Source organism: Streptomyces sp. NPDC104202 (assembly GCF_055584185.1).
This window is the reverse complement of sequence record NZ_JBVJMN010000061.1, coordinates 1-52,167: the sequence shown is the minus strand read 5'-3', so window position 1 is coordinate 52,167 and position 52,167 is coordinate 1. Positions and strand designations below refer to the sequence as shown.

Below are 52,167 nucleotides of genomic sequence, written 5' to 3'. Positions count from 1 at the left end.
CCCCCCCCCCCCCCCCCCCCCCCCCCCCCCCCCCCCCCCCCCCCCCCCCCCCCCCCCCCCCCCCCCCCCCCCCCCCCCCCCCCCCCCCCACACCGCTCACTTCATCTCGGGCATCTCGCCGACCGTGGTCCTCAGGTCGATCACGGCGAAGGCCGCACCCTGCGGGTCCAGGATCGCCGCGAACCGCCCGAAGGGGCTGTCCATCGGCCCGAAGACCTTGCGGCCACCGAGCCGTTCGGCCCGCTCCACGGCCAGGTCGCAGTTGTCGACGGCGAAGTACAGCTGGACGTAGGAGGGGACCTCCGGCGGGAAGTCCTCCGGCGTCATCGTCATCCGGCCGAGGACGGGCATCTCGCCGCCCAGGTCGAAGACCCGGTAGTCGACGGCGTCGTCCATCATCTTCTTGGAGCCGTACCCGAAGACGGAGGTGAAGAAGTCGTCGGACTTCGCGGGCTCCCGGGTGAAGACCTCGGCCCAGGCGTACGAGCCGGTCTCGCCCTCCAGTTCGAAGCCCTCGTGGTCGCCGCCCTGCCAGACGCCGAAGGTCACGCCCGCGGGGTCCCGGGCGAGGCACATCGTCCCGAACGAGCCCACCTGCATCGGCTCCATCAGCACCGTGCCGCCCGCCGCCCGGATCCGCTCCGCCGTGGCGGCGGCGTCGGGGGAGGCGAAGTACAGACACCAGGCCGACTGCGGCTCCCCGTCCTGGCCCGGCATCGGCGGGACGACCGCCGCCACCGCCTTCCCGTCCTTGTACGCCTGGGTGTAGTTCCCGAATTCCGAGGAGGACTCGCCGAAGGTCCAGCCCAGGACGTCACCGTAGAAGGTCTTGGCGCCCTCGACGTCGGTGAACATCGCGTCGGTCCAGACCGGCGTTCCTTCAGGTCGTGCGGCCATGACGGTGACTCTCGCTTCCGGTGGACGACGTGCTTCCTGGAAGCCACGCTAACCAGGGGCGCCGCACCTCGCTCGGTGACGCGCGGTGACCCCCGCGGGCCGCCGCCGGCCTCAGCGGGGCAGCCGGCCCATGGCGTACCGGTGGAACGGGCCGTCCGGCACCGTCAGGCCGGGCCGCCACATCCCGAGCACCTGCGCGGAGGGCACGAACAGGGCGTCCGGCAGACGGTCCGGATCCGTCCACTCCCAGCGCTCGATCCGGTCGGGCTCCGCCACCGCGGGGACCCCGCGGAAGCCGCGCACCACCGTGGCCACGGTCATCCGAGTCAGCTCCGCGGAGGTCATCGCGTCCAGGATCAGCCCGAGGACCTCCACGTCGGCCTCGTCCGCCCGCAGCGTCGTCTCCTCGGCCAGCTCCCGCACGGCGGCGGCCTCCACGGACTCGCCCGGCTCGACCTTGCCGCCGGGCAGCTCCCACACCCCGGAGCGGTGCAGCCCCAGGAGGACCCGGCCGGCCCCGTCGAGGACGACCACCCCCGCGCCGAGCGAGGCCTGGGCGGCGGGCGGCTGGACGTTGCGCCGGGCGGTGGCGCCGTGATCGTCGGACGTCATGCCCCCTGTCTACCAGGCACCTGTGACACCGCCCGCCGCCGCGACCCCGTCAGCCCCCGGCGGCCCGGGGCGCGGCCGGCACCACCGCCACCGGGCAGTGGGCGTGGTGCAGCACCGCGTGCGAGACGGAGCCGATGAGCAGCGAGCCGATGTGGTGGCGGTGGTGGCGGCCGACGACCAGCAGCCCCGCTTTCCGCGAGTCCTCGACGAGCCGTCCCGCCGCGTCGCCCGGCACCACGCGCGGGACGAGGTCGACCTCGGGCCTGCGGTCGGCGAAGGGGCGCAGCCGTTCCCGCTGCTCCCGCTCGGCCTCCCGCAGGAGCTCGGTGCCGTCGTCCGCCGGTGGCAGGGGCGGCGGGATCTGGAGCGCCGGGGAGGGCGCGGCGAGGAGCGCGCCGGGCTGCGGGGGGAGGCGGAAGGCGGTGACGGCCTCCAGCGGGACCCCGCGGTGGCGCGCCGCCTCGAAGGCGAAGGCCAGGACCTCGTCGGGGGTCTCCTCCGGCTGGAGGCCGAGGAGCACCCGTCCGGCGGCCGCCCCGCTCTCCAGGGCGGCGGCGCGGGCCTCGTGCGGCACGACCACCAGCGGGCAGGGCGCGGTCATCGCGAGGGTGCGGCTCGTCGAGCCGAGGAGGAGGCTGGCGAAGCCGCCGCGGCCCCGGGAGCCGGAGACCAGCAGGCGGGCGCCGGCCGCGGCGGCCGGCAGGGCGTCGGTCACGGTGCCCTCCAGGGACGCGTACCGCACCGGGACGGTGTGCCCGCGCTCCTCGGCGACCGTGCGCACGGCCCCGAGGACGGGGTCCGGCAGTTCCGCGTCCGTCGCCTCCGTGCCCAGGGAGGCGATGCGGGCGGCGCCGAGCTGGAGGGCGTCGGACCGGACGTGGGCCACGACCAGGGGCGCGCCCAGGCTCTCGGCGGCGCTCAGGGCCCACTCCAGGGCGCGCAGGCTGTGCTCGGACCCGTCCACGCCGACGACGACCGGCGGCCCGGACGGGGTGTTCGTGCTGCTCGTGTCACTCATGCGGGAATGACTCCCTCACCCGGACACGCGCCACGCCGGTCCGGACCTCCTCGGTCCGGACCGGCGTGGCATGGCGAGGCGTGCGGCTCAGGCGTCCTGGCTGCGGCGTGCCCGCTCGGCGTCGCGCTCCTTGATGCGGACGGTCTCCTTGCGGACCTCCGACTGGGTGGCGCGCTCCTTGGTGAGCCACTCGGGCAGCTCCTGCTTGATCGCCTCGATCTGCTCGGTGGTGAGCGGCTCGGTGATCCCGCCGCGGGCGAGACCGGCGATGGAGACGCCGAGCTTGTTGGCGACGACCGGGCGCGGGTGGGGACCCTTCTCGCGCAGCTCGCGGAGCCAGGCCGGCGGGTCGGCCTGGAGCGCGCTCAGCTCGGCGCGCGAGACGACACCCTCCTGGAACTCGGCGGGGGTGGCTTCGAGGTACACACCCAGCTTCTTCGCCGCGGTCGCGGGCTTCATCGTCTGGGCGTTCTGGTGCGACGTCATGGTGTCAAGGGTATCGAGCATGCGGGCGACCTCCGACCACGTCCGCTACCGGTAGCCTGGCGGGGTGACAGGCTCGGACGTTTCCCCCGCGGATCCCCACTCGCTCTCCCCCTCCTTCCGGCTCGCCTTCGTGCCGGGGGTGACCCCCTCGAAGTGGGTGAACATCTGGCACGAGCGCCTGCCCGACGTCCCGCTGGCCCTCCTCTCGCTGAGCACGGCCGAGGCGTTCGGAGCGCTCCGGGAGGGCGCCGCCGACGCGGGGCTCGTCCGCCTCCCCGTCGACGGGGACGACCTCAGCGCGATCCCGCTGTACACGGAGACGACGGTGGTCGTGGTCCCCAAGGACCACGCCTTCGCCGCGGTCGAGGAGATCACGGCGGAGGACCTCGCCGACGAGCTCGTCCTGCACCCCCTCGACGACGCGCTCGGCTGGGAGCGTCCCCCGGGCCGCGCGGCGAACGAGCGCCCGGAGACGACCGCGGACGCCGTCGAGCTCGTCGCGGCGGGGGTCGGCGTGCTCGCCGTGCCCCAGTCGCTGGCCCGGCTCCACCACCGCAAGGACCTGACCTACCGGACGCTGCTCGACGTCCCGCAGTCCCGCGTGGCCCTCTCGTGGCCGGCCGCCGAGGAGGCGCCCGACCTGGTGGAGGAGTTCATCGGGATCGTGCGCGGCCGTACGGTGAACAGCACCCGCGGCCGGCGGGCCGAGGCGCTCAAGGGCCAGAAGGAGCCCAAGGACCGCAGGACGGCCAAGCCCGCCAGGTCGGGCAAGCCCGCCGGCGGCTCCCGTACCGGTGGCAAGCCCGCGGCGGCCCGCAAGAGCGGCGGCGGCGCCGCGGGGCGCGGCCGGAGCGGGAAGCCGCGCCGCGGCGGCCGCGGCTGACCCCCTGCCCGCGGGCGCCGGCCGGAGCCGGCCCGTCCGCACGGCGGACGCGTCCCGCCCGGGCCCGCCCTCCCTCGGCATACTGACCCCTCCTTGATCACCGAGATCGTCCCGATCATCCAGGAGGAGCTGTGGCAGCCAGTTTCAGGACCGTCGTCGAGGTGGCACCGGACCACCTCGACCAGGCCCGGTCGATCGACCGGGTGTTCCAGGAGGCGATCGCGCCGGCGACCGTCAACTTCGACTTCGAGGCGATCCGGGCGGCCGCCGCGGCCGTCCCGGACTCCACCGTCGTGAAGATGGTCCGGGGCTGGGGGCTCCAGGAGTACGCCCCCGTCCTGGTCATGGTCCTCTCCCTGAAGGAGGCGGTCCGCCAGGCGCTGCCGCCGGAGTGCGCGGAGGCCGGGTTCTGGGAGACCGTCGAGCGGGAGCTCGTCGGCGCCTTCACCGGGCTCGCCGGGCAGGAGGGGCAGCCCGGCCTGTCCGTGTACGAGGAGTCCGGGGAGCGCACCCGGTTCTACCGGGACCTGTTCTTCGCCCTCCAGGACGAGGAGACCGGGGGGCACCTGTACGCCCTGGCCTTCTGCGTGGACGTGACCGTCGAACGGCCGAAGGCCGAGGCGTTCGCGCTCGACCTGACGGACGTCGTCCCCTTCGCGGTGCGGCTCGACGCGATCGTGCTCCGTCAGGCCCTGGCCGTCTCCGTCTGACCCGTACCGGTTCCGCACCGGCCCGCCGTCCCGGGCCGGATCCCCCGCGACCCGGAACGCCCCGCCCCTCTTCCGTACGTGCTCAGCCGTTGCGGCGCCACCGCCCGCCCCGCGCCGCCGCGACCAGCTCCGGCACCGTCGCGAGCTTGACCCGGGGGCGGCCCGCGTCCCGGCCCCTGGCCCGCTCGGCCCGGTCGATCGCCGCGAGGCCGCGCGCGTCGACCAGACCGCGGCTGCGGCTCCTGGCCAGCCGCCGGAAGTCCTGCGCGGTGCCCGACGGCGTGGGGAGCGCGCCGGCGACCGCGTCCGCGAGCAGCGTCCCCACCGTCTCCTCGGCGCAGGTGCGGTTGGCGCCGATGCCCCCGGAGGGGCCGCGCTTGATCCAGCCGACGACATAGCTCCCGGGCATCCCGGTCACCCGCCCGCCCTCGTGCGGCACCGTGCCGGTGGCCGCGTCGAACGGCAGCCCCGCCAGCGGGACACCGCGGTAGCCGATGGCCCGGACCAGGAGCCCCGCCGTGATCTCCGTGCCCTCCGGCGCCCCTTCCTCCGTCACCCGAACCGACCGGACCGCGTCGGTGCCGCGCACCTCGACCGGCGCCGAGTGGAAGCGGAGCACGATCCTGCGCCGCCCGCCGCCGGGTGCGCGCGACCAGTCGACCGTCTCGCGGGCGACGTCGCGCAGCAGCGCGGCCCGGTCGCCGGCGTCGGCCGCATCGACGGCCGCTCCGGTGCGCGGGTCCCCGTCGTCGACGACGAGGTCGACGCCCGGCAGGTGCTTCAGGGCGAGCAGCTCCGAGGCCGTGTACGCGGCGTCCCCCGGGCCCCGGCGACCGAGCAGCACCACCTCGCGGACGGGGGAGCGGCGGAGCGCGGCGAGGGCGTGGTCGGCGATGTCGGTGGCGGCGAGCGCCTCGGGGTCGGTGACCAGGAGGCGGGCGACGTCGAGGGCGACGTTGCCGTTGCCGACGACCACGACCCGCTCGGCGGAGAGCGGGACGGCGTCGGCGGCGGTCTCGGGGTGGGCGTTGTACCAGGACACGACCGCGCCCGCGGCGACGCTGCCGGGGAGGTCCTCGCCGGGGACGGCGAGGCGCCGGTCGGCGGGTGCGCCGACCGCGTAGATCACCGCGTCGTGGTGGGCGGAGAGCTCCTCGGCCGTGACGTCCTCGCCGACCGTGAGCCCGAGCCGCATCCGGACCCGGGGGTGGGAGTGGAAACGGGCGAAGGTCTCGCCGGCCCCCTTGGTCGCCGGGTGGTCCGGTGCCACGCCGTACCGGACGAGCCCGCCGGCCACCGGGAGCCGGTCGACCAGCGTCACCTCGGCGTTGGTGTGCAGGAGCAGGTCCTCCGCGGCGTACATGCCGGCCGGTCCGGTCCCGACGACCGCGACCCTCAGCGGGGCGAAGTCGGAGGGCAGGGAGCGGGTGAAGGAGGGGGCGCCCCAGGGGTGGAAGGTGGGCGACGCCACCGCCGGCGGCGCTGGGCGCTCCGCGTAGTACGCGGCGTTGACGGCCTCGTACTCCCGCAGGCGTCCGGTGAGCCGGTCCGCCGGGAAGATCGCGTCGACCGGGCAGGCGTCGGCGCAGGCGCCGCAGTCGATGCAGGTCTTCGGGTCGATGTACAGCATCTCCGTGGTCCCGAAGTCCGGTTCCCCGGGGGCGGGATGGATGCAGTTGACCGGGCAGACCGCGACGCAGGTCGCGTCGTTGCAGCAGGTCTGGGTGATCGCGTAGGTCATGTCGTCGGCTCTGCTCTGCTCGGCTCGGAGGTGATCAGACGAGGTGGGCGCGCTGGTAGAAGAACAGCGCGGGCCGGGTCAGCATGCCGACGTCGGCCAGGAACTCCATCAGTCCGGAGCAACTGGCGCGCAGCTGGGCCTTGTAGTGCTCGTTGGCGGCCGCCTCGCGGCGGGCCCGCTCCGGGTCGAGGCCGGCCCGCACGTACACCTCGGGGTTCACCAGGCTGGTGATGATGTAGTACGCGGCGATGGCGACCACGAGGGCCTGGAAGTGCCGGCGGGCCCTGCCGGCGCGGGCGAGGTGGCGGCGCGTCTCGTCCCGGGCGAACTTCATGTGCCGGGATTCCTCGACGACGTGGATGTTGTTGATGGTGCGGACGAAGGGGACGACCCGCTCGTCGCGCATCCAGTCGCGCTGCATGACGTCGAGGACCTCCTCGGCGACGAGGATGCCCGCGTACGCGGCCTCGCCGAAGCCGACGGTCTTCATGAAGCGGCCGAGCTCCAGCACGGCCCGCCTGGGCCGGTAGGCGGGGGCGCCGAGCTTCTGCGAGCCGCGGGCGAACATGATGGAGTGCCGGCACTCGTCGGCGATCTCGGTGAGGGCCCACTGGAAGCGCGGGTCGGTGTGGTCCATCAGGTAGATGTCCCGGAGGACCATCTGCTGGAGGATCATCTCGAACCAGATGCCGGTGCTGGCGACCGAGGCGGACTCCTGCCGGGTCAGCTCCTTGCGCTGCTCCTCGGTCATCTCGTTCCAGTAGGCGGTGCCGTAGAGGGAGTTCCACTCCGGGCTCTGTCCGTGGAAGTCCTTGTCGAGCGGGGTGTCCCAGTCGACCTCGACGGCGGGGTCGTAGCTCAGCCTGGCGGCCGACCGGAGCAGCCGCTCGGCCACGTCCGACTCGGTGACGTCCGCGTCGGGGGCGTCCTGGCTGTCCGGGCGAACGGTGCTGCCTGCCATGGTGCGGCTCCTTGGATCGCGCGATCGGCTCGGGGGCTTGTTAGACGCGGTGTCTAGCAAGCTTGTTAGACGGAACGTATAGCAAGGGGGCGGTGCGGGCCTACCCCCCGGTAGCGACTTTCTTCCCGAGGAGCTCCCACCCGGCCCTTGCGCACCCCCCGCACCACGGAAAACGGGGCCGGAGCCATGGCGGCTCCGGCCCCGTCAGGGGACGCGCTGTCCTAGAAGGTGAGGTTCCAGGCGTCGATCCGGCCCGTGTCCTGGCTCGCGTTGTCGTTCACGCGGAGCTTCCAGACACCGTTCGCGACCTCCGCCGAAGCGTTGACCGTGTACGTCTGGGCGATGTTGTCGGTGCCGCTGCCGGTCCGGTTGTGCAGCGTGTAGACGCTGCCGTCCGGGGCCACCAGGTCGACCTTCAGGTCACCGATGTAGGTGTGCTTGATGTCCACGCCCACCTTGAGGGTCGCCGGGGCGTTGCCCGTCACCCCGCTGACCGTGATCGGGCTCTCGACCGTGGCGTTGTCCGCGATCGTGACGTCCGCGAGGTTCTCGAAGTACGCGCCGGGCGGCGGGGTGCCGCCCCCGACGGCCTTCAGCGCGTCCACCGCGCCCTCGCCGAAGAAGCCGTTCTTCGTCGCGGTGCCGGTGCACCGGGCGTCCGACGGGCAGGCCCGGTCGGTCGCCTGGACGCCCAGCTGGTCCCGGATCTGCGCCGGGGTGAACGTCGGGTTCTTGCTCGCGATGAGCGCGGCGACACCGGCCACGTGCGGGGACGCCATCGAGGTGCCGCTCATGTTGCCGTACTTGCCGCCGGGGAGCGTCGAGTACACCTGGGTGGCGCCGTCGCCGCCCGGGGCCGCGACGTCGATGACGCCGTTGCCGAAGTTCGAGTACGACGCCTTCGCCCCGCCGCTGGCCTGCGCGGCGACGGTCACGACGCCGGGCAGCTCGGTCGGGATGTCGATGCAGGCGTTGGTGATCGTACGGGTGACCGGCGTCGAGTCGTTGGGGCTCTCGGAGTCGGTCGTCTTGTTCGCGAGGTCGTAGTTCGAGTTGCCCGCGGCCGCCACCTGGAGCGAACCCTTGCCCTCGGCGTACGCCTGGGCCCGGCGGACGCCCTCGATGATGGCGGCCTGGTCGACGTTGTCCGGGCAGTTGAACTGCCACGGGTCCGTGTAGTAGCTGTTGTTGGTGACCTTGAAGCCGTGGTCACCGGCCCAGACGAAGCCGCAGATCGTGTTCTCCGCGAAGAACAGGCTGCTGGTCGGCTCCGCGATGCGGACCGAGGAGATCTTCACGCCCGGCGCGACGCCGATGACGCCCTTGCCGTTCTTGGCGGCCGCGATCGTGCCCGCGACGTGCGTGCCGTGGGTGCCGACGTCACGCCAGGCGCCGGTGCGGGTGTCGGCCTTGCCGTAGGCGCAGGAGGCCGAGTCCGCCGCGTTGAAGTTGGGCGCGATGTCCTGGTGCTGGTCGTCCACGCCGGTGTCCAGGACGCCGACCTTCACCGACGCCGAGCCGGTGGTGACCGCCCAGGCCTGGTCGGCCTTGATCTGGGTCATGTCCCAGCGGTTGGACTCCGTGAGCGTCGTCGCGGACTGTGCCGGGTTGGCCGGCAGCGCCGGGTTGTAGGCGTCGGCCGGGACGTCCGATGTACGGGTCGCGCCGACCTGCTGGACTCCGCCGACCGTGCGCATCGACGCGGCGAACGACGCCGACGTCGAGTGCGCCACGATCACGCCGATCGCGTCGTAGGTCGCGAAGACCGAACCGCCGTTGCCGGTCACGGCACCGCTGACCGCCGACGTGCCGCCGGGGGCGGTGATGACCAGGTACGCGCGGGTGCCGGCGGCCCAGGCCGCCGGCGCCGCCGCGACGGTGGTGGTCGTGGTGGTCCGGTCCGCCCCCGCCGAACGGGCCGCGACGGGCGCGGTGTCCGACGGTGCTGCAAGGGCGGGACCGGCGGGAGCGGCGAGGGCCACGGTCGTACCGAGCGCCGCGACGGCGATGGCCGAAGCCCTCAGCCGGCTGGATATGTGGGAAAACAATGCGTCCTCCGATGACCCGGTGGCGCGGGTGGCGCCGGCCGGGCCCTGTGATGTGTGGGGTGGACGCAAGATCCCAGACTCGCCCGGCGGAAGGAAGCATTCTGTCCGAAAAGCCAGTTCGCGTGACGCACTGTTGATCTTCCGCCGCCGGGAAGGCGGTCCTATCCGCTCACCTGCCCCTTTCGTTCCCGTCGGACCGGGTGACGCTGTCCGAGGACGATCCGGCCTGGGCCCGGGCCCGGTCCCCGTCGCCCGGCCGGGGTGCCGGCGGGGTACGGGGCGGGGGGCGCCCGCCCCGTACGGGGTGCGCTACTTCAGGTACGGGCCGGCGGTGCCGATCTTGCCGGGGCCGTTCAGGACGTAGACGCGCAGGTTGCCCTTGCCGGGCGCGGCGACCGTGAGCGTGCCGCCCGAGACGGTGCGGACGTCGCCGGTGACGGCGTCGGTGTAGGTGCCGTTCGGGACGCCGGAGAAGGTGGCGCCGCCCGAGACGGTGACCAGGGCGAAGCTGTCCGTGGAGCCGCTGGTGTAGCGCCGCTTGTAGGCCATGCCGCCCGAGATGCCCTCGGTGGAGTACTGGCCCATCTGCAGGGCGGGGATGGCGCGGCGGATCTGGTTGAGCCGCTGCACGTGCCGCACCAGGGGCTGCTGGAGCGTGGTGGCGACGGCTCCGGAGGCCGACGAGACCTGGGAGAAGTCGGAGGCCGTGACGGAGCCCGCGATGTGGTCGCCGTAGTAGGCGCGGCCGGTGGTGGCGAGCGGGCAGGTCGGCCCGCAGTCGATCTTCTTGCCCTTCTGGAACTCGATCTCGGAGCCGTAGTAGAGCGTAGGGATGCCGCGGAACGTCCACATCAGGGACATGTTCTCCGCCCAGGCGTCGGTGCCGCCCGCGTACCGCTCGCTCGACTTGTTCGGGCCGTAGTCGTGGCTGTCGACGTAGACGACGTTGTAGGTGGCGTCGTTGTAACTGTCGTCCGAGTCCTTGCCGTTGAAGAAGGCGTTGGAGGCGTCACCGAAGTTCATGTGCATGCGCATGTCGATGACGTTCATGCCGGAGAAGCGGCTGTGGTCCGGCGCGTGGTAGCTGTTGCCGTTCAGGAACGCGTTGGTGGAGGTGGGCTGGTTGCCGGTGCCCTGCTGCTGCTCGTAGTCGTACATCTCCAGGGCGGCCCTGGTGTCGTCGGCGTCGTACTCCTTGCGCTCCTTCCAGGTGTAGAACTGCGCGGAGTGGTTCACCGAGCCGCGGTTCCACTTGTCGTTGACGAACGCGGCCACCTCGCCGAAGACGAAGAAGTTCGCGGCCGCCGCGGCTCCGTGGCGCTGGGTCACCCGCTCCTGGATGGCCGGCAGGAAGCGGCGGTTCCAGGTGGTGCGCGGGATGTGCACGGCGGTGTCGACGCGGAACCCGTCGACGCCCATGTCGATGTACTTGTCGTAGGCGCCGATCAGGTAGTTCTGGACGGTCGCGTTCTCCGTGTCGAAGTCCGCCAGGTCCTCGTGCAGCCAGCAGGAACGGGAGTCCTCTCCCTCCCAGTTGCCGATCCAGCACTGGTGGTACAGCGCCTTGGGGAACATGCCGGAGGTCGGGCTCGGCCACTGGCAGTTGTAGACGGTGTACCCCTCGGCGCTCTTGCCGCCGGTGGGCTTGCCCCAGTTGAGGCAGGTGTTGCCGGCCGGCTCGGCCGTCGACCACAGGTCGCCGTTGTAGTACGACTTGCCGGACTTCGCGTCGACCGTCAGGCCGTCGTACTCGAAACCGGGCTGCTTCTCGTCGTAGTACCAGCTCCACTGGCTGTCCCGGACTCCGTAGACGGTCGGCGTGAACAGGCCCTTGGCGCCCCAGCGGGAGGAGTGGTTGTAGACGACGTCCTGGTAGATCTTCATGCCCTTGGCGTGGGCGGCGTCGATGAGGTCCTGGTAGGAGGCGCCGGCGGACTCCAGGCGCGGGTCGACCTTGTAGAAGTCGTAGCCGTGGTAGCCGTGGTAGTCGTAGTCGGACCGGTTGAGGACCACGGGGGTGATCCAGATCGCCGAGAAGCCGAGCCCCTTGACGTAGTCCAGCTTCTGGACGAGGCCCTTGAAGTCGCCCCGGAACATGGGGTCGTCGTTGGCCGCGTTGCCCGACTTCACGTGCTGGCTGCCGCCGCGGTCGTTCGACGTGTCGCCGTCGTAGAAGCGCGCGGTGAGGACGAAGTAGATCGGGTCCTTGCGGGGGTCGGTGCCCAGCGGCTTGCCGGTGGCGGGGGTCGCGGGCCGGTCGCCGGTGGTGGCGGTCGCGGCGGCGGAGGCGGCGGAGACGTTGCCGGCCGCGTCCACGGCCTTCACCGTGTAGCTGTACGCCGTCCGTTCGGCCAGGCCGGTGTCCGAGTACACCGTGGAACCGACGTCGGTCACGACCGTGCCGCCGCTGCCGCCGACCCGGGTGACCTGGTACCTGGTCACGCTGCGGTCGTCGGTCGAGGGGTCCCAGGTGAGCAGGACCGAGGTGCCGTCGGCCGCCGCGGTGACGCGCGCGGGGACGGTCGGCGCCTGGGTGTCGGGCGTGGCGGCGGCGCACGGGTCGGCGGCGTTCGCCGTCACCGCGTTGTTCCGCACGGTGCTGACGCCCGTTCCGAGGGCGTAGTCGGCGCCGCCGTTGTTGTCCCAGGTGCCGTTGCCGTTGTTGAAGGCGGCCTTGAAGGACGTCGCCGTCCCCAGGTCGATCTCGCGCTTCCACCAGCCGGTGCAGGCGGCCTGCATGCCGACGCCGGGGACGGCCGTCCACGCGCCGCCGGCGGGCTGGTAGTGGATGTTGGCGGTGGACCAGCCGAGCGCCTCGGTGGAGTAGTACACCGTCGCCTTGGCGGACGGGGTGGGCGTGGTGCCCGAACAGGGGTCGGAGTGGGCGACGACGCCGTCCTTGACGGTGATCGCCCCAGTGCCCAGGGCGTAGTTCTTGCCGCCGTTGTTGTCCCAGGTGCCCGTGCCGTTGTTGAAGGTGGCCTGCAGCCCGGTGGCGGCGCCGAGGGTGACGGTCTTCTTCACCCAGTCCGTGCAGGCGGCCTCCATGGCGACGCCGGGGACGGCGGTCCAGGAACCGCCGTCGGGCGCGTAGTGCAGGTGGTGTGCGGCCCAGTTCTTCGTCTTGGTCCAGTAGAAGACGGTCGCGGTGTTCTCGGCGACGGCCGCGGCCGGGGCGGTGCGGGGTGCGGGGGCGTCGGGGGGTGCGGCGAGCAGGCCGAGGAGGCCGGCGGCCACCGCCAGGGCGGCCACCGGACGTCCGGGCAGCCGCGTGGGGGTGCGGGTCATCTGATTCTCCAGGCAAGGGCGTTCCGTGCGGGCCGGTTGGGGGATGGGGATCGGCGGCGCTGGAAACACGGTCGGAAAGTTTCAGAAACGTTTTGCGTCGGCGGGAAGCTACCGCCGCCGAAGCCCCGCGGTAAAGACTCCTGTCACAACTGCCGCCTGGGCTCTGGCCGGTTCGCCCGCGCGGTCGTCCCCGGAAGGTCCCCGATGAAGCTCCCCGGCCCGCTGTGCGTGTTCACCGAAGGGCTCGCGTTCCTGCTGGAGCCCGCGGCCCTGGCCGTCCTGGCGTGGTGGGGCTGGGAGAGGGGACGGCGTGGCCCTCCGGCTGCTGCTGGCCGTCGCGGCGCCCGCCGTCGCCGCCGTCGCCTGGGGTCTCCTCGCCGCCCCGAAGGCCCGGATCCGGCTGCCGCTCGGGGGAGTCCCGGCCGTCAAGGCCGTGGTCTTCGGTGCGGCGGCCCTCGCCCTCGACGGGCTGGGACGGCCGACGGCGGCCCTCGCCTTCGCCGTCGTCGCCCTGCTCGACACCGCTCTCGCGACGGCGGACCGCCGGGCGGCGATGCGGCGCGGGGGCTGACGGCGCGTCCGTCATCCGGGAACGGTGGGGTCCTCGCCCGCGAACGGCCGGGGCGCGGAGGGGCGCCTCGGGGCGCGGGCCGGGCCGGGCGCGCCGCCGGGGCTGGGGGGCGGTGCGCGGTGAGCCCGTCGGCCGCGTGCGCGGCCGACGGGGGTGCGCCGGCCCTCGGGTGCGCGCCCGGCGCAGGGGAACGGCGGGCGGCGGGTGCGCGGGGCCGGCGCTGTGCCGGCCGGCGTCAGGGGCGCGGCCAGGGGCGGCCTTCGAGCCGCTCGATGTCGCGGTTGAAGCGTTCGAGGTAGGCGGCGAAGACGGTCACGTCCTCGGGTGACCAGTGCTCCATCACCCGCTCCAGGCCCTCGACGTTCGCGGTCCGGTCCGCCTCCAGCCGGCGTTCGCCGTCCTCGGTGATGCGGAACTTGCGGGCGATGCCGCCCTCCGGGTCGGGGATGCGTTCGACGACCCCGGCGCGCAGCATGGCGGCGGTCTGCCGGTTGAGGGTGGAGGCGTCGAGGCCGAACGCCTCGGTGAGCTGCCCGATGGACATCGGCCCGTGCATCCGGATCCGGCTCAGCAGGACGTACGCGCTGCGGTCCAGGTGTCCGCCGCCGGCCCGGGAGCGGGGCGCGTACAGGAGGGCGTGCCGGCCGAGCAGCATGGCCTCGAACTCGACCAGATGGGTGGGCTTGTCCACGGGCTTGTCCATGACTCCATTCTCTCCCGTCGCGTTCAACTGTGCACTATGCATAGCTTGTGCATGCGACAATACATGTGCATCATGCATAAGACCGCACATGGCGACCCATGGCGCACCGTGCAAGACCGAGGGAGAACTCGTGGACGGCTCCAAGCCCGACGCCCGACCCGGAGGCGTCGTCGGCGTCCTCGCGCTCGCGGGCATCGTGGCCGCACTCATGCAGACCCTGGTGGTGCCGCTCATCGGCGACCTCCCCAAGCTGCTCGACACCACCGCGTCCAACGCCTCCTGGGTGATCACCGCCACGCTGCTCGCGGGCGCCGTGGCCACCCCGGTCGCCGGACGGCTCGGCGACACCCTCGGCAAGCGCCGCGTCCTGCTCGCCTCCGTGGTCCCGCTGGTCGCCGGATCCGTGGTCTGCGCGCTCGCCTCCTCCGTCGTCCCGATGATCGTCGGACGCGGCCTCCAGGGCCTCGGCATGGGCGTCGTGCCCCTCGGCATCAGCCTGCTGCGCGACATCCTGCCGCCCGAACGGCTCGGCGGCTCGATCGCCCTGATGAGCGCCTCCATGGGCGTCGGCGGCGCCCTCGGCCTGCCCTTCTCCGCCGCCGTCGCCGAGAACGCCAGCTGGCGCGTGCTCTTCTGGGTGGCCGCCGCCCTGAGCCTCGTCGTCGGCTTCCTCATCTGGCGCGTCGCCCCCACCGGCCGCCGCGCCGCCGCACCGGGCCGCTTCGACGTCCCCGGCGCGCTCGGCCTCGGCGTCGGCCTCGTCGCCCTGCTGCTCGCCGTCTCCAAGGGCGCGAGCTGGGGCTGGGGCAGCGCCACCACCCTCGGCCTCTTCGCCGTCGCCGCCGTCGTCCTGCTCGGCTGGGGCGCGTGGGAGCTGCGCACGCCCGACCCGCTCGTCGACCTGCGGGTCACCGCCCGCCCGGTCGTCCTGATGACCAACCTGGCCTCGGTCCTGGTCGGCTTCGCGATGTACGCGCAGTCCCTGGTCGTGCCCCAGCTGTTCCAGCTCCCCGAGGCCACCGGCTACGGACTCGGCCAGTCGATGATGGCGATGGGCCTGTGGATGGCCCCGGCGGGCCTGATGATGATGGTCCTCGCGCCCCTCGGCGCCAAGCTCTCCGCCGCCCGCGGCCCCAAGGTCACGCTCTCCGTCGGCGCCCTGGTCATCGCCGCCGGGTACGGCTCCTCGCTCGCGCTGATGGGCACCACCTGGGGCCTGCTCGCCGTGACCCTCGTCTGCAACACGGGCGTCGGCCTGGCCTACGGCGCCATGCCCGCCCTCATCATGGGCGCCGTCCCGCAGGAGGAGACCGCCTCGGCCAACAGCTTCAACACCCTGATGCGGTCCATCGGCACCTCGGGGTCGGCCGCCGTCATCGGCGTCGTCCTCGCCCAGATGACCACCACCCTCGGCGGCCACGCGCTGCCCTCCGAGGACGGCTTCCGCGTCGCCATGCTCATCGGGTGCGGCGTGGGCGTCGCCGCCGCGCTCGTCGCCGCCCTCATCCCCGCCAAGGACCCGGCCGCCGGCGCCGACGACCCCGCCGTGGAACCCGCCACCACGCCGCGCGCCGCCTCCGGGGCCGCCACGGCCTGACACCCGGTACCGGGACCGCCGCGCACGTGGGGACGGCGCGCGGCGGCCCGCCCCGGTCCGGCGTCCGGCCCCGCGGGGGGACGCGCACCGGACCCAGGACCCCGGCGGCCGCGCAGAGGCGGCCGCCGGGATCCTCGCCGTCCCCGGGCGCGGCCGGCCCGCCCCGCTCACCCCCGGACCGACGCGAAGCCCGCCCGCTTGTCCGTCCGCGTCGGCAGGGCCGTCTCCGTCGAGGTCACGCCCTCCAGCCGCGCGGACACCCGGTCCGCGAACTCCTGGAGGTCGCGCGTGGCACGGTGGCCGGAGTACCCGAGGAGGCTGGTCGAGCCGCTGGTCACGACGAGGTGGCGCCCGGCCGGCCCGCGCGCGGGCAGCCGGATCGCGTCCGCGGGCCCGCGGTGCGGCACGCCCAGCCGGAACCGGGCCTCCACCGGACAGCCGAGGACCGCCGGGTCGGCGTGCAGCCGCAGGTGCAGGACGTGCGACCCCATCAGCCGGGCCGGCCGCCGGTGCGGGGACGGGCCACGGACCCGGGCTCCCGTCCCCGCACCGGTCAGACCTTCCGCTCCTCGGCCACCGCCAGGGTGAACAGTGCCCCGTCCGGGTCCCGCACGGCCACCCGGCGGCCGTCGGCGTCCTCGGGCCCGCGGACCCCGCCCCAGTCGCCGCCCTGCACCACCGAGCCTCCGTGGGCCAGCACCGCCTCCGCCGCGGCCCGCGGATCGGGCACCCGGAAGCAGGCGATCCACCGCGGCCGCAGCTGGGGCCGCGGCGAGGCGGACTCGACCGGTCCGCTGTTCAGCCGGGCCACGGCGTCGCCGTCCCGGCGCAGCACCACCTTGTCCTGCTCGTACGACACCTCCAGGCGGCCCGGCGACCCGTCCGTCCAGCGGAGCACCTCGCCGTAGAACACGGCTGCCTCGAAGGCGTCCCGGGTGTGGAGTTCGAGCCAGGCCGGAGCCGTGTACTCGTCGACGTGCCAGCGGGACTCCGTGGGTCCCTCCCACACCCCGAACGACGCCCCCTCGCGGTCGGTGGCGAGCGCCGCCCGGCCCCGGGGCGGATAGGCGACCGGTCCCACGCCGACGGTGCCGCCGCGCTCCCGGATCCGCGCCACCGCCGCGTCGGCGTCGGCCACGGAGAAGAACGCCGTCCAGGCCACGGGCACGGCCAGCTCGACCGCCACCGGGGCGATCCCGGCCACCGGGACCCCGCCCAGTTCGCCCACCGCGAACGTGTCGTCCAGACCGCCCCGGCGGAACGTCCAGCCCAGTACCGCCCCGTAGAAACGCTCCGCCGCCGCGAGATCACGCGCGCTCAGACTCAGCCAGCACGGCGCTCCCACCGCGTCCCCGCTCGTCGTCGGCCCCGACACCGGCACCACCTCCTCGTCGTCCTGCATCCAGCCTGCGCCCCTTCCCGGCCCACGGGCCGGTCACGCGCACGCTCACCCGGATGCCGCCGCCCGTCACCCGACCGGGTGCGCGGACCGCGCGACGCGCGGGGCCGTCCGGGGGACGCCGAGCACGACGGCCCCCGGCGAGCCCGGGTTCAGCGGGCGCCGCTCGGGACCGGCGCCGCCGCCCGCGCGGCGTAGGCCCGGACGTCGGCGTCGGCGTCGCCGGCCGCCCCCGCGAGGGCGGCGCGGGCCGCGGGGTCGTCCCGGTGGGCGAGGAGGGAGAGCACGGCGGCCTTGCGGACGTCGGCGTTCGGGTCGCCGAGCGCGCCGGCGAGCCCGGCGACGGCGGGACCGGCCGGAGCGGCCCGCAGCGCCGTCGCCGCGCCCGCCCGCACCTGCCAGGCGGGATCGCCGAGCGCCGCCCCCGCCGTCGCCGCCAGTTCCGGCGGGCAGCCCGTGTCGGCCAGGGAGGCCAGCGCCGCACCCCGCACCAGCGGGTCGGCGTCGTCCAGGAGCGGCAGCAGCGGCTCCGGGGCGGGGTCCCGCACGGCCGCCAGGCCACGCGCCACCGCGACCCGGACCTCGCGCGCCGGATCGCCGGCGGCCACCGCGAGCTCCGCGACCGCGTCCACCGCGACCAGCGCCCGGACGGCCCGCACCCGGACGTCGACCGTGTCGTCGGAGAGCGCGCCCGCGTACAGCGACGCGTCGCCGAGCCGCAGCGCCCGCAGCACGTCCAGCGCGGCGGCGCGCACGGCCGCGTCCGGCACGTCGAGGGCCGCGCGCAGCCCGGTGCCGAGCACCGGCTCGGCGGGAAGGACCTCGGCCAGTTCGCGCAGGGCCGCCGCGGCGGCCGCCCGCACCCGCGCCGCACCGTCCCGCAGCCGCGCGGCCAGGGCGGGCCCCGAGCCGGCCGGCGCGGTCTCGCCGAGGACCGTGACGGCGGCGGCCCGCACCGCCGGATCGTCGTCGGTCAGGTAGGGGCCGAGCGCGTCGACGTCGGGGGAGTCCTCGGCGAGCGCCAGCAGCCGCAGCAGCCGGGGGCGGGGCGCCGCCGCGGAACCGTCGACCGGCTCGGGCAGGCCGCCCGCGGGGGCCGCGGGGCCGTCGCCGCCGGCGCGGGCGGCCGGGGCGGCGTCACGCGGCCCGGCGGTGGCGACGGGCACGAGCGCCACCTCGCCGATGTGCCGCTCGGGGCCGCCCGGAGGGGCGAACTCCGGCACCGGCACCACGTACGGCTCGACCGGTCGCGCCGTGAACTCCATCGCCCCGGAGGGCGACTTGCGCAGGTCGAGGTGGTGCAGCCAGTCCGTGTCGTTCCGCTCCGGGTGGTCGAGCCGCTCGTGGTAGAGCCCCCACCGCGACTCGGTCCTGGCCAGCGAGGCCCGCGCCGCCATCTCGGCGCAGTCGCGGATGAACGAGACCTCCGCGCACCGCATGAGCTCGTGCGGCGTCCGCGCCCCCATCCCGGCGATCTCCTCCGACATGCGGGTGAACGCCTCGACGGCCAGCGAGAGCCGCGCCCCCGTCTTGGGCGGCGACACGTAGTCGTTCACGAACCTGCGCAGCTTGAACTCGACCTGCGGCTGCGGAGGGCCGTCGGGACGGCGCAGCGGCCGGTACACCAGCTCGTGGGCCTCGGCGAGCTGCGCCGGGTCCAGCTCCCCCTCGTACGCCCGGTACCGGGACGCGTCCTCGCCCGCGAGGTCGCCGAAGACGAACGCGCCGATCATGTAGTTGTGCGGTACGGAGGCCAGGTCGCCGGCCGCGTACAGCCGGGGCACCGTGGTGCGGGCGTGGGCGTCGACGCGCACCCCGGAGGCGGAGTGGCCGCCGCACAGGCCGATCTCGGAGAGGTGCATCTCGATGTCGTGGGTGCGGTAGTCGTGCCCGCGGTTCTCGTGGAAGGTGCCGCGGGTGGGCCGCTCGGTGGTGTGGAGGACGGACTCCACCGCCTGGACGGTCTCCTCCGGCAGATGGCTCAGCTTGAGGTACACCGGACCCCGGTCCGAGGCGAGTTCGGCGGCGAACTCGGCCATCATCTGCCCCGACCAGTAGTCCGACTCGACGAACCGCTCGCCGTGCCGGTTCACCTGGTAGCCGCCGAAGGGGTTGGCCACGTAGGCGCAGGCCGGCCCGTTGTAGTCCTTGATCAGCGGGTTGATCTGGAAGCACTCGATCCCGGTGAGCGCCGCTCCCGCGTGGTACGCCATGGCGTACCCGTCGCCGGCGTTGGTCGGGTTCTCGTACGTGCCGTACAGATAGCCCGAGGCGGGCAGGCCGAGCCGGCCGCAGGCGCCGGTCGCCAGGACGACCGCCCCCGCCCGGACGACGACGAACTCGCCGGTGCGGGTGTGGAGTCCGGCCACGCCGACGGCCCGGCCGTCCTCCGGGTGGGTGAGGACGCGGACGGGCATGACGCGGTTCTCGATCCGGATCCGCTCCCGCATCTCGCGCCGCCGCAGCTGCCGGTAGAGGACCTTCTTGACGTCCTTGCCCTCCGGCATGGGCAGCACGTACGACCCGGAGCGGTGCACCTGCCGGACCGCGTACTCGCCGTGCTCGTCCTTCTCGAACTTCACCCCGTACGCCTCCAGGCGCCGGACCATCGCGAAGCCGCGGGTGGCCGTCTGCCGCACCGTCGACTGGTCCACGAGGCCGTCGTTGGCGCGGGTGATCTCGGCGACGTAGTCGTCGGGTTCGGCCCGGCCCGGCACGACCGCGTTGTTGACGCCGTCCATGCCCATGGCCAGGGCGCCGGAGTGCCGGACGTGCGCCTTCTCCAGGAGCAGGACGTTCGCACCGCGCTCGGCGGCGGTCAGGGCCGCCATGGTGCCGGCGGTGCCGCCGCCGACGACGAGCACGTCGCAGGAGAGCTCGGTCGCGTCGGCGAGGTCGGGGACGGTCAGGGGGGTGTCCACGGGATGCCTTTCGAAGCGGCGGGCCGACGACCGCGGCGCCGGAGGGCGGCGGTCGGAGGGATGCGGCCGGAGGGTCAGAGGGAGTCGAGGACGCGACGGCGCAGGGCGGCCGTCGCGGGATCGTCGCGGGCCTCGCGGGTCCGCGGGTGCGGGACGTCGAGGATCTCGCCGGTCGCGAAGAGGACGACCCGGTCGCCCAGGTGGACGGCCTCGTCGACGTCGTGGGTGACGAAGACGACGGTCGCGCCGGTGCCGCGCAGGATCTCCCCGAGGAGGTCCTGCATCCCGGCACGGGTGTGGGCGTCGAGCGCGCCGAACGGCTCGTCCATCAGGACCGCCCGGGGCCGGCCCGCCAGCGCCCGCGCCAGCTGCACCCGCTGCCGCTGGCCGCCGGACAGCCGGTGCGGCAGCTTCGCGGCGTGGTCGGCCAGGCCGACCCGCTCCAGCCACTCCAGGGCCGAGCGGCGCCGCTCCGCGCGGGACACCCCGCGGATCGCGAGCGGCAGCTCGACGTTGGCCCGCACCGAGCGCCACGGCAGCAACGCGTCGTGCTGGAAGACCAGTGCCCGGTCGGCGCCGGGCCGGCGGACCGCCGCCCCGTCCTGGGTGACCCGGCCCTCCAGGGGCGGCAGCAGCCCGGCGAGCGTGCGCAGCAGCGTGGTCTTCCCGCAGCCGGACGGGCCGACGACGGTCACGAGTTCGCCGGGCGCGATCCGCAGCCCGGCGGGCCCCCACACGGCGGCCGCGCCGGGACGGCCGAGCCGTACGCCGTGCAGGGCGAGTTCCGCGCCCGCCGGCGCCGGGCCCGACGGAGCGGGCGCGGAGCGCGGCGCGGCGGGGCCGGACGGTGTGGCGGACGTGGTGGAGGGGCTCACGGTGCTCATCGGACCGGCTCCTTCTCGGGCGGGGTGGCGGGGACGGCGGGGACGGTGGGGGAGGGCGCGCCGGACGCGGCGGAGGCGGGGGACGGCGGGCCCGCCGCGGACGCCCGGACGGGGCCCGCGGGGGACCGGTCGGCGGGGCGCGGCAGCCAGGAGGTCACCCGGCGGCCGAGCGTCTCGACGGCGGTGGAGGTCAGCCACCCCAGGGCGCCGATGGTGGCCATGCCGACGAACACCCCCGGGTAGTCGACGACCGTGTAGTCCTGCCAGGTGCGGTACCCCACCCCGTACTCGCCGGAGATCATCTCCGCCGAGATCACACAGATCCACGAGACGCCGATGCCCACCGACAGCCCGCCGAAGATCCCCGGCAGGGCGCCCGGCAGCACCACGGAGAACAGCACCCGGACCCGGCCGCCGCCCATCGTGAGGACGGCCTCCTCCCACACCGGACTCAGCGCCCGCACCGCGTGCCGGGTCGACACCAGGACGGGGAAGAGGGCGGCGGCACAGGTGATGAAGACGATGCCCTGCTCGTTGGTGGGCAGGAGCAGGATCGCCACGGGCACCAGGGCGATGGCCGGCACCGGCCGCACCACCTCCACCAGCGGGCCCAGGAGGTCGGCGGCCCACCGCGACCGGGCGACGGCCGTGCCGGCCGCCACCCCCAGGACCGCGGCGAGCAGGAACCCGACCGCGATCCGGCGCAGGCTGTGGCCGAGGTCCTGCCGGTACGCCTCCGTGCCGACCCGGTCCGCGAAGGCGGAGGCCACCTCGACGACCGTCGGGAACTGCTCGAACCGCAGCCACAGCGTGACGTCGAGCGAGGTCAGCAGCTGCCACGCCCCCAGCGCCGCGGCGAGCGACGCCACCCGCACCAGCCGGCGGACGGCCCTCGTCCCGGCACCCGCGCCGCCGGGGAGCCGGCCGCTCACGAGGCGAGCCTCACGGCGTCCGCGTACGCGACGATCCGGGAGCCCGTGTGGGCCGACACGTACCGCTCGGCCGCCGCCCGCGTCACGAAGGCGCGCCACGCGCCGCCGTCCGCGACCCAGACCGCCCGGTCGGCGAACCAGAGCGTCCCGGTCACCGCGTCCGGCACGTAGGCGGCCCGCACGTCGGCGCCCCGCACGGCCTTCAGGAGCGCGCCGGGGCTGTCGAAGGAACGGGTCGTGCCCTGCCCCCGCAGCCACAGCTCGGACCGCGCCGCCGCCGCCCGGGGGTACGCGGGACCGGTCACCGCCCGCCGCAGGGGCGCCGGGTCGACGAAGGCGTCGACGTCGACGTCCTCGACCAGACCGGCTTCCCGCAGGACCGGCACGTCCTCCTTCAGCGCGGCGATCAGCTCCGGACGGAGCGCCGGGTCGAAGGTGGCGATGCCCTGGGAGCCGTTGTAGAGGTAGACCACCTCGGCGGGCAGCCCCGTCTCCTTCGCCACCGACTCGGCGGCCGCCACCGGACGGGCGCGCAGCTCGTCCGTGGCGCGGCGCTGGGCGCGCAGGAACGCGTCGAGGACGGCGGGCCGCCGCCGCGCGAACTCCTCCCGGACGGTGACCCCGTGGAACGTGGGCAGGTTCAGCTCGGCCCCGTCGTACAGGGCCGTCGCCCGTCCCTGGAAGGCCAGCAGCCCGGGCCAGGCGACGAACTGCGACAGCGCGTCGACGCTGCCCCCGGCCAGCGCCGACGCGCCGACGCTCGGCTGCTGGTTGAGCTTGGACACGTCCTTCGCCGGGTCGAGTCCCGCCCGGCGCAGCGCCCGGACCAGGGTGCCGTCGGCCGCCGAGCCGACGCTGGTGGAGACCTTGCGGCCCTTCAGGTCGGCGAGCGACCTCAGCGGCGAACCGGGCGCGGTGACGACGGTGTTGAGGCCGCCGCGCAGGTTGTAGCCGGTGACCGAGACGAGCCGGGTCGGCTCCTTCAGCTGTTTTCCGCGGGCCGCGTTGAGGAGGAGCGGGAAGTCGCCCATCGACCCGATGTCGATCTTCCCCGCGGTCATCTGCGCGGTGATCGGGGCGCCGGTCGCGTAGTCCTGCCAGACGACCCGGTAGGTTCGGCCGTCCTTCCTCCCGGCGGCCGCGAGCTCCTGCTCGAAGTAGCCGAGGGAGCGCAGCAGGGTGCCGGCCGTGACGGTGTTGATGGTCTTCGACTGGTAGCCCACCGTCACGGTGACGGTGCCCCCGTCGTCGCCGTCGCCCGATCCCGCGGCGCCGCCGCAGGCGGTGGCGAGCGGCACGAGGAGCGCGACCGGGAGGAGCAGGGGAAGCCCGGCGCGGACACCGCGCCCGCGGGACGGGGGAACGCAGGCGGGGGAGGAGCCGGACAGGGTGGCTCTGGACATGAGAGGTCGGCCTTTCGCCTTCACCGGAGCAGGTAGGGCATGTTGACGGTCACCGCGCCGGTGGGACAGCGGGCCGCGCAGGGGCCGCAGTACCAGCACTCGTCCACGTGCATGTACGCCTTGCCGTCGCCCTCGCGGATCGCGAGCGAGTCCAGCGGACACATGTCGACGCAGAGCGTGCAGCCGTCGATGCACTTCGACTCGTCGATCGTCACGGGCACGTCGGCACGCTGGGGGACCAGAGGCATGGCTGTCTCCAGGAAGGGGGTTCGGAAGGGTCGACGGGGGTCAGACGGAGCGGTGCAGCAGGCCGCTCATGGTGATGCGGTCGCCGCGGAACCGGATGAACTCCAGGTCCACCGGGCGCCCGTCGGGCAGATGGGTCAGCCGCTCCAGCATCAGGACCGCGGCCCCGCGCGGGGCCTGGAGCACGGCGGCCGAGTGCGCGTCGGCGTTGACGGCCTCCAGCGTGATCTCGGCGTGCCCCAGCGGCCCGCCGGTCAGCTGCTCCAGGAGCCGGAACACGTCGGTGTTCTCCAGGTCGCCGTCCAGGAGCGCGCCGCCGACGTCCATCGGCAGGTACGACAGGTCGAGGGAGAGCGGCAGTCCGTCGAGCCGCCGCAGCCGTTCGACACAGAGCACGTCGGTGTGCTCGGGCAGTCCGAGCCGGTGGGCCACCGGCCCGGACGCCGCCACCGGACCGACGGTGCGGACCTCGTTGGAGACCCGCCCGTGCTCGCGCAGGATCTCCGCGAGCCCCTGGAGCCGGTCCAGGGCGTGCGGGAACTTCTCGCCGACCACCACCGTGCCGACCCCGGACCGCCGCTCCACCAGCTGCTCGCCGCGCAGCAGGTCCAGGGCCTGGCGCACGGTGTTGCGGCTCGCCCGGTAGTCGGCGGCGATCGCGTCCTCCAGCGGGAGCACCCCGCCCGGGAACCCGCCGGCCAGGATCTGGTGGCGCAGCAGGTCGGCGAGCTGCCGCGCCCGGTCGGCCCGCAGCCGGTGGCGGCGTGCGGCGGCGACGGGACGGGCGGCGGAGGCGGTGTCGGCGGGCATGGCACGGAACGTAGCCGCGGTCGGGCCGCGGTGGTGTTGCGGCAGTATTGCGCCACCTGACGGCGGGTACACACCCCTCTGACCTGCGGCGACGGCGACACCTCGGAAAGATCCGCCACCGCGGCGACCAACCCGTGGACGCCCGGCCGCCCATCATGTGGGAAGCCTCAGCCGGCGTCGGCGCGGACCCGGTCCCGCAGGGCGACGGACAGCCGGTGGTGCAGGACGCCGAGCACCGGCTCCTCCGGGGCGAACAGCCCGGCCGCCAGTTTCCAGTACCGGACGACGACCGGCCCCTCGTGCGGGGAGAGCCGCCCGACGAGCCGGCTCCGGAAGGCGGGCGTGTCCCGTTCTCCGCACGCCAGGGCGTAGGCCGCCACGAAGCAGTCCAGCGCGCCGTCCGTCCCGGACCTCCCCCCGCGCTCCTCGGCCGCCGCCAGCGCGTACGCCTCCGCGAGACCCTCGTACAGCACGGCCGGCCGGTACTCCCCGTCCGGCAGGGGCGGCGCCGGGCGGTGCTCCGCCGTCCCCAGCCGCGGGTCGGTGACGAGCGCGTGCAGCCGGGCGAAGCCGAGCACCTGCGCGGGACCCGGATCGTCCGGGGGACGCGGCACGACCCCGTCCAGGACCCGGGACACCACCCGCCCCGGCAGCCGCACCGGAAGGATCCGGCGCCAGAACCGGACCAGGGGGTCCGGGGCGGGCGGCACGCCCATCGCGCCCAGCAGGCGCAGCCGCTCGGCCCGCTCCCCGCCGTCGCCCTCCTGGAGCAGCCGCAGGGACGCCTCCCGCCAGCGCAGCGCGGCCAGTTCGGCCGCCACCTCCCGCAGCCGCCCGGCGACGGCCTCCGCCAGCACGTCCGGGCCCGCCGACCCCGCGTCCTCACCCGGCGGTGCCCCCCGGACGACCCGCTCCACCTCCGGCAGCGGCAGGCCGAGCGCGCGCAGCGAGCGGATCAGCCGCAGCCGGTCCAGCGCCCCGGCCCCGTACCTGCGGTGCCCGCCGGAGCTGCGGGCCGCCTCGGGCAGCAGTCCCCGGTCCGAGTAGTGGCGCACGGTCTTTACGGTCGTGCCCGCGCGCTCGGCGAGCTCCCCGATGCTCCACAGCCCGTCGGACGACACGACGTGAACCTCCGTCAGCGAGCCGGCGCCGTCCGCCGGCGGGTCCATTGTGCCGTCCGCCCGCCCACGGCTTGAACCTCCCCCAGGGGGAGTTCCTAGCGTGCAGGGCGGGACATCCCCGAGAGGCGAGGAGACGTTCATGACCGCGTTCGTGCTGGTGTCCGGCCCCTTCACCGGCGGCTGGATCTGGGAGGAGACCGCCGCCCGGCTCCGTGCCGCGGGAGCGGAGCCGTACCCCGTGACCCTGACCGGGATGGCGGACCGGGAGAGCGGGGCGGGGGCCGCGCCCGGCCTGGAGACCCACGTCGAGGACCTGGTGCGGCTCGTCGACGCCCTCGACGCGCCCGACGTGGTGCTCGTCGGTCACGGGTACGGACTGCACCCGGTCTTCGGCGCCGCCGACCGCCGGCCGGAGCGGGTCGCCCGGATCGTCGCCCTGGACACCCCGCTCCCCGAGGACGGCCGGCCCGCCGCGGCCGCGCTGCCCGACCCCGAGGTGAGGGCCCTGCTGGGCGACGGCGAGGCCGAAGGCGCGGAAGCGGTAGGGAAGCGCGACCGGCCCGTCCCGCCGCCGACCCGGGGCAGCCGGGGGCGCTGGGGCACGACCGACGGGGTCCCCGCCGCGGTGCTCGACCGCCTGGAGCGCCTCGCCGTGCCGCAGCCGCCCGCCACCCTCACCGACCCGCTGCGGCTGACCGGCGCCGCCGACGCGCTGCCGCTCACCGGAGTCCTGGGCACGTCCGGCGGAGCCGGCATCGACGCCGTGGAACTGCTCGTGGCCTCCGGGCCGCCGCAGTTCCGCCGGCTCGCCGCCGCCCACGTGCGCTTCCTCGAACTGGCCACCGGCCACTGGCCGATGCTCTCCGCACCGGACGCGCTCGCCGGGGTGCTGCTCCGCGCCGCGGCGGGGGAGGGTCACCGGGTGCGGGCGCCCGGGCCCGCGCACGAGCAGCCCTCGCACCTCCTGCCCTTCCTCCTCGACCTCCCCGAAGCACCCCGTGAACGCCACGGCAGGGTGGACCTCCACCTCCCCTCCGGCAGCGGTTCCCCGCGCCCGGCCGTGCTCTTCGTCCACGGCGGGCCCGTCGCCCCCGACCGGAGGCCCACTCCGCGCGACACCCCCTTCTTCCTCGGATACGGCCGCTGCGCCGCGGCCGCGGGCGTGGTCGGCGCGACCCTCGACCACCGGCTGTACGACCCCGCCGACTACCCGCGCGCCGCCCGTGACCTCGCCGACGCCGTCGCCCTCCTCCGCGCCGACCCCCGTGTGGACGCCGACCGGATCGCCCTCTGGTTCTTCTCGACGGGCTCCCTCCTCGCCGCCGACTGGCTGGCCGCGCCGCCCGCCTGGCTGCGCTGCCTCGCGGTGACCTACCCGGCCCTCGCGCCCCCGCCCGGCTGGGACGCCGTCGGCCCCCGATTCCGGCCCGTCGACGCCGTCGGCGCCGCGGACGGGCCGCCGGTGGTCCTGACGCGGGCGGGGCGCGAACACCCCGTCCTCGCGGCCACGGTCCGGGAGTTCCTCGACGCCGCCGCGGCCTCCGGCCGCGAGGTCGAGGTGGTCGACGTCCCGCACGGGCGGCACGGCTTCGAGCTGGTCGACCCCACCGAGGAGTCCCGGGCGGCGGTGGCCCGGGCCGTGGCCGCGGTCCTCGTCCGGCTGGAGGCGTGAGTCAGGCCGCCCGCCGCCCGCGCCGGGGAACGGAGTCCAGGAGCAGCCGGGTGTACGGATGCTCCGGGGCGCCGAGCACGCGGTCGACCGGGCCCGACTCCACGACGGCGCCGGACCTGAGGACGAGGACCTCGTCGGCGACGTGCCGGACGACCGCGAGGTCGTGCGTCACGAAGAGGTAGCCGATGCCGGACTCCTCGCGGATGACCCGCAGGAGTTCGAGGATCTGGGCCTGGATCGACACGTCGAGGGCGGCGACGGCCTCGTCCAGCACGAGGACCCGGGGCTCGACCGCCAGGGCGCGGGCGATCGCCACGCGCTGGCGCTGACCGCCGGACAGGCCGCGGGGCAGGGCGTCGGCCTCCCGCGCGCCCAGCCCGACCTGGTCCAGGAGCTCGGCGACGCGGGCCCGCCGGGCGGCGGCGTCGAGAGGGCCGTGCAGCCGCAGGACCTCGTCGAGACAGCCGGCGACGGTGACGCGCGGGTCGAGCGAGAGGTACGGGTCCTGGAAGACCATCTGGATCTCCCGGGCCCGCGCCAGGCGTTCGGCCCGGCGCCGCGGGCGGGCGGAGCGGTCGCGGCCGTCGAGCCGGACCGTCCCGCCGTCCGGGGTCTCCAGCCCGACCAGCATCCGCACCGTGGTCGTCTTGCCGCTGCCGGACTCGCCGACGATCGCGAGCGAGGAGCCGGGGGACAGCGCGAACGACACGCCGTCCACGGCCGTGTGGCCGCCGTACCGCTTCGTCAGTCCCTCGACGACCAGTCCTTCCTTCGTCGAGACGGTCACAGCGTGATCCCTTCGTCGGCGCGGTGGCAGGCGGCGAACCCGTCGCCGTGCACCGCGAGTTCGGGCTTCTCCCGGGAACAGCGCGGGACGGCGTGGGCACAGCGCGCGGCGAAGGCACAGCCCTGCGGCGCCTCGGCCAGGGAGACGGGCCGGCCCGGGATGGGCCGGGGGGCCGGCGCGCCCGGTGCGATGCTCGGCGTGCAGGCGAGCAGGCCCGCGGTGTACGGGTGCCGCGGCAGGTCGAACAGCTCGTCGGTGCCCCGGTGTTCCACGATCCGGCCGGCGTACATCACGTACACGCGGTCGCAGACGGTCGCGGCCAGTTCGAGGTCGTGGGTGACGAACAGCATGCCGGTGCCGCGTTCGGCGCGGAGCCGGGCGAGCATCGAGACGATCTCCGCCTGGGTGGTGACGTCGAGGGCGGTGGTCGGCTCGTCGGCGACCAGCAGCTCCGGTTCGCTCGCCAGGGCCGCCGCGATGACGACCCGCTGCAGCATGCCGCCGGAGAACTGGTGGGGGTGGCGCCGCAGGGCGCCGCGCGGGTCGCGGATGCCGACCGCGTCGAGGAGTTCCTCGGCGCGCGCGGTGGCCCGGGCCGCCGGGGTCCCGGCGGCCCGCAGTCCCTCGGTGAGGAAGTCGCCGACGCGGCGCAGCGGGTTGACAGAGGCGCGGGGGTCCTGGAAGACCATCGACACCCGGCGGGCCCGCAGCCCGGTGAGTGCGGCGCGGTCCATGGCGAGGACGTCGCGGCCGCAGACGCGGACCTCGCCGGTGGTGCGGGCGCCCTCGGGCAGCAGTCCGAGGACGCTGCGGCAGGCCACGGACTTCCCGGAGCCGGACTCGCCGACCAGGCCGACGGTCTCGCCGGGCCGTACGGTCAGGCTCACGCCGTCGAGGAGCGGCCGGGCCGCCCGGTCGTCGGGGAGGCGGACCGCCAGCCCGTCGAGTTCCAGCACCGGTGCCGCATCCGTGTGTGCGTGCATGCCGCTCACCGTTCCCGCTTCGCGATCCGGTCGGCGAGCCCCTCGCCGACGATGCCGAACGCCACCACGGCGAGCACGATGCACGCCGAGGGCGCCAGGGCCGGCAGCATCGCCCCCTGGAGGACCGCCGCCTGTCCCTCGTTGATCATGGAGCCCCAGTCGGCGGCCGGCGGCTGCACGCCGAAGCCGAGGAAGGACAGCGCCGCCAGGTCCATCAGCGCGTACCCGAAGTTCATCGCGGACTGGGCGAGGACCGTGGGCGCGATGTTGGGCAGCAGATGGCGCACGCAGACGGTCCAGCCGGACCAGCCCTGCACCCGGTACGCCTCGATGTACGGCCGGGCCTTCTCCTGGCGGGCGATGCCGCGCACCAGGCGTCCCACGTACGGGGTGTAGGCGACGGCCATGGCGATCACCGGCGCCGTGAGTCCCGTGCCGACGACCGACACGAGCAGGATGGCGAGCATCAGCCCCGGGATCGCGAAGACGAGGTCCATGGAGCGGGAGAGGACGGTGTCCGCCCAGCCGCCCCGCCAGGCCGCGACCACGCCGAGCAGCGTGCCGAGCAGGGTGGAGACGCCGACGACGAGCAGCGGCCCGAGCAGGCCGGTGCGGGCGCCGTGGATCAGCCGGGAGAGCACGTCGCGCCCCGACTGGTCGGTGCCGAGCAGGTGGTCGCCGGTGGTCCCGACGAGACTGGCCGAGAGGTCGAGCGCCTCCGGGTCGTACGGGGCGAGGACCGGGGCGAGCAGGGCGGTCAGGACGAGGAGGGCGAGGACCGCGACGGAGACCGCGAGGAGCGGACCCCGGCCGAACAGCCGCAGGGCGCGGAACCCCGGCCTGCGGTACGGCGCCGCGGAGGTGGTGGTGGTCATGAGGAGCCTTCCCCGAGGGAGAGACGGGGGTCGATGAGCGGGGCCAGCAGGTCGACCACGAGGTTGACGAGGACGAAGGCCGCCACGCTGAGGAGGGTGATCGCCTGCACGACGGCGAAGTCCTGCGCGGTCACCGACTGCACGAGCAGCGAGCCGAGGCCCGGCACGTCGAAGGCGGTCTCGACGATCGACGTGCCGATGAGGAGTCCGGCGAGCATGGTGCCGCCGACGGTGACGACCGGGCCGAGCGCGTTGCGCAGCACGTGGCGGCGCACCACCGACGGGCCGGCGACGCCCCGGGCGCGCGCCACCTCGACGTGGTCGCGGCCGAGTTCGTCGAGCATCGCCGAGCGGGTGACCCGGGCGAGGAGCCCCGCGAAGGACAGGGCGAGGGCGAAGGCGGGCAGGGTCAGCTGGTGGAGCCGGTCCCCCAGTCCCGCCGGGGTGCCGCCGCCGGGGCCGGGGAACCAGCCGAGCTGGACCGAGAACAGCGACACGAGCGCGATGGCCGTCACGAACGAGGGCGTGGCGGTGGCGACGCCGGTGCCGATGAGCACCACGCGGTCGGGGAGCCCGGGACGCAGGGCGGCGAGGACACCGGCCGACACCCCCAGCACCACGACCAGCACGGCGGCGAAGCCGACGAGCAGCGCGGTGCCCGTCAGCCGGGAGCCGATGAGCGCGGACACGTCCTGGTGGTACTGGGCCGAGCGGCCGAAGTCGCCGCCGAGCACCCCGCCGAGCCACGTGGCGTACTGGGTGACGAGCGGGTCGTCGAGGTGGTGCTCCGCCCGCAGGGCCGCGACGGCCTCGGGCGTGGCGGGGCGGCCGTGCAGCAGGAAGGTCACCGGGTCGCCGGGGGCCAGGTGGACGGAGCCGAAGACCACGAGGGAGGTCACGAACAGCACCGCCACCAGGCCGAGGAGCCGTCCGACGAGGTAGCGCGTCATCGCTTTGCGGCCCCGATCGTCGCGGCCCACGGGTAGTACAGCTGGACGACGCCGGTCGGGGCGCCGGTGATCCGCTTGCCGAGGAAGACCGAGTAGGGCGCCTCGTACACCGGGATCACGGGCAGCTCGTCCAGCGCGATCCGCTGGAGCTTCGCGGTGAGTTCGGCGCGCTTGCCCGCGTCGGGTTCGGAGTTGGCCCGGTCGAAGGCGACGTCGAATTCCGCGTTGCTCCAGTTTCCGTAGTTCCCGAAGTCGCCGGTGCGCAGGTACTGGTAGAACTCCAGCGGGTCGGGCGTGTTGTCGTAGCCGCTGGTGATGACGAGGTCGAGGCCGGCCCGCGCGTTCGGGTCGACGAAGATCCCGCTGTACGCGTCGGGGGAGACCGGCTTCAGCTGCACGTCGAGGCCGATCTGGCGGCCGGCGGCCTGCACGGCGTTGGCGACGACGCTGATCTCGGGGGCGAGGGTGCTGGTGGCGAGCGTGACGGTCCGGCCGGTCGCGCCGGCCTCCTGGACGAGCTTCTTCGCCGCCTCCAGGTCGTACGCGGGCTCGGGCAGCGTGTCGAAGAGCGCGGCGGTCTTCTCCGGGGCCAGTGCCCAGGCGCCGCGTGCGGCGGGGGCCTTGGCGGGGACGCCGACGCCGCCGGCCGCGGCCCTGACGATGTTCGTGCGGTCGAGCGCCATCGACAGGGCCTTGCGGACCCGCAGGTCGCCGAGCGCGCCGTGGAAGTCGAGGACCGCCAGGTTCGATCCGGCGGTGTTGGGGCCGAAGAGCAGCGAGCCCTTGTCGCTGGAGCGGAGCTGGGCGAAGGAGGACGAGGGGACCATGTAGCCGCCGTCGGCGGCGCCGGAGAGGAAGGCGTTGGAGCGGGCCGCCACGTCCTCGATGAAGGTGAACCTCACCTTCTCGGACCGGGCGGTGAGCTTCGGGTCCCAGTAGGCCGGGTTCTTCCGGAGCGTGATGCTGTCGCCCTGGGCCCAGGTGTCGAGGGCGAAGGGGCCGGTGCAGTTCAGCTTGCCCTTGGGGGTGCCGTAGTCCTTGCCGGCCGCGGCGAGGGAGGCGGCGCTGACGACGGTGCCGGGGGACGCGGCCATCAGCTCGTGGAAGAGGACGTCGGCCTTGCCGAGGCGGATCGTCACCTCCAGGGGTCCGGTCTTCTCGATCGAGTCGACGTTCTTGAAGGAGGTCCCCCAGGGCGACCCGGTCTCGGGGGCCATCTGGCGCTTCAGGGAGGCGACGACGTCGTCGGCGGTCATGGTGGTGCCGTCGTGGAACCTCACCCCGGGGCGCAGGGTGTAGACGAGGGTGCGGGGGTCGGGCTGGGCCCACTTCACGGCGAGGCCGGGCTCGATCTTCAGGTCGGGAGTGACGCGCAGCAGCTGCTCGCAGACGTTGGCCAGCACCGTGTTCGGCGGGTAGTCGTACGCGAGGGCGTAGTCGAGCGTGTACGGCTCGGCGTACAGCGACCAGGTGAAGGAGTCCAGCGGGCCCTGCGCGGGCGGCGACGTCGGGGTCACCTTGAAGTCCGCGCCGCCGGCGGCGACCGGGGGCTTGGTGGCGCCGGAGCAGGCGGCGGTGGTGGCCGCGAGCGCGGCGGTACAGGCGAGAAGCGCGAGGGCTCTGGGCATGCGCATGTGACCCACCCCTTTACGGGTGTAGTGACGGGCTCGGGGGGATGGAGCGAGTATTGGTGCGGGAACGTTCCCGCACAAGGCCTGGCGGCGGTTTTGCGGGAACGGTTTTGCAGAGGTCACGAGGGTGGCACCATCACCCCATGACCGATGTTTCACGGCACGGCGGGCAGCACTCGGCGCCCGCCCCGCGCGTCCGTCTCGTCGACGTGGCGCGCGAGGCGGGCCTGTCCAAGACGACCGTCTCGGCGGCGCTCAACGGCACCGGCAGACTCTCACCCGAGGTACGGGAGAAGGCCCGCGAGACCGCGCGCAGGATGGGCTACCGGCCCAACGCCACCGCGCGCCATCTGCGCGCGGGTCGGGCCCGGCTGATCGGATACGTGGTCGGCGGCCTCCCCGACGCGCTCTGGACCTATCTGGAGTCGCCCTATTTCGCCCGGCTGACCGGTGCCACCGCGGCGACCTCGCTGCTCCGCGGCTACGCCGTGGTGCTCCTGCCGGCCGGCACCCTGCAGAGCGAGTGGGCCGACCTGCCGCTCGACGCGGTGGTCGTCGCCGACCCGGTGGCCGGGGACCCCGTCATCGAGGACCTCCTCGCCGCCGGGATCCCCGTCTTCAGCGACCGCTCCGTCGAGGGGCGGCCCGGGGCCTCCTGGGTGGACGTCGACGCCGAGGGGGCCGTCCGCGAGGCCCTGGACCACCTGCGCGACCAGGGGGCCCGGCGGCCCGTGCTCGTGGTGCCGGACGTCGCCACCCGGTTCCACGTCGGGGTCGAGACCGCGCACCGGGACTGGTGCGCCGCCCACGGCCGGCCCGAGCTGACCGTGCGCGTCGCGGAGACCGGGAACGGCCCCGTCGTGCGGGCGATCGAGACCGCCCTCGGCGCCCCGGAGGGGGCCGAACGGCCCGACGCCCTGCTCGTCGTCGCCGAGGCGAGTCCCCCCTTGGTCCTGGCCGCGGCGCGCCGGCACGGCTACGCGGTCCCGGACGACCTGCTGGTCGTCCTCGTCAGCGAGGACGCCACGGCCCCGTACACCGATCCGCCGGTGACCACCCTCAGCCTGCGGCCCGAGGCGGTCGCGGAGGCCGGGGTCGAGCACCTCGTCGCGGTCCTCGAACACGGCCGCCGGGAACCCGCCGGGACGCTCGTGGCGACGCGTCTGGACGTCCGGGCCTCCTCCGTCCGCCCCGGGCGGGCCGGGTAGGCACGTCAGCGGGCGTACACGAGCGCGCCGCCCACGTACGTCCGCTCCACCCGCGCCGAGGCGATCTCCTCAGGCGGGCCCGTGAGGACGTCGCGGTCCAGGACCACGAGGTCGGCGAGGTGGCCGGGGCGCAGGCTGCCGGTGTCGTCGAGGCCGTTCACGTGCGCGGTGCCCGCGGTGTAGGCGGCCAGCGCGGTGGTGAGGTCGAGGCGCTGCTCGGCGTAGAAGACGCGGTCGTCGGCGGCCTCCGGGTCCCGGCGGTTGACGGCGACGTGGATGCCCTCGATCGGGTTCGGGCTGCTGACCGGCCAGTCACTGCCGGCGGCGAGCGTCGCGCCGGCGCGCACGAGGTCGCCGAAGGGGTACTGCCAGGCGGCCCGTTCGGGTCCGAGGAAGGGGATCGTCAGCTCGTCCATCTGCGGCTCGTGCGCGGCCCAGAGCGGCTGGATGTTGGCGATCGCGCCGAGCCGGGCGAACCGGGGCAGGTCCTCCGGGTGGACGACCTGGAGGTGGGCGAGGTGGTGACGGTTCCCGCGGTGCCCGTTGGCGGCCACGGCCGCCTCCACGGCGTCCAGGGCCTCGCGGACCGCTCGGTCGCCCAGGGCGTGGAAGTGGACCTGGAAGTCCAGCGCGTCCAGCTCGGTCACGTACCCGCGCAGCGCCTCGGGGTCGACGAAGCTCAGCCCGCTGTTGGCGGTGGCGCAGCCGCACCCGTCGAGGTACGGGGTGGTCATGGCGGCGGTGAAGTTCTCCGCGATGCCGTCCTGCATGATCTTGATCGAGCCGGCACGGAACCGGCCGGCGCGCAGCTTCTCGCGCCGTGCGACCAGCTCGGGGATCTGCTCGGCGCCCCGCTCCCGGTCCCACCAGAGCGCGCCGGTCACCCGGGCGGTCAGCGAGCCGTCGAGGGCGGCCGCCAGATAGGTCTCCGACGGGTCGGCCATGCCGCCGAACGAACCGAGCAGCGCGTCCTGCCAGGCGGTGATGCCGAGCGAGTGCAGCAGCTCCTGGGCCCGCAGCAGGCCGGTGAGCCGCTCCTCGGGCGTGGCCTCCGGCACCAGTCGGCCGACCAGGCCGATCGCACCCTCCTGGAGGGTGCCGCTCGGGGTGCCGTCCGCCTCCCGCTCGATCCGGCCGTCGGCCGGGTCGGGGGTGTCGGCGGTGAGTCCCGCGAGCTCCAGCGCCCGCGAGTTGGCCCAGGCGCCGTGGTGGTCGCGGTTCGACAGGAGCACCGGGCGGTCGGCGACGACGGAGTCCAGCAGCTGCCGGGTCGGCATGCCGCCGTCGAAGCTCTCCATCGACCAGCCGCCGCCGGTGATCCACGCCCGCTCCGGGTGGGCGTCGGCGTACTCGCGGATCCGCTGGAGGTACTCCGCGACGCCGACCGTCCCGGTCAGGTCGCACTCGGCCAGCTCCTTGCCGCCGCCGACGGCGTGGATGTGCGCGTCCTGGAAGCCCGGCAGCAGCAGCTTGCCCGTCAGGTCGACGACCTCGGTGCCGGGGCCGATGAGGTCTCGCACCTCGTCGTGGCCGACGGCCGCGATCCGCTCGCCGACGACGGCGAGCGAGGTCGCCCGGGTGCGGGCCGGGTCCGCCGTGAAGACGGGACCGCGGGTGAAGACCAGATCGGCCGTGGTCATGTGCGCTCCAGAGCATGGGGTGACGTGTGGTGGGGGCCATGGAAGCGGGAGCCCCGTTCGCACGTCAATGGTGTTGACGTAAGCCTCCGGACGCCCGTGGGGCCGCGGACGCCCCCGGAGCAGGGGCTTCGGCCGTTTACACGTCAACAACGTTGACGTAATGTTCCGGCCATGTCCGAACGCGTCGTCCCCGAAGGCAGCCGGCAGCGACGCCGCCCCACCAAACAGGGCGCCGTCCTCTCGGAACGGCTCATCGTCGACACCGCCCTGCGCCTCATCGCCCAGCACGGCGCGGAGGCGCTCTCGGTGCGCAGGCTGGGCGCCGCGCTCGGCGCCGACCCCACCGCCCTCTACCGCTACTTCCGCAACACCGACGCCCTGCTCCTGGCCGTCGCCGACGAGATGATCGGCCGCGCGCAGGAGGGCTGGACGGCGACCGGGGACTGGCGCACCGACCTGCGCGCGATGGGCCGGCGCATCAACTCCTGCTACCGCAACAACCCTCAGGCCGCGGCCCTCGCGGCCCACCGCACCACCGGCCGTCCCCACGAGACCCGGGCCGTCGAGCGGATCCTCGGCATCCTCCGCACCGCCGGCTTCCCCGACGACCTCGCCGTCCGGATCTACCACGCCTTCGTCGACCAGGCCCTCGCCTTCGCCGCGCAGGACGCCGCCGCGACCGCCCTGCCGCCCGCCGCCCGGGAGAAGGACGAGGAGGTCTGGCACGCGGTGTACGGCCGGCTGTCGCCCGACACCCACCCGAACATCGCCGCCACCTTCCCCCTGCTCGCCGCGGACATGAGCGAGAGCGGGTACCCCTTCGCCCTGGAGCTGATGCTCACCGCGGTCGAGGCGCTGCTCCCCGCGAACGCGGGGGAGTGACCGGAGGGCTTACGGCACCGGCGGCCCGGGGCCCGGTGACGGGCGTGTGGCACCGGCGGCGCGCCGGGCCGCCCGGTGGCCGCGGCCCCTGCCCCGCCTCCCGCGGGCTCAGCCCGTCGCCACCCGGGAGAAGCGCCCCACCGCGGCCAGGTCGGCGCTGATCAGCGCGGCGGTCTCGCGCAGCGGCGGCAGCAGCGAGGCGAGGCTCTCCTCCGGCGTCGCGCGGCTCGCGTGCAGGGCGATGTTGACCGCGGCGACCGTCCGGCCGGTGGCGTCGGTGACCGCGACCGCCAGGGAGCGCAGCCCCTCCTCCAGTTCCTGTTCCACCCATCCGTGGCCGCGCGCCGCCGTGGCGGCCACGGCCTCGTCGAGCCCCTCGGGGGTGGTGAGCGTGCGCGGGGTCAGCGCCTCGGGGGTGATCCGGCCGAGCCGCTCGGCGCGTTCGGCCGCGGTCAGGGACGCGAGCAGGACGCGGCCCATGGAGGTCGCGTACGCCGGGAGGCGGGTGCCGACGGTGATGTCGATGTGCATGACGCGGGTGCCGGCGACCCGGGCCACGTACCGGATGTCGTCCCCGTCGAGCACGGCGACGGACGCGGACTCCTGGACGCGCGGCACGAGCGCGACCAGGTGCGGGGTGGCGATCTCCGGCAGGCTGAGGCCGGAGAGCCGCGCGTAGCCGAGTTCCAGGACACGGGGGAGCAGCACGAAGCCGCCGGACTCCTCGCGGACGTACCCCAGATGGCGCAGCGTGATCAGCGCGCGGCGCGCGGTCGCGCGGGGCAGGCCGGTGAGGCGGGCGAGCGCCGAGAGCCGGGCCGGGCCCCGGACGGAGTCGAAGGCGCGCAGCACGTCGAGACCCCGGGCGAGGGACTGCAGGAAGCCCGACCCGAGCTCCTCCTTGAGCGCGCCGCCCCGGGCGGGCGGAGCTCCGGGCGGCGCCGGGGCGGCCGCCGGCGAGGCGAGCGCCGCCTCCATGGCGGCGACCGTCCGGCGCAGCGGCGGCAGGGCCCGCTCGCTCAGGGAGCGGGCGCTGTGCCGGCTCGTGCGGCCGACGACGCCGACCGCGCAGACGACCGCGCCGTCGGGGCCGCGGACCGGCAGGGCCACGGAGAGCAGCCCGGGTTCGATGAGCTGGTCGTCCACGGCCACCCCGCTCGCGCGGGCCTGCCGCACCCGGGCGAGGAAGTCGGCCTCCACCGCGGCGGGGTCGTGGTGGGCCGGCCGGGGAGGCACGGAGGGGAACCCGGTGTCGCGGGGGTCCCGCGCACGCCGCTCCCGCCAGCGCTCGTGGCTGGTCCCGTCCCAGTCGGCGGCGAACAGGGCGCCGTGCGCGCACCGTTCGGCCGGCAGCAGGTCACCGGCCCGGAAGGAGACCGCCATGGCGCGGGGGCGGGCGGCCTGGGCGAGGAAGCGGACCCCGTCGCCGTCCGGGACGGCCAGGGACACCGGCTCGTCCAGGGCCTCGGCGAGAGCGGCGGCGTGGGGTCCGAGGAGCCCGGGCAGACCGCAGGAGGCGAGGTAGGCGTTGCCGACCGCCGCCGCTCCCGGGGCGAGGAGAAGGTCGCGGCCCTCGGCCCTGAGCATGCCGAGACGCACCAGTGTCGTCGCGACCCGGTCGACGGTGGAGCGGGCGAGGCCCGTCGTCCTGACCAGGTCGCCCGGACGGTGGCGGAGCTCGGGACCGGCGGCCATCGCCCGCAGCACGGAGAGGCCGCGCTCCAGCGGCCCGACGAGTTCGTCGGGCGCGGCCGTGGCCTCGGTCGGCTGAGGCATCGTCCGGACTCCTCGGGGCGGTGGCGGGCTGCTCGGGCGCGGGGCGCGCGGGGCGCGCGGGGAAACCGTACCCGCGCCGCCGTCGTGGCCGGTCGACGAGGGGGGGCGGCCGCGACGGCGGCCGCCCCCCTCCGTCTCCGCGCGGCTCAGGCGAAGAAGCGGTAGACCGCCTGGGCGACGCACGCGGGCTTGGCGACGCCGTCGATCTCCACGGTCAGGTCCACGACGACCTCGACGCCGCCCGGGACGTCCTCGACGGACACCACGCGGCCGTGCGTGCGGATCCGGGAGCCGACCCGTACGGGGGAGGGGAAACGGACCTTGTTGAGGCCGTAGTTGACGGCCATCGCCACCCCCTCGACCCGGAGCAGCTCGCTCCACATGGGGATGAGCAGGGAGAGGGTGAGGTAGCCGTGGGCGATGGTGCCGCCGAAGGGGCCGGCGGCGGCGCGCTCGTGGTCGACGTGGATCCACTGGTGGTCGCCGGTGGCGTCGGCGAAGGTGTCGACGCGGGGCTGGGCGATCTCGGTCCAGGAGCTGTGGCCGAGGTCGGCCCCGGCCTGGGCCTTGATCTCGTCGATGCCGTGGACGGTGCGGGCCATGGAGGTACTCCTCGGGTGCGGGGAGGCGGGAAGGGCGGGAAAGGCGAGGGATGGGCGGGGAAAGCGAGGGAAACGGAAGAAGGAGGGGAAGGAGGCGGGGTCAGGCGGCCGGGTCGGTGCCGTAGCGGGCCCGGATGGGCGCCTTGAGCAGCTTTCCGGTGGCGTTGCGGGGGAGGTCCGGCGCGAGGACGACGCTCTTGGGGATCTTGTAGCGGGCGAGCAGGCCCTCCAGGTGGGCGATCAGCTGCCCGGCGGTGACGTCCGCGCCGGCCCGCGGTACGACGACGGCCCGCCCCACCTCGCCCCACCGGGCGTCGGGGATCCCGATGACGGCGGCCTCGGCGACGTCCGGGTGGCCGAGCAGGGCGTCCTCGACCTCGGCCGGATAGATGTTCTCGCCGCCCGAGATGATCATGTCCTTGAGCCGGTCGACGAGCCGGACGTAGCCGTCCTCGTCCACCGTGGCCACGTCGCCCGACCGGAAGCGCCCCCCGTCGCGGAAGGCCGCGGCGGTCGCCTCCGGGAGGTTCCAGTAGCCGGGGGTGACGTTCGGCCCGGCGACGACGACCTCGCCCTTCTCGCCGGGCGCCGCCTCCGCGCCGGACGGCAGCAGGACCCGCACGTCGGTGAAGAAGTGCGGGACGCCCGCCGAGCCGGCGCGGCTGAGCGAGTCGGCCCGGTCCAGGATGAGGGCTCCCGGAGCGGTCTCCGTCATGCCGTACCCCTGGACGAAGGCGAGGCCCCGGTCCAGATAGGCGCGGGCGGTGCGGGTGGGCACCGGGGCGCCGCCGCAGAGCAGGGTGCGCAGACTGGTCAGGTCCGCGCCGGCCCACGCGGGGCTCGCGGTCATCGCGTCGTACATGGTGGGCACGCCGAACATGAAGGTCACCCGGTGCCGTGCGACGAGGCGCAGGGTGCGCTCGGCGTCGAAGGCGGACTCCAGCAGGACGGTGCCGCCCTTCAGCAGGACGGGCAGGCAGCTCATGTTGAGGGCGCCGGTGTGGAAGAGCGGTGCGGAGACGAGGGCCACCTCGTCGCCGGCGAGGTCGGTGTCCACGAGGACGTTGAGGCTGTTCCAGAGGACGTTGCCGTGGGTGAGGACGGCGCCCTTGGAACGGCCGGTGGTGCCGGAGGTGTACATGATGAGGCAGGCGTCCTCGTGGCCCACCTCCTCGTCGACCGGCTCCGTGGCGGCGGCCGCGAGCAGCTCCTCGTACGGGTCCCCGGGGCCGCCGTCGACGGCGAGGACGGTGAGGACGGCGGCGCCCGAGACCAGCTCCGTCACCCGCCCCGCCGGCTGTCCGGCGTGCACCAGGACCGCGCTGCCCGAGTCGGCGAGCTGGTGGAGCAGCTCCGGTACGGCGAGGCGGGTGTTGAGCGGGACGAAGACCGCCCCGAGGAGACCGGCCGCGAAGAGCGTCTCCAGGTACGACGGATGGTTCGGCCCGAGGTACGCGACGCGGTCCCCGCGGCCGACCCCGGCACCCCGCAGGGCGTGGGCCAGCCGCGTGCACCGTTCGTGGAGTGCGGCGTAGTCGACCGCGCGGCCCTCGTGCAGGAGGGCGGTGCGCCGGGGCGACCTGCGGTCGCGGCGTGCGGGCCAGGAGCCGATGCCCTGGTTGCGCATGGCGGACCCCTCAGTTTCCGGTGAGACCGAGGAGCCGGAGCGCGTTCTCCTTGAGGATCTTCGGACGGACCTCGTCCTTGATCGGGAGCTCGGCGAAGTCGGCCAGCCAGCGGTCGGGTGTGAGCAGCGGGAAGTCGGAGCCGAACAGCACCTTGTCCTGAAGCAGGCTGTCGGCGTACCGCACCAGCTGCGGCGGGAAGTACTTCGGCGACCACCCCGACAGGTCGATGTACACCCGCGGCTTGTGGGTGGCCACCGCGAGCGCCTCGTCCTGCCAGGGGAACGAGGGGTGCGCGAGGACGATCCGCAGGTCCGGGAAGTCGGCGGCGACGTCGTCCACGTCCATCGGGTTCGAGTACTTGAGGCGGATGCCCCCGCCGCCGGGCGCGCCCGCGCCGATGCCCGTCTGCCCGGTGTGGAAGACCGCGACGGCGCCGGCCTCCTCGATCGCCTCGTACAGCGGGTACGCCATGCGGTCGTTGGGGTGGAAGGCCTGGATGTTCGGGTGGAACTTGAAGCCCTTCACGCCGAACTCGGCGACCAGGCGACGGATCTGACGGACCGCCGCCCTGCCCTTGTACGGGTCGACGCCGGCGAACGGGATGATGACGTCGGGGTGGCGCAGGGCGGCCTCGGCGATCTCCTCGTTCGGCACCGGCGGGGTGCCGGTCGCCGACTCGGCGTCGACCGTGAAGACCACGCACGCCATCCGGCGCTCGCGGTAGTAGGAGGCGATCTCGGGCAGCGTGGGGTGGCGGTGCTCCGCCTTGAAGTACGCGCCGGCGGCGGCGTCGAGGTCGGCGGAGAGCGAGGCCCCGCCCTTCTCGGAGACCTCGGCGTGGGTGTGCATGTCGACGGCGACGAGCTCGTCGGGGTTCAGCACGGCAGGCTCCTTCACGGGCGCGGGGCGGGGATGCCGAAGGTCTCGGGGGTGCGGCCGACGGTCACCGGCCAGGCGGCCGCGAGGGCGTCGGCGCTCCAGCCGCCGTCGGCGTACGCCACCGCGACCTCCCGCGGGTGCGACCACAGGGCGAGCTTGTCGCCGCCGATGCCGACGCACTGGCCGGTCACCCCGGCGGAGGCGTCGGAGGCGAGGAAGGTGACGAGGCCGGCCACGTCCTCGGGGGTGCCGAAGCCCTCGCCCTTGCGCAGGCTGTCCGGGAACGCGACGCCGTCCCGCTCCAGCGCCTCGACGTGCGGGGCGAAGGCGGGGATGGTCTTCGTCATCGCGGTCGCGGCCACGGGGATGACGGCGTTCGCGGTGATGCCGGCCTTCGCCAGCTCCATGCCCCAGGTGCGGACCATGGCGGCGATGCCGGCCTTGGCGGCCGCGTAGTTGGTCTGCCCGAAGTTGCCGCGCTGCCCGGCGGGGGAGCCGGCGACGACGATCCGGCCGCCCTCGCCCTGGGCGCGCATCCGCTCGACGGCGGCCCGGACACAGGTGAAGGTGCCGCGCAGGTGCACCTCGACCACGGTGTCGAAGTCGTCGTCGGTCATCTTCCACAGCACCCGGTCCCGCAGCACGCCGGCGTTGGTGACCATGGCGTCGAGCCGGCCGTAGCTGTCGACCGCGCGGGCGACGAGGGCCTCGGCGGCCTCGGTGGAGCCGACCGGGACGACCTCGGCGACGGCGCGGCCGCCCGCCTCGGAGATGAGGCGCACGGCCTCCGCGGCGGCTTCGGCGTCGACGTCGTTGACCACGACGGAGGCGCCGGCGGCGGCGAGCGAGCGGGCGTAGGCGAGGCCGAGGCCGCGGCCGCTGCCGGTGACGACGGCGACCTTGCCGGTGAGATCCACTGGGGTCATGAGCGGGGTCCTTCCCGTGAGCCGGGTGCGGGGCGCGAGGAGACGCGGCCTGGAGCACGCACCGGCAGGGAGTCAAAGCTAGGCACATTTCTGTCTGCAGTCAATGAAGTGCCGAATAAAGCCTCCCGGGCGGACGCTCCCGGCCTACGCTGTCCCCGTGACCCCTCCCGATCCGGCCCAGCCGTCCGAAGCCGACCCCGACGCGGCCGGCCGCGGCGCTCCGCCCCGCCCCCAGTCCCTGATGCTGAGCTTCTTCGGCATCCACGTCCTCGGCACGGGCACCGCCCTGTCCTCGGCGAGCGTCATCGACGCCTTCGCCCGCGTCGACGTGGGGGAGGACGCCGTCCGCTCGACCCTGACCCGGATGGTCGGCCGCGGCCTGCTGGAACGTCACCGGCGCGGCCGCCGGATGTACTTCTCGCTCACGGCCCGCGCCGCCGAGGTCCTCGCCGACGGCGAGGAGCGGATCCGGCGCACCGGCGCCGTCAACCGCGGCTGGGACGGCACCTGGACCCTGGTCGGCTTCTCGCTCCCGGAGTCGTGGCGCCGCGAGCGCCACGACCTGCGCTCCCGCCTCGTCTGGGCGGGCTTCGGCCCGCTGCAGAGCGGACTCTGGGCCGCCCCCGGCCGCGTCGACGTCGCCCCCGTCACGGCGGAACTCGGGCTCGGGGACCGTATCAGGGCCTTTCACGGCGAGGCCGTCGCGCCCACCGAGGCAGGCTCCCTGCTCCGCACCGCCTTCGACGTCGACGCCATCGCGGAGGGCTACCGCGCCTTCCTGGCCCGCTGGGGCGACGGCGCCGCCCCCGCCGAGGCCCGTGACGACCTCGGCCGGCTGCTCGTGCTGCACACCGACTGGCTCGACCTCGTCCGCCGCGACCCGCACCTGCCCGCCGAGCACCTGCCCGAGGAGTGGCCCGCCGAACGCGCCGAGACGCTCTTCCGCGCGCTCTCGGAACGCCTCGAACCCGGGGCCCGCCGGATCGCCGACGAGATCCTCGACCGCTGGGACCCCGACGCCCCGAACTGACGCGCGTACTCCGGCACTCCAGGGGCCCGTGCCGCGCGGACCGGCCGGCCTCCGCCCCCGGTGACGCCGACGGGGCCCGGAGCCGGCCGGGCCTGCGCCGGGAGCTGCCGGGACCTGCCGGGACGTGCGCCGGACCTGCCTGGACCTTCCTGGACGAGCGTCGGGGGCCGGGCCGGGAGCCGCGGCCAGCGGGTGCCGCACGGCCGAGAGGGCTTACGTCAACACCATTGACCTTGTCCCTCGCGGCGGAGTCTCATGGGCGGCACTTCGGAGGCTCCCCTCGCCCGGGCGTCTCCGCGACCCGAAGGAACCCCATGGATCACCTCACCGCGCTCCGCGACGTCGCGCACACCCCGTTCTGGCTCGACGACCCCGACCGACCGCGGCCCGCCCCCGCCCTCGTCGGCGGCACCACCTGCGACCTGCTCGTGGTGGGCGGCGGGTACACCGGACTGTGGACCGCCCTCCTGGCCAAGGAGCGCGACCCGTCCGCGGACGTGGTGCTCGTGGAGGCGGACGAGGTCGGCGGCGCCGCTTCCGGTCGCAACGGCGGCTTCTGCGAGTCCAGCCTCACCCACGGCCTGGCGAACGGCGTCCAGCGCTGGCCCGAGGAGATCGGCCTGCTCGAACGGCTCGGCCGCGACAACCTCCAGGGCATCGAGGACGCCGTCGCGCGGTACGGCATCGACTGCGACTGGCGGCGCACCGGCTCCCTCGTCGTCGCCACCGAGCGCTACCAGCTCGACGGCCTCGCGGAGGAGGCCGAGGCGGCCGCCCGGTACGGCGGCAGGCCCCTCCTGCTCGACGCCGACGCCGTGCGCGCCGAGATCGACTCCCCGACCTTCCTCGGCGGCGTGTGGAACCGCGACGACGTCGCCATGGTCAACCCGGCCCGGCTCGCCTGGGGCCTCAGGCGCGCCTGCCTCGACCTCGGCGTCCGCGTCCACGAGCACACCCCCGCGACCTCGCTCGACGAGTACGGCGCCGTGCTGTCCGTCGGCACCCCCTTCGGGCGGATCACCGCCCGGCACGTCGCGCTCGCCACCAACGCGTACCCCTCCCTGCTCCGGCGCCACCGCCCGTACACCGTCCCCGTGTACGACTACGCCCTCATGACCGAGCCCCTGACGGCGGAGCAGCTCGCCTCGGTGGGCTGGACGCGCCGGCAGGGCTTCGCCGACTGCGCCAACCAGTTCCACTACGTGCGGCTCTCCGCCGACGACCGCATCCTGTGGGGCGGTTACGACGCGATCCACCACGGCGGTCCGGTCCGCGCCGAACACGACCGGCGGCCCGAGACGTACGCGACGCTGGGCCGGCACTTCTTCACCACCTTCCCGCAGCTCGAAGGGGTGCGGTTCAGCCACGCCTGGGGCGGGGCCATCGACACCAGCACCCGCTTCTGCGTCTTCTTCGACACGAGCCACCGCGGCAAGGTCGCCTACGCCGCCGGGTTCACCGGCCTCGGCGTCGGCGCCACCCGCTTCGGCGCCGACGTCATGCTCGACCTCCTCGCGGGCGCCGCCACCGAGCGGACCGGACTGGAGCTCGTCCGCCGCAAGCCGCTGCCCTTCCCGCCCGAACCCGTCCGCTCGCTCGGCATCGACCTCACCCGGTGGTCGATGGCCCGGGCCGACCGCCACGAAGGCCGCCGCAACCTCTGGCTGCGCGCCCTCGACCGCTTCGGCCTCGGCTTCGACAGCTGACGCGTTAGCGGAACGTCAGCGGGACGTGAGCGGGGCACGGCAGAGTGGGGCGGGTCGCCGGACGGGGGCGGGACGGCCTGTCCTCCCCGCACCCGGCGGCTCGTTCCCGAGGCACGGACCGGACGGAACGGGATCGGCGCCGCCGTCGTGGTGGCCGCAGCGGGGCAGGTTCCGTCGTGGGGGCGGGACCGGCCCGACCCGCGGCCACCGGTGCGGGGCGGCGTCCGAAGAGCGGCCCTGACCGGCCCGGATCCGGGCGGGCCGAGGGGGCCCGTCCCGAACGCCGGCCGGTCGGGGCCGTGGTGGAGTCCTGGCGACAGGGCCCGGAACGACTCACCCCCTTCCAGGAGGCATCACATGCGACGGCGTACGTTCCTCAGGGGCTCGCTGCTCGGCGCGACGGCCGCGGCCCTTCCGCTCGACACCCTGCTCGCCCCGGGCGCGGCCGCCGCCGAGCCCGCGCCGGTCACCTCGCTGGGCGCGCTGCAGAGCGCGATCGACCGGGCCGCACCCGGCGACCGGATCGTCCTCGCCGACGGCACGTACACGGTCCCCTCGGGCGGTGCCATCGACCTGTCGGGGCGCAGCGGCCTCACGATCGTCTCGCAGAGCCGGGGCGGCGCCGTCCTGCGCGGTCCGCGCAGCTTCGTCCTCGACGGCGCGAGCTCCGTCACGGTCAGCGGCTTCTCGCTCCGCCAGAGCGGCACCCTCACCATCCCGGCCGACAGCACCGGCATCCGGCTGACCCGCAACGACATCCAGTTCGCCGACGTCGACGGCCTCGACTGGGTCCTCGTCGAGGGCGACGACGCCAAGATCGACCGCAACCGGTTCCACGACCGGACCACCCAGGGCATCTTCCTGGTCGTCGACGGCCCCGGCACGACCGAGATCGCCCAGCGCCTCCACGTCTTCCGCAACCACTTCGCCCGGCACGGCTACACCGGGGACAACGGCGGCGAGGCGATCCGGCTCGGCGTCAGCAGCCGGGCGCTCTCGGGCGCGCACGCGATCGTGGAGTACAACCTGTTCGAGCACTGCGACGGCGACCCCGAGGCGATCTCGGTGAAGTCCTCCGACAACACCGTCCGCCACAACACCCTCCGCGACAGCCAGGGCGGCATCGTGCTGCGCCACGGCAACCGCACCACCGTCGAGGGCAACCACCTCCTCGGCGGCAAGGAGGGCGTGCGGCTCTACGGCAACGACCACCTCGTGGTGAACAACCACCTCGCCGGCCTGACCGGCCGCGCCCTCGTCGTCGGCAGCGGCACCACCCGCGACCACACCCCGGGCGAGACCACCGAACAGCGGCGCGGCAACGACGCCTGCGACCGCGCCGTGATCGTGCACAACACCCTCCGGGGCAACAGGAGCACGCTCTCCGGCGAGACCCGCGCGTACGAGCCGCGCGACGTGGTCGTCGCCGACAACCTCCTCGTCGGGGACACCGGCAGCCTGGTCGCCATGGGGGCCACCACCGGCTTCACCTGGCAGGGCAACATCCTCTGGGGCGCCGCCGCCGACGGCACGATCCCGGCCTCCGGCCGCACCCGCGTCGACCCCCGCCTCCGCCAGGACGCCGACGGCGTGTCCCGCCTCGACGCGGGGAGCCCCGCGATCGACGCCGCGACCTACGCCGGCGTCTCCGTCCCCTACGACGTCGACGGTCACCTCCGCGGCGCCCTCCGCGACGTCGGCTCGGACGAGTACACGACCGCCGCCCCGCCGCGCCGCCCCCTCACCCCGGCGGACGTCGGCCCCGACGCCCCCTGACCGCGCAGGACCCGCCCGCCCCGGACGACCGCCCAGCGGGCCGGGGCGCCGGCGTGTCCACCGCCCCCCGTCGCTGGTCTGGACCTATCCGGTGACGGGCGTCAAGCTCTGCCCATGGACTTGGAGTTGAGGCACCTCAAGACGATCCGGGCCATCGCGGACGCGGGGAGCCTCACGCGCGCCGCCACCGCCCTCGGCCTCGCGCAGCCCGCGCTCAGCGCCCAGCTGAAGCGCATCGAACGGGCCCTCGGCGGCGCGCTGTTCGTACGCGGCAGGGACGGTGTGCGGGCCACCGCGCTCGGAGACCTCGTCGTCGAGCGCGCCCGCGTCGTGCTCCCCGCCGTCTGCGAACTCCAGGAGGAGGCCGTGCGGTTCGCCCGGGAGGGCGCGGAGGGATACCGGCTCGGCGGCACCCACGGACCCCTCCTCGGCGGCCTCGTCGACCGCATCGCCCACGCCGAGCCGGGAGCGCGGGTGTCCACCCACACCTCCTGGTCCGAACGCGAGATCGCCTGCGGGGTCGCCGCCGGACGGCTCGACTTCGCCCTGGTCGGCGTGTGCGGCGAGAGCGGCCCGCCCGAGGCGGGCCGGCTGGCCTGGACGGAGGTCGCCCGCGACCCGGTCTACGTGATGCTCTCCGCCCACCACCCGCTCGCCCCCCGCTCCGACGTCGCCCTCGCCGAGCTCGCCCCGGAGGCGTGGACCGACGTCCCCGGCGACGGATGCTTCGGCGACTGCTTCGCCGCCGCGTGCGTCCGCGCCGGCTTCACCCCGGCCCGGGTGTACGAGACGGACACCGCCTCCTGCGTCCACCTCGTGCAGGTCGGCCGGGCCGTCGGCCTCTGCCGGGCCACCTTCCCCGCCACGCCCGGCATCGTCACCCGGCCCCTCGCCGGCACGCCACTGGTCTGGCGGCACCTCCTGGGCTGGCACCCCGAGGCGCGTGCCGCCGTCCGCGCCCCCACCGTCCTCGCCCACGTCCGCGCCGCCCACACCGAGGCCCTGGCGCGGAGCGCGGGCCGCACCCCGGCGGCCGGCCATAACGCGGGGGCAGGGGCCGACTGACCGCTGCCGCCCGCCCGTCGGAGCTCCTACGTTCTCAGGAAATCCCCCACCGAGAACCGAGGAGACCCCCATGCTCCGACGACACGCCCGCGCGGCGTGTACCGTGCTGGCCGCCGCCGGGCTGGCCCTGGCCGGCCTCCAGGCCGGCGCGGCCGGCGCCGCGCCCCGGGCGGACGGCCCGGCCGCGCCGGCGGCCGTCAGCGGCGCCGCCCGGACCCTCGGCGTCGACGCCGCGCCGCCCGAACTCCTCCGCGCCATGGGCCGCGACCTCGGCCTCACCCGCGCGCAGGCCCTGAACCGGCTCGCGCACGAGGCCGAGGCGGGCGCCACCGCCGCGCGGCTGCGCCAGGACCTGGGCCCGGCCTTCGCCGGGGCCTGGGTGGACGGCGCCGAGGCCGGCACCCTGACCGTGGCCACCACCCGGGCCGCCGACACGGCCGCGATACGGGCCGCCGGCGCGACCGCCCGCCTCGTGCCCCACAGCCTCACCGCCCTGGAACGCGCCAAGGAGCGCCTGGACCGGGCCGCGACCGCCGAGGCGCCCGTGCGCTACGTCGACGTGCGCGCCAACGTCCTGGTCGTCGAGGAGGCGACGGCGGGCGCCGCGGCGCGGCTCGTCCGCGCCACCGGCGTCCCGGGCGCCCTGGTGCGCGTCGTCCGCACCGCCGAGGCCCCGCGGCCGCTCTACGACATCCGCGGCGGCGACGCCTACTACATGGGCGGCGGCGGCCGCTGCTCGGTCGGCTTCGCCGTCACCCGCGGCACCACCCAGGGCTTCGCCACCGCCGGTCACTGCGGCCGCGCCGGCACGACCACCAGCGGCTACAACCAGGTCGCGATGGGCAGCTTCCAGGGGTCCGTCTTCCCCGGCAACGACATGGCCTGGGTCGCGGCCAACTCCAGCTGGACCGCCACCCCGTACGTCAAGGGCGCGAGCGGCAACGTCCAGGTGACCGGCTCGGTGCTCCAGCCGGTGGGCTCCTCCGTGTGCCGCTCCGGCTCCACCACCGGCTGGCACTGCGGCACCGTGCAGCAGCACAACACCAGCGTCACCTACGCCGAGGGCACCATCACCGGTGTGACCCGCACGACCGTCTGCGCCGAACCCGGCGACTCCGGCGGCTCGTACATCTCCGGCAGCCAGGCCCAGGGCGTCACCTCCGGAGGCTCCGGCACCTGCTCCAGCGGCGGCACCACCTTCTTCCAGCCGCTGAACCCGCTGCTCCAGACCTACGGCCTGACGCTGCGGACCACCGGCGGCGACCCGGGCCCCGGGCCCGGCCCCGGCGAGCCCCAGCCCGGCGGCACCTGGGCGGCGGGCAAGGTCTACGCGGCCGGTGACGTCGTCACCTACGGCGGCGGCAGCTACCGCTGCCTCCAGGGCCACCAGGCCCAGCCCGGCTGGGAACCCCCGAACGTCCCGGCGCTCTGGCAGCGCGCCTGACGCAGCACCGTCCCTGACCGGGGGTGCCGCCGGCCCGAGGGGGGTCGGCGGCACCCCCTCGTTCCCGGCCCGCGCCGTCAGGACGCGGCGAGGCCGCCGCGCGCGATGACCTCCGCGTACCAGCGGGCGCTGTCCTTCAGGGTCCGGCGCTGGGTGGCGAAGTCCACGTGGACGATGCCGAACCGCTTGCTGTAGCCGTAGGCCCACTCGAAGTTGTCCAGCAGCGACCAGAGGAAGTAGCCCCGGACGTCCGCGCCGTCCGCGAGCGCGCGGTGCACGGCCGCCAGGTGGCCGTGCAGGTACTCCACCCGCTCGGGGTCCTTCACCCGGCCCGACGGGTCGGCGTAGTCGTCGTACGCCGCGCCGTTCTCGGTGATCACCAGCGGCACGCCGGGCAGTTCGTCCCGGAGCCGGACGAGCAGCTCGTACAGCCCGTTCGCGTCCACCGGCCAGTCCATCGCCGTCCGCGGACCGGGGGCCGGCTCGAAGCGGACGTGCCGCTCGGCGCCGCCCCACGGGGCGGGCGACTCGGACGTCCCGGCCGCCACGACCGAGGGGGAGTAGTAGTTGATGCCGAGGGAGTCGATCGGGGCCGCGGCCGTCTCCAGGTCGCCGTCGAGGACGAAGGACCAGTCGGTGACCGACGCGGTGTCGCGGACGAGGTCCTCCGGGAGCCGGCCGTGGAAGACCGGGTCGAGGAAGATGCGGTTGCCGACCGCGTCGATCCGGCGGGCCGCGTCCACGTCCTCCGGAGCCTGCGACAGGGCGCGGACGGCGTGCAGGTTGAGCGTCAGGGACACCTCGGCGGAGCCCGGCAGCGCGCCCCGGAGGGTCCGCGCCGCGAGCCCGTGGGCCAGGTTGAGGTGGTGGGCGGCACGCAGCGCCGCGACGTCGCTGGTCCGGCCCGGGGCGTGCACCCCGTTGCCGTAGCCGAGGAAGGCCGCGCACCAGGGCTCGTTGAGCGTCGTCCAGGTCGCCACCCGGTCGCCGAGGGCGTCCGCCATGATCCCCGCGTACTCGGCGAAGCGGTACGCGGTCTCCCGCTGCGGCCAGCCGCCCGCGTCCTCCAGCTCCTGCGGCAGGTCCCAGTGGTAGAGGGTCGCCACCGGGCGGATCCCGGCCTCCAGGAGGGAGTCGGCGAGCCGCCGGTAGAAGTCGAGGCCCTTGCGCACGGCCGGGCCGCGGCCGGTCGGCTGGACGCGGGGCCAGGCGATCGAGAAGCGGTAGTCGGTCACCCCGAGCCGGCGCATCAGGGCGATGTCCTCGTCGACCCGGTGGTAGTGGTCGGCCGCGATGTCGCCGGTGTCGCCGTTGCGGACCTTGCCCGGGGTGCGGCTGAAGGTGTCCCAGATGGACGGCGTGCGGCCGTCCTCGGCCGCCGCGCCCTCGATCTGGTAGGCGGCGGTCGCGGTGCCCCAGCGGAAGCCCTCGGGGAAGCGCAGCGCGGTCGCGGTGTCGGTGTGGGTGTCGAGTGCGGTCATGGGACGGGAACTCCCTGGAGTGAGACGTCTGGAGGCAGGAGGAAGGGGAGGGGCGGGTCAGCCCTTGACCGCGCCCTGCATGATGCCGCCGACGATCTGGCGGCCGAGCAGGCCGAAGACCAGCAGCACGGGCAGCGTGCCGAGCAGGGTGCCCGCCATGATCACGGACTGGTCGTGGACGTAGCCGCCGCCGAGCTGGCGCAGGGCGACCTGGACGGTGGGCTCGGAAGAGGTCAGGGCGATGATCGGCCAGAAGAAGTCGTTCCACGCCGCCATGAAGGTCAGCAGGCCGAGCACCGCCATGCCGGGCCGGGCGATCGGCACCACGATGGACCAGAAGATCCGGGCGGTGGAGGCGCCGTCCACCCGGGCCGCCTCGATCAGCTCGTCGGGCAGGGCCTGTACGAGGAACTGGCGCATGAAGAACACGCCGAACGCGGACACCAGACCCGGCAGGATCACGGCCTGCAGCTGGTTCACCCACCCGAGCTTGGCGATCAGCATGAACAGCGGGATGACGCCCAGCTGCGGCGGGATCATCATCGTGCCGATGGTGACCGCGAGCAGCGCGCCCCGTCCGCGGAAGCGGAGTTTGGCGAAGGCGAAACCGGCGAGGGTGCAGCACAGCACCGTGCCGACGGTGATGGAGCCGGAGACGAGGAGCGAGTTCAGCAGGGCCTTGCCGATGTCCGCCTCTTCGAGCACCGAGGCGAAGTTCTTGATCAGGTTAGGGCCCGGCAGCAGCGTCGGCGGGATGCGGGCCAGGTCGGCGTTGGAGCGGCTCGCGGCGACGATCGTCCAGTAGAACGGGAAGGCCGACACGAGCACGGCGAGGATCAGGATCGCGTACGCGACCGGACCGGCGTGCAGGGTCCGTCCGGCCCGCGGGGCGCCGCGGCGCGGCCGTCCGGCGGCCCGGCGCCCGGGCGGCGCGTCGGCGGGGGCGGGCGGAGCCGGGGTCGTCGAGGGGGCGATCGGCGCGGTCATCGGCCGGCCTCCTTGCGGGAACGGTGGCGGGCGATGAGGGCGTTGACCCCGACGAGCACCACGATGATCAGGAACATCACCCAGGCGATGGCGGCGGCGCGGCCCAGGTGGAAGAAGCCCCAGCCCTGCTCGTACATGTAGAGCCCGAGCGTCTGGTACTGGTGCGAGATGCCGCCCGACATCTGCCCTTCGAGGAGCAGCGGTTCGCCGAACAGCTGGGTCGCGCCGATCGTGGAGACGATGACGGTGAAGACGATGGTGGGGCGCAGTCCGGGCAGGGTGACGTGGAAGAACTGCCGCCACCGCGAGGCCCCGTCCATGGCGGCGGCCTCGTACAGCTCGTGCGGGATGGACTGCATGCCGGCCAGGTAGATCAGGGCGTTGTAGCCGGTCCACCGCCAGACGACGATGCTGGAGACGGCGACCTGGGAGGCGAGGGTGTCGTTCTGCCAGTCGACGGGGCTGATGCCGACCGTCCCCAGCGCGTAGTTGACGAGCCCGAAGTCGCTGCCGAAGAGCTGTGCGAAGACCAGGGTGGCGGCGGCGACCGAGGTGGCGTACGGCAGCAGGATCGCCGTGCGCAGGAAGGTGCGGCCGCGCAGCCGGTAGTTCAGGAGGTGGGCGAGGCCGAGCGCCATGACCAGCTGGGGCACGGTGGACAGCACGCCGATGGTGAAGGTGTTGCGCAGCGCGAGCCAGAAGTACTCGTCGCCGAGGAGCGCGGTGTAGTTGCCGAGTCCGCGCCACTCCATGTCGCCGGGGGTCTGGAGTTCCACCCGGTACAGCGAGACGAACGCCGTGTAGACGAGCGGGAAGAGTCCGAAGGCGGCGAACAGGGTGAAGAACGGGGCCAGGTAGGCGTACGGCGAGAACGTCTGCCAGGTCCGCCGGGCGGTGGGGGGCCCCGGGGGGGGGGGGGGGGGGGGGGGGGGGGGGGGGGGGGAGGGAAAAGCTCGCCCCCCCCCCCCCCCCCCCCTTACCCCGTGGGGGGGTGTTCTTTTTTTGGGA

At 74.8% G+C, this 52,167-nt stretch carries 44 protein-coding genes; 12 read left to right on the top strand and 32 right to left on the bottom strand.

The features are described from left to right. Positions 1-96 precede the first annotated feature (96 nt). The 4 genes from ACZ60W_RS30380 to ACZ60W_RS30365 all read right to left on the bottom strand — a co-directional run bounded on the left by ACZ60W_RS30380 (position 97) and on the right by ACZ60W_RS30365 (position 3,013). A complete protein-coding gene (locus ACZ60W_RS30380; protein WP_469758600.1) occupies positions 97-897 on the bottom strand; it encodes a VOC family protein in 801 nt (266 codons plus the stop codon). A gap of 111 nt (positions 898-1,008) precedes the next feature. Then, positions 1,009-1,509, bottom strand: a complete 501-nt coding sequence (locus tag ACZ60W_RS30375) for a nucleotide triphosphate diphosphatase NUDT15 (protein WP_469758599.1) — start codon at positions 1,507-1,509, stop codon at positions 1,009-1,011. A 49-nt stretch (positions 1,510-1,558) separates the two neighbouring features. Continuing rightward, a complete protein-coding gene (locus ACZ60W_RS30370; protein ID WP_469758598.1) occupies positions 1,559-2,527 on the bottom strand; it encodes a universal stress protein in 969 nt (322 codons plus the stop codon). Positions 2,528-2,614: 87 nt separating this feature from the next. Continuing rightward, positions 2,615-3,013: a DUF5997 family protein gene (locus tag ACZ60W_RS30365; RefSeq protein ID WP_469758597.1), complete on the bottom strand. Its 399-nt coding sequence runs from the start codon at positions 3,011-3,013 to the stop codon at positions 2,615-2,617. A gap of 64 nt (positions 3,014-3,077) precedes the next feature. Here ACZ60W_RS30365 and ACZ60W_RS30360 point away from each other — a divergent pair, with 64 nt between their 5' ends. Then, positions 3,078-3,896: a LysR family substrate-binding domain-containing protein gene (locus tag ACZ60W_RS30360; RefSeq protein WP_469758596.1), complete on the top strand. Its 819-nt coding sequence runs from the start codon at positions 3,078-3,080 to the stop codon at positions 3,894-3,896. A 131-nt stretch (positions 3,897-4,027) separates the two neighbouring features. Continuing rightward, positions 4,028-4,606: a Type-2Aa cytolytic delta-endotoxin gene (locus ACZ60W_RS30355; RefSeq protein WP_469758595.1), complete on the top strand. Its 579-nt coding sequence runs from the start codon at positions 4,028-4,030 to the stop codon at positions 4,604-4,606. An 82-nt stretch (positions 4,607-4,688) separates the two neighbouring features. On the opposite strand, the gene ACZ60W_RS30350 is transcribed toward ACZ60W_RS30355, so the two are convergent. The 4 genes from ACZ60W_RS30350 to ACZ60W_RS30335 all read right to left on the bottom strand — a co-directional run bounded on the left by ACZ60W_RS30350 (position 4,689) and on the right by ACZ60W_RS30335 (position 12,644). Beyond that, the gene (locus ACZ60W_RS30350; protein WP_469758594.1) at positions 4,689-6,347 is read right to left on the bottom strand and encodes an FAD-dependent oxidoreductase; all 1,659 of its coding nucleotides are present in this window, start codon (positions 6,345-6,347) and stop codon (positions 4,689-4,691) included. A 34-nt stretch (positions 6,348-6,381) separates the two neighbouring features. Further along, positions 6,382-7,308, bottom strand: coding sequence for an AurF N-oxygenase family protein (locus ACZ60W_RS30345; protein WP_469758593.1), 927 nt, complete (start codon positions 7,306-7,308; stop codon positions 6,382-6,384). A 221-nt stretch (positions 7,309-7,529) separates the two neighbouring features. Beyond that, the gene (locus ACZ60W_RS30340) at positions 7,530-9,356 is read right to left on the bottom strand and encodes a S8 family serine peptidase (protein WP_469758592.1); all 1,827 of its coding nucleotides are present in this window, start codon (positions 9,354-9,356) and stop codon (positions 7,530-7,532) included. A 309-nt stretch (positions 9,357-9,665) separates the two neighbouring features. Then, positions 9,666-12,644 carry a carbohydrate binding domain-containing protein gene (locus ACZ60W_RS30335; protein ID WP_469758591.1) on the bottom strand — a complete coding sequence of 993 codons (2,979 nt, stop codon included), beginning with the start codon at positions 12,642-12,644 and terminating at the stop codon, positions 9,666-9,668. A 310-nt stretch (positions 12,645-12,954) separates the two neighbouring features. Here ACZ60W_RS30335 and ACZ60W_RS30330 point away from each other — a divergent pair, with 310 nt between their 5' ends. After that, on the top strand, positions 12,955-13,215 hold the full coding sequence (locus ACZ60W_RS30330; RefSeq protein ID WP_469758590.1) for a DUF2568 domain-containing protein: 261 nt from the start codon (positions 12,955-12,957) through the stop codon (positions 13,213-13,215). A gap of 235 nt (positions 13,216-13,450) precedes the next feature. Here ACZ60W_RS30330 and ACZ60W_RS30325 read toward each other — a convergent pair whose 3' ends face one another. Next, positions 13,451-13,918 (bottom strand): MarR family winged helix-turn-helix transcriptional regulator, encoded by a 468-nt coding sequence (locus tag ACZ60W_RS30325; RefSeq protein WP_469758589.1) that lies wholly within the window; start codon positions 13,916-13,918, stop codon positions 13,451-13,453. Between the two features lie 88 nt (positions 13,919-14,006). Between ACZ60W_RS30325 and ACZ60W_RS30320 the strand changes: the two genes are divergently transcribed. Continuing rightward, positions 14,007-15,515 carry an MFS transporter gene (locus ACZ60W_RS30320; RefSeq protein WP_469758588.1) on the top strand — a complete coding sequence of 503 codons (1,509 nt, stop codon included), beginning with the start codon at positions 14,007-14,009 and terminating at the stop codon, positions 15,513-15,515. 167 nt (positions 15,516-15,682) lie between these two features. Here ACZ60W_RS30320 and ACZ60W_RS30315 read toward each other — a convergent pair whose 3' ends face one another. The 9 genes from ACZ60W_RS30315 to ACZ60W_RS30275 all read right to left on the bottom strand — a co-directional run bounded on the left by ACZ60W_RS30315 (position 15,683) and on the right by ACZ60W_RS30275 (position 25,231). Next, entirely contained in the window at positions 15,683-16,006 is a 324-nt protein-coding gene (locus ACZ60W_RS30315; protein WP_469758587.1) for a hypothetical protein, read from the bottom strand. Between the two features lie 62 nt (positions 16,007-16,068). Continuing rightward, positions 16,069-16,917: a VOC family protein gene (locus ACZ60W_RS30310; protein ID WP_469758586.1), complete on the bottom strand. Its 849-nt coding sequence runs from the start codon at positions 16,915-16,917 to the stop codon at positions 16,069-16,071. A gap of 149 nt (positions 16,918-17,066) precedes the next feature. Next, positions 17,067-19,835, bottom strand: a complete 2,769-nt coding sequence (locus ACZ60W_RS30305) for a fumarate reductase/succinate dehydrogenase flavoprotein subunit (RefSeq protein WP_469758585.1) — start codon at positions 19,833-19,835, stop codon at positions 17,067-17,069. 74 nt (positions 19,836-19,909) lie between these two features. Beyond that, positions 19,910-20,719: an ABC transporter ATP-binding protein gene (locus ACZ60W_RS30300; protein WP_469758584.1), complete on the bottom strand. Its 810-nt coding sequence runs from the start codon at positions 20,717-20,719 to the stop codon at positions 19,910-19,912. Next, complete coding sequence (locus ACZ60W_RS30295) at positions 20,716-21,651, bottom strand: ABC transporter permease (protein WP_469758583.1); 936 nt, start codon at positions 21,649-21,651, stop codon at positions 20,716-20,718. Before ACZ60W_RS30295 ends, ACZ60W_RS30300 begins: the two co-directional genes overlap by 4 nt. Next, on the bottom strand, positions 21,648-23,054 hold the full coding sequence (locus ACZ60W_RS30290; protein WP_469758582.1) for an ABC transporter substrate-binding protein: 1,407 nt from the start codon (positions 23,052-23,054) through the stop codon (positions 21,648-21,650). Before ACZ60W_RS30290 ends, ACZ60W_RS30295 begins: the two co-directional genes overlap by 4 nt. A gap of 20 nt (positions 23,055-23,074) precedes the next feature. Next, a complete protein-coding gene (locus ACZ60W_RS30285; RefSeq protein WP_469758581.1) occupies positions 23,075-23,302 on the bottom strand; it encodes an indolepyruvate ferredoxin oxidoreductase subunit alpha in 228 nt (75 codons plus the stop codon). Between the two features lie 40 nt (positions 23,303-23,342). Further along, positions 23,343-24,110, bottom strand: a complete 768-nt coding sequence (locus ACZ60W_RS30280; RefSeq protein ID WP_469758580.1) for a GntR family transcriptional regulator — start codon at positions 24,108-24,110, stop codon at positions 23,343-23,345. 167 nt (positions 24,111-24,277) lie between these two features. Next, complete coding sequence (locus ACZ60W_RS30275; RefSeq protein ID WP_469758579.1) at positions 24,278-25,231, bottom strand: helix-turn-helix domain-containing protein; 954 nt, start codon at positions 25,229-25,231, stop codon at positions 24,278-24,280. Positions 25,232-25,370: 139 nt separating this feature from the next. On the opposite strand from ACZ60W_RS30275, the gene ACZ60W_RS30270 reads away from it, so the two are divergent. Beyond that, positions 25,371-26,903 (top strand): alpha/beta hydrolase, encoded by a 1,533-nt coding sequence (locus tag ACZ60W_RS30270; protein ID WP_469758578.1) that lies wholly within the window; start codon positions 25,371-25,373, stop codon positions 26,901-26,903. Position 26,904: 1 nt separating this feature from the next. On the opposite strand, the gene ACZ60W_RS30265 is transcribed toward ACZ60W_RS30270, so the two are convergent. From ACZ60W_RS30265 to ACZ60W_RS30245, 5 genes are read right to left on the bottom strand one after another with little or no spacing between them, the layout of a single operon-like run. After that, positions 26,905-27,690, bottom strand: coding sequence for an ABC transporter ATP-binding protein (locus ACZ60W_RS30265; protein ID WP_469758577.1), 786 nt, complete (start codon positions 27,688-27,690; stop codon positions 26,905-26,907). Further along, positions 27,687-28,673, bottom strand: coding sequence for an ABC transporter ATP-binding protein (locus ACZ60W_RS30260; protein ID WP_469758576.1), 987 nt, complete (start codon positions 28,671-28,673; stop codon positions 27,687-27,689). Before ACZ60W_RS30260 ends, ACZ60W_RS30265 begins: the two co-directional genes overlap by 4 nt. 5 nt (positions 28,674-28,678) lie before the next feature. Further along, entirely contained in the window at positions 28,679-29,548 is an 870-nt protein-coding gene (locus tag ACZ60W_RS30255) for an ABC transporter permease (RefSeq protein ID WP_469758575.1), read from the bottom strand. After that, on the bottom strand, positions 29,545-30,498 hold the full coding sequence (locus tag ACZ60W_RS30250) for an ABC transporter permease (RefSeq protein WP_469758574.1): 954 nt from the start codon (positions 30,496-30,498) through the stop codon (positions 29,545-29,547). Before ACZ60W_RS30250 ends, ACZ60W_RS30255 begins: the two co-directional genes overlap by 4 nt. Then, on the bottom strand, positions 30,495-32,132 hold the full coding sequence (locus ACZ60W_RS30245; RefSeq protein ID WP_469758573.1) for an ABC transporter substrate-binding protein: 1,638 nt from the start codon (positions 32,130-32,132) through the stop codon (positions 30,495-30,497). The genes ACZ60W_RS30250 and ACZ60W_RS30245 overlap by 4 nt, the downstream gene beginning before the upstream one ends. A 140-nt stretch (positions 32,133-32,272) precedes the next feature. Here ACZ60W_RS30245 and ACZ60W_RS30240 point away from each other — a divergent pair, with 140 nt between their 5' ends. Further along, positions 32,273-33,337 (top strand): LacI family DNA-binding transcriptional regulator, encoded by a 1,065-nt coding sequence (locus ACZ60W_RS30240; protein ID WP_469758572.1) that lies wholly within the window; start codon positions 32,273-32,275, stop codon positions 33,335-33,337. Between the two features lie 5 nt (positions 33,338-33,342). Here ACZ60W_RS30240 and ACZ60W_RS30235 read toward each other — a convergent pair whose 3' ends face one another. After that, the gene (locus tag ACZ60W_RS30235) at positions 33,343-34,977 is read right to left on the bottom strand and encodes an amidohydrolase (RefSeq protein WP_469758571.1); all 1,635 of its coding nucleotides are present in this window, start codon (positions 34,975-34,977) and stop codon (positions 33,343-33,345) included. A gap of 171 nt (positions 34,978-35,148) precedes the next feature. On the opposite strand from ACZ60W_RS30235, the gene ACZ60W_RS30230 reads away from it, so the two are divergent. Continuing rightward, positions 35,149-35,859 carry a TetR/AcrR family transcriptional regulator gene (locus ACZ60W_RS30230; protein ID WP_469758570.1) on the top strand — a complete coding sequence of 237 codons (711 nt, stop codon included), beginning with the start codon at positions 35,149-35,151 and terminating at the stop codon, positions 35,857-35,859. A 108-nt stretch (positions 35,860-35,967) separates the two neighbouring features. Here ACZ60W_RS30230 and ACZ60W_RS30225 read toward each other — a convergent pair whose 3' ends face one another. From ACZ60W_RS30225 to ACZ60W_RS30205, 5 genes are all read right to left on the bottom strand, one after another. Continuing rightward, on the bottom strand, positions 35,968-37,635 hold the full coding sequence (locus tag ACZ60W_RS30225; RefSeq protein WP_469758569.1) for an IclR family transcriptional regulator domain-containing protein: 1,668 nt from the start codon (positions 37,633-37,635) through the stop codon (positions 35,968-35,970). A gap of 146 nt (positions 37,636-37,781) precedes the next feature. Then, a complete protein-coding gene (locus tag ACZ60W_RS30220) occupies positions 37,782-38,237 on the bottom strand; it encodes a MaoC family dehydratase (RefSeq protein WP_469758568.1) in 456 nt (151 codons plus the stop codon). A gap of 100 nt (positions 38,238-38,337) precedes the next feature. Further along, the gene (locus tag ACZ60W_RS30215; protein ID WP_469758567.1) at positions 38,338-39,864 is read right to left on the bottom strand and encodes an acyl-CoA synthetase; all 1,527 of its coding nucleotides are present in this window, start codon (positions 39,862-39,864) and stop codon (positions 38,338-38,340) included. Between the two features lie 10 nt (positions 39,865-39,874). Beyond that, positions 39,875-40,714, bottom strand: a complete 840-nt coding sequence (locus ACZ60W_RS30210) for an amidohydrolase family protein (RefSeq protein ID WP_469758602.1) — start codon at positions 40,712-40,714, stop codon at positions 39,875-39,877. A 44-nt stretch (positions 40,715-40,758) separates the two neighbouring features. After that, entirely contained in the window at positions 40,759-41,670 is a 912-nt protein-coding gene (locus ACZ60W_RS30205) for an SDR family NAD(P)-dependent oxidoreductase (RefSeq protein WP_469758566.1), read from the bottom strand. Between the two features lie 157 nt (positions 41,671-41,827). Here ACZ60W_RS30205 and ACZ60W_RS30200 point away from each other — a divergent pair, with 157 nt between their 5' ends. The 5 genes from ACZ60W_RS30200 (at position 41,828) to ACZ60W_RS30180 (ending at position 48,691) form a co-directional block, all read left to right on the top strand. After that, positions 41,828-42,700 carry a PaaX family transcriptional regulator gene (locus ACZ60W_RS30200; protein WP_469758565.1) on the top strand — a complete coding sequence of 291 codons (873 nt, stop codon included), beginning with the start codon at positions 41,828-41,830 and terminating at the stop codon, positions 42,698-42,700. 314 nt (positions 42,701-43,014) lie between these two features. Next, positions 43,015-44,406: an NAD(P)/FAD-dependent oxidoreductase gene (locus ACZ60W_RS30195; protein WP_469758564.1), complete on the top strand. Its 1,392-nt coding sequence runs from the start codon at positions 43,015-43,017 to the stop codon at positions 44,404-44,406. 357 nt (positions 44,407-44,763) lie between these two features. Further along, a complete protein-coding gene (locus ACZ60W_RS30190) occupies positions 44,764-46,182 on the top strand; it encodes a polysaccharide lyase 6 family protein (RefSeq protein ID WP_469758563.1) in 1,419 nt (472 codons plus the stop codon). 114 nt (positions 46,183-46,296) lie between these two features. Then, complete coding sequence (locus tag ACZ60W_RS30185) at positions 46,297-47,247, top strand: LysR family transcriptional regulator (RefSeq protein ID WP_469758562.1); 951 nt, start codon at positions 46,297-46,299, stop codon at positions 47,245-47,247. A gap of 70 nt (positions 47,248-47,317) precedes the next feature. Further along, positions 47,318-48,691 (top strand): carbohydrate-binding protein, encoded by a 1,374-nt coding sequence (locus tag ACZ60W_RS30180; protein ID WP_469758561.1) that lies wholly within the window; start codon positions 47,318-47,320, stop codon positions 48,689-48,691. A 77-nt stretch (positions 48,692-48,768) separates the two neighbouring features. Here ACZ60W_RS30180 and ACZ60W_RS30175 read toward each other — a convergent pair whose 3' ends face one another. From ACZ60W_RS30175 to ACZ60W_RS30165, 3 genes are read right to left on the bottom strand one after another with little or no spacing between them, the layout of a single operon-like run. After that, positions 48,769-50,172: a GH1 family beta-glucosidase gene (locus ACZ60W_RS30175; protein ID WP_469758560.1), complete on the bottom strand. Its 1,404-nt coding sequence runs from the start codon at positions 50,170-50,172 to the stop codon at positions 48,769-48,771. A 57-nt stretch (positions 50,173-50,229) separates the two neighbouring features. Then, entirely contained in the window at positions 50,230-51,159 is a 930-nt protein-coding gene (locus ACZ60W_RS30170) for a carbohydrate ABC transporter permease (RefSeq protein ID WP_469758559.1), read from the bottom strand. Then, complete coding sequence (locus ACZ60W_RS30165; RefSeq protein ID WP_469758601.1) at positions 51,156-52,013, bottom strand: carbohydrate ABC transporter permease; 858 nt, start codon at positions 52,011-52,013, stop codon at positions 51,156-51,158. The genes ACZ60W_RS30170 and ACZ60W_RS30165 overlap by 4 nt, the downstream gene beginning before the upstream one ends. Between the last annotated feature and the right edge of the window lie 154 nt (positions 52,014-52,167).

Coding starts and splice junctions, on each gene's coding strand:
- ACZ60W_RS30380 (WP_469758600.1), bottom strand. CDS start 897: ATGGCCGCACGACCTGAAGGAACGCCGGTCTGGACCGACGCGATGTTC.
- ACZ60W_RS30375 (WP_469758599.1), bottom strand. CDS start 1,509: ATGACGTCCGACGATCACGGCGCCACCGCCCGGCGCAACGTCCAGCCG.
- ACZ60W_RS30370 (WP_469758598.1), bottom strand. CDS start 2,527: ATGAGTGACACGAGCAGCACGAACACCCCGTCCGGGCCGCCGGTCGTC.
- ACZ60W_RS30365 (WP_469758597.1), bottom strand. CDS start 3,013: ATGACGTCGCACCAGAACGCCCAGACGATGAAGCCCGCGACCGCGGCG.
- ACZ60W_RS30350 (WP_469758594.1), bottom strand. CDS start 6,347: ATGACCTACGCGATCACCCAGACCTGCTGCAACGACGCGACCTGCGTC.
- ACZ60W_RS30345 (WP_469758593.1), bottom strand. CDS start 7,308: ATGGCAGGCAGCACCGTTCGCCCGGACAGCCAGGACGCCCCCGACGCG.
- ACZ60W_RS30335 (WP_469758591.1), bottom strand. CDS start 12,644: ATGACCCGCACCCCCACGCGGCTGCCCGGACGTCCGGTGGCCGCCCTG.
- ACZ60W_RS30325 (WP_469758589.1), bottom strand. CDS start 13,918: ATGGACAAGCCCGTGGACAAGCCCACCCATCTGGTCGAGTTCGAGGCC.
- ACZ60W_RS30320 (WP_469758588.1), top strand. CDS start 14,007: ATGGCGACCCATGGCGCACCGTGCAAGACCGAGGGAGAACTCGTGGAC.
- ACZ60W_RS30315 (WP_469758587.1), bottom strand. CDS start 16,006: ATGGGGTCGCACGTCCTGCACCTGCGGCTGCACGCCGACCCGGCGGTC.
- ACZ60W_RS30310 (WP_469758586.1), bottom strand. CDS start 16,917: ATGCAGGACGACGAGGAGGTGGTGCCGGTGTCGGGGCCGACGACGAGC.
- ACZ60W_RS30300 (WP_469758584.1), bottom strand. CDS start 20,719: ATGAGCACCGTGAGCCCCTCCACCACGTCCGCCACACCGTCCGGCCCC.
- ACZ60W_RS30290 (WP_469758582.1), bottom strand. CDS start 23,054: ATGTCCAGAGCCACCCTGTCCGGCTCCTCCCCCGCCTGCGTTCCCCCG.
- ACZ60W_RS30285 (WP_469758581.1), bottom strand. CDS start 23,302: ATGCCTCTGGTCCCCCAGCGTGCCGACGTGCCCGTGACGATCGACGAG.
- ACZ60W_RS30280 (WP_469758580.1), bottom strand. CDS start 24,110: ATGCCCGCCGACACCGCCTCCGCCGCCCGTCCCGTCGCCGCCGCACGC.
- ACZ60W_RS30270 (WP_469758578.1), top strand. CDS start 25,371: ATGACCGCGTTCGTGCTGGTGTCCGGCCCCTTCACCGGCGGCTGGATC.
- ACZ60W_RS30260 (WP_469758576.1), bottom strand. CDS start 28,673: ATGCACGCACACACGGATGCGGCACCGGTGCTGGAACTCGACGGGCTG.
- ACZ60W_RS30255 (WP_469758575.1), bottom strand. CDS start 29,548: ATGACCACCACCACCTCCGCGGCGCCGTACCGCAGGCCGGGGTTCCGC.
- ACZ60W_RS30250 (WP_469758574.1), bottom strand. CDS start 30,498: ATGACGCGCTACCTCGTCGGACGGCTCCTCGGCCTGGTGGCGGTGCTG.
- ACZ60W_RS30245 (WP_469758573.1), bottom strand. CDS start 32,132: ATGCGCATGCCCAGAGCCCTCGCGCTTCTCGCCTGTACCGCCGCGCTC.
- ACZ60W_RS30240 (WP_469758572.1), top strand. CDS start 32,273: ATGACCGATGTTTCACGGCACGGCGGGCAGCACTCGGCGCCCGCCCCG.
- ACZ60W_RS30235 (WP_469758571.1), bottom strand. CDS start 34,977: ATGACCACGGCCGATCTGGTCTTCACCCGCGGTCCCGTCTTCACGGCG.
- ACZ60W_RS30230 (WP_469758570.1), top strand. CDS start 35,149: ATGTCCGAACGCGTCGTCCCCGAAGGCAGCCGGCAGCGACGCCGCCCC.
- ACZ60W_RS30225 (WP_469758569.1), bottom strand. CDS start 37,635: ATGCCTCAGCCGACCGAGGCCACGGCCGCGCCCGACGAACTCGTCGGG.
- ACZ60W_RS30220 (WP_469758568.1), bottom strand. CDS start 38,237: ATGGCCCGCACCGTCCACGGCATCGACGAGATCAAGGCCCAGGCCGGG.
- ACZ60W_RS30215 (WP_469758567.1), bottom strand. CDS start 39,864: ATGCGCAACCAGGGCATCGGCTCCTGGCCCGCACGCCGCGACCGCAGG.
- ACZ60W_RS30210 (WP_469758602.1), bottom strand. CDS start 40,714: ATGCACACCCACGCCGAGGTCTCCGAGAAGGGCGGGGCCTCGCTCTCC.
- ACZ60W_RS30205 (WP_469758566.1), bottom strand. CDS start 41,670: ATGACCCCAGTGGATCTCACCGGCAAGGTCGCCGTCGTCACCGGCAGC.
- ACZ60W_RS30195 (WP_469758564.1), top strand. CDS start 43,015: ATGGATCACCTCACCGCGCTCCGCGACGTCGCGCACACCCCGTTCTGG.
- ACZ60W_RS30190 (WP_469758563.1), top strand. CDS start 44,764: ATGCGACGGCGTACGTTCCTCAGGGGCTCGCTGCTCGGCGCGACGGCC.
- ACZ60W_RS30185 (WP_469758562.1), top strand. CDS start 46,297: ATGGACTTGGAGTTGAGGCACCTCAAGACGATCCGGGCCATCGCGGAC.
- ACZ60W_RS30180 (WP_469758561.1), top strand. CDS start 47,318: ATGCTCCGACGACACGCCCGCGCGGCGTGTACCGTGCTGGCCGCCGCC.
- ACZ60W_RS30175 (WP_469758560.1), bottom strand. CDS start 50,172: ATGACCGCACTCGACACCCACACCGACACCGCGACCGCGCTGCGCTTC.
- ACZ60W_RS30170 (WP_469758559.1), bottom strand. CDS start 51,159: ATGACCGCGCCGATCGCCCCCTCGACGACCCCGGCTCCGCCCGCCCCC.